This is a genomic window from Pacificimonas aurantium, from assembly GCF_020092905.1.
Classification (GTDB): Bacteria; Pseudomonadota; Alphaproteobacteria; order Sphingomonadales; family Sphingomonadaceae; genus Pacificimonas; species Pacificimonas aurantium.
Genome location: NZ_JAGSGB010000002.1, coordinates 1,021,258 through 1,077,622, shown reverse-complemented (window position 1 = coordinate 1,077,622; position 56,365 = coordinate 1,021,258). Strand labels below are relative to the sequence as shown.

Sequence of the window (56,365 nt, the reverse complement as noted above, 5' to 3'; positions counted from 1 at the left end):
CTACCTTCACGATAGATACGTCGACCAGCCGATCGCGTCCCGTGCCGGAGCCCGTACGGCGCCTGACCGTCCCTGCCATTCGCGCACGCAAGAATAGCGGCGGCGAGCCGATCGTCATGCTGACGGCCTACACCGCACGCATGGCGCAGCTTCTCGATGAGCATTGCGACGTGCTTCTCGTCGGCGATTCCCTGGGACAGGTCATCTACGGCTTGCCGTCGACCCTCCCCGTCACGCTCGACATGATGTGCGCGCATGGCGCCGCCGTCGTTCGCGGCTCCTACAAATCGCTCATCGTCGTCGACATGCCCTTCGGCAGCTATGAGGAAAGTCCGGAAGCCGCGTTCCGCGCAGCGTCTCGCATCATGGCCGAAACCGGCTGCGCTGCCGTGAAGCTCGAGGGTGGTACCGCCATGGCCGATACGATCAGCTTCCTGACGCAGCGGGGCATCCCCGTCATGGCGCATGTCGGCCTGACGCCGCAGGCCGTGAACGCGCTTGGCGGATATGGCGCGCGCGGGAAGAGCCAGGAGGAGGCCGCCAAGATCGCCGAGGATGCGAAGGCGGTCGAGCAGGCCGGTGCTTTCTCCGTCGTGATCGAGGGCGTGATCGAGGAGATTGCGCGCAATGTGACGGCTGGCCTCGACATTCCCACCATCGGCATCGGCGCCTCGCCGTCGTGCGACGGGCAGGTGCTCGTCGCGGAGGATATGCTCGGCCTGTTCGAGCGCACTCCGCGTTTCGTCAAGCGGTTCGGTACGATGGCAGAGGACATCTCCCGGGCTGCCGGCGAATATGCGACCGCAGTCAAATCTCGAGATTTTCCGGAGGATGCGCAGCTTTACGGCGTAAAGAAGGACTAGGGTCCTCTCTTCAGCAATTGATTTTGCGCCGCTGGGGCGCCGCCGCTATGTGTCGTCCGCAAATTTTCCGAACATTCAGGAGCGCCTTCCTTGGCCAAGCCGCCAGCCACTCCCGCTGATCCGACGACGACCTCGTTCATGCGAGAGGTCGATGATGCCTATCGGCAAGACCAGCTGACCGGTTTCTGGAGCCGGTTCGGCAGGCCTTTGCTGATCATTCTCGGCATCGCGCTCATCGCCTTTGCCGGTTATCTCTGGTGGCAGGAGCAGAAGGCCGCCGATGCCGCCGTGCAGGCCGAGGAATTCGACCAGGCGCTGAAGGGACTCGATCTCGGCAATCCGCAGTCGATTGAGACCATCGAGCGTTTGGCGGGCAGCGATGTTCGGGGTTATTCGGATCTGTCGAAACTGCTCGCTGCGGGCTTCCTTGTGGAGGATGGCGACATCGACGGTGCCATCGCTGCTTACAGCCAGATCGAAAACAACCCCTCCATCGCACAGCCGCTGCGCGACCTTGCTGCCATTCGCGCCGCGCAGCTCGGGTTCGACGATGCCGAACCGGCGGAGCTGACCTCGCGGCTGGCGCCGCTCGCGCAGCCTGGCACGCCGTGGTTCGGCGTCGCCGGAGAGCTGCTTGCAGCCGCTTATCTGAAAGAGGGTGAGACCGACCGCGCCGCCGAACTTTACGTTGCCATGGCGGGCGACGAAGACCTGCCGCCCACGCTGCGCGACCGGGCCAGCCAGATGGCGGCTGCCTATGGCGGCGCTGTCGATGACGAACTGGCGCTCGACGAGCCGACTGCACCCGAAGCGGCGAATTTGACCGAAACTTCCGCTGACGAGACTGCCGAATGACCCGCGCCCTTTCCCTGCTGACGCTGATCTTTCTGGCCGGTTGCGGCCTGTTCGGCGGCGATGAGGCACGAACGCCGACCGTCGGCAACCGCGTCGCCGTGCTGCCGGGCGAATCGCGAGTCGAGGCCGATCCCGACCTGCGCGGCCAGCCGGTCGTGCTACCGCCCAGCATCCCGAACGCGGAGTGGACCCAGCCGGGCGGCGAAGCGGCGAAGTCGCTCGGCCATGTCTTTGTCCCGGTGTCACCGGAACGCCGCTGGGACGTGCAGATCGGTGAAGCGTCCACGAAGAACGCCTATTATGGCGCTCCGCCCGTCGTCAGCGGCGGGCGCATCTTCGCGATGGATACGGTGTCGCGCATCTCTGCCTTCGACGCGCACTCCGGCCGTTCGCTCTGGTCTTCCGTCCTGCGTCCCGAAGAAGAGGATCGCCGCGTGGCCTTTGGCGGCGGCGTGTCCGCTCTCGGCGGACGCGTCTATGCGACGTCGGGCTATGGTCTCGTAGCGGCCTATGATGCCGAAACGGGAAGCGAAATCTGGCGCCGCGATCTGGAGCTTCCCCTGCGCGGCGCGCCGACCGTCGCGGAAAACCGCGTCTTCGCCATGACGCTCGACAATCAGATGATCGCACTTGATGCCGACACGGGCGAGCGCGAGTGGGAGGTCATCGGCACGGTCGAAGCCACCGGTCTTCTCGGCGCCGGCTCTCCGGCGGTCTTGCGTGACACGGCGGTCGTGGGCTTTTCCTCCGGCGAACTGACGGCAGCGCGCGTGGAGAACGGTCGGACGGTCTGGCAGGATCTGATCGCGCGCACGGGCCGGACGACGGCTCTGACGGCGCTTAGCGACATCGATGCCTCGCCGGTGATCGACGACGATGGCAATGTCATCGCCTTCGGGCATGGCGGACGTCTTGTCAGCATTCGCCTTACCGGCGGTCAGCGGCAGTGGGAGCAGACGCTGGGCGGTGTCTCTACACCCTGGGTCGCGGGGGACTGGGTCTTCACCGTCTCGACCCTCGGCGAACTCGCGGCCGTGCAGAAATCCGACGGCCGGATTCGCTGGATCACCCAGCTTCCCCGCTGGCGGGACATGAAGGACCAGAAGGGGCCGATCTATTATCGCGGGCCGGTTCTTGCGGGCGGGCGTCTGTGGCTTACCAATTCGGAGGGCGAGCTTCTCACCGTCGATCCCGCCGAGGGCGAAGTCGAGAGCCGCCGCCGCGTTGGCAAGCGCTTCTACCTGCCGCCCATCGTTGCCGGTGAAACACTCTACCTACTCGATGAAAGCGGGCGCCTGAGCGCCTGGCGCTAGGGGAGCCGCTATGGCCCTTCCGAAGGTCGTCATTATCGGACGACCGAATGTCGGTAAGTCGACCCTGTTCAACAGGCTCGTCGGGAAGCGCATCGCGCTTGTCGACGACACGCCCGGCGTGACGCGCGACCGGCGCGAGGGCGAAGCCGACCTTTCGGACCTGCACTTCATCGCCGTCGACACGGCGGGCCTCGAAGAGGCGGGGCCGGAAACCCTGTCGGGACGCATGCGCCAGCAGACCGAGGCCGCTCTTGGCGACGCTGCTGCCGCGCTGCTCGTGATCGACGCGCGGGCCGGGCTGACGCCGCTCGATCGCCATTTCGCAGACTGGATGCGCGGTCAGAAGGTCCCGCTCGTCCTGGTCGCGAACAAGGCGGAAGGCAGCGCCGCCGATCCCGGTCTTTACGAGGCCTTTGAACTCGGCCTCGGCGAATCCGTCGCCATCTCCGCCGAGCATGGTGTGGGCATGGCCGATCTGTACGAGGCGCTGGCTCCCCATCTCGACGCGCTCGCTGCCGAAGAGGAGGAGGGGGACGAGGAAGAAGGACCGCTCAGGCTCGCCATTGTCGGCCGTCCGAATGCCGGCAAGTCGACGCTGATCAACAAGATCCTTGAGGAAGAGCGGCTTGTTACCGGCCCGGAGGCCGGCATTACCCGCGACAGTATTGAGATCGAATGGAGCTTCGAAGGGCGCGACGTCCGGCTGATCGACACGGCGGGCGTGCGCAAGCGCGCAAAGGTGCAGGACAAGCTCGAGCGGCTCTCGGTTGCCGACACGCGCCGGGCCATCGACTTCGCCGAAGTCGTTATCATCCTGCTCGACGCCACTAAGGGACTGGAGGCGCAGGACCTGCGTATCGCAGATCAGGTGCTGCAGGAGGGCCGCGCCCTTATCATGTGCCTGTCGAAATGGGACGCCGCCGAGGACCAGTCGCGGCTTTTCAATGGCGTTCGCGCAGCCCTAGCCGACGGCCTGTCGCAGATTTCCGGCGTGCCGCTCCTGACCGTTTCGGGGCTCAGCGGAAAGGGCATCGACACGCTGATCAAGGTTGCCTTCGAGCAGCGCGACGCCTGGAGCCGCCGTGTGTCGACGGGGCAGCTCAACCGCTGGTTCGAAAATGCGCAGGAAACCAATCCGCCGCCCGCGCCGAAGGGGCGCCGGATCAAGATGCGCTATATCACTCAGGCAAAGACCCGGCCGCCGACCTTCATTGTCTTCGGCAACCGGCTTGAGGCTTTGCCCGCCAGCTACCAGCGCTACCTCGTAAACTCGCTGCGGCAGGAATTCGGTCTGGAGGGCGTTCCCCTGCGTCTCAACCTTCGCTCGAAGGCGAATCCGTTCGACTAACGGATTAGACCGGCCCCCCATCTCCCGCTAGTCAGATGCGCATCAGAGAGACAGCGAGGGGACCTGGAAAGATGATGAAACGGTTTGCATGCGTCGCGATGGCGGCGCTGGCCTTCTCTGCGCCTGCAATGGCTCAGGAGAAGGAAGAGACGGATCCAACGCTGTTCGAGCTGATGGACGTGTTCCAGCTCGAATATGCCACGCAGCCTCAGGTCTCGCCGGACGGGACAAAGATCGCCTATACGCGCCGTGGCTTCGACATTCGCGGCGACGCGCCGCGCTCCGCGATCTGGGTCTACGACCTTGAGGATGGCAGCCATGTGCCGCTGTTCTCGGGCGCGAAGAGCTTTTCCAGTCCGCGCTGGTCTCCGGACGGTGAGCGCATCGCCTATGTCAGTTCGGAAGAAGGGGGCGGCTCGCAGATTTACGTGCGCTGGATGGAGGGCGGCGAGACCGCCCGGCTCACCGACCTCGTCGAGAGCCCGTCCAGCCTCTCCTGGTCGCCGGACGGCAGGCAGATTGCCTTCACCATGTTCCAGCCCGCCGATCCCGATCCGATCGCGAAGCTGCCCAGCCCGCCGGAAGGCGCCGAGTGGAGTGCGCGCCCGAAGGTGATCGATCAGACTTTCTACCGCGGCGACGGCGCCGGATTTTACGAGCAGGGCCTCAGCCAGCTCTTCGTGGTCAGCGCCGAGGGCGGTACGCCGCGACAGCTGACGCGCGACGACTATGACTATGGCGGGACCGCCACCTGGTCGCCGGACGGCGCCCGTCTGTTCGTATCGTCGGACAGGACCGAGGACTGGCGCGAAGGGCAGGGGCAGAACGACCTGTTCGCCGTCGACGTTCGCACGATGGCCGTGACCCCGCTTGCCACGACGCCGGAAAGCGAATTTGCCCCGCTCGTGTCTCCTGACGGGGACCGGATCGCGTTCTTACGGCGCTCGGACCGCAAGTCCTGGCATGTCCCGCTGGAACTCTGGACCAGCCGTCTCGACGGGTCGGACATGCGGCGCGTGGCGGCCGGTCTCGACCGTACCATCGGCGGCTATGACTGGGCTGCGGACGGACGCAGTCTCTACTTCGTTTATGACGATGGCGGCACGACGAAGCTGGCCCGGGGCTCGGTGCGCGGCGACGACTATGACGTGCTGGCAGAGGGCCTTGGCGGGGAAAGCCTCGGCCGCCCCTATTCCGGCGCCAGCATCGACGTTGCCGACGATGCCGGAACCGTCGCCTTCAACATGGCGTCGGACGATGCACCCGCAGAACTGGCCACCTTGCGGAACGGCCGTGTGCGGCAGCTGACGAACATCAATGCCGATCTGAAGGCGCAGACGCGCTTCGGCGAAGTTCGCGAACTCCCGGTCACGGCGGCGGACGGCGTCACAAGCCAGTGCTGGATTGTAACGCCGCCCGATTTCGACAGCTCGCAGACCTACCCCATGATCCTCGAAATTCACGGCGGCCCGCATGCGAATTACGGTCGGCGTTTCTCCGCCGAAGTGCAGCTTTATGCCGCCGAGGGCTATGTCGTCACCTACTGCAACCCGCGCGGATCTACGGGCTATGGCGATGATTTCGCCATGCAGATCGACCAGGCTTATCCCAGCGGCGACTATGACGACCTGATGGCGGGCGTCGATGCGGCTGTCGCGACTGGCTTCGTCGATCCTGACCGGCTCTTCGTCACCGGCGGGTCCGGCGGCGGCGTGCTGTCTGCCTGGATCGTCGGAAAGACCGACAGGTTCCGGGCCGCGGTGGTGGCGAAGCCCGTGATCAACTGGGCGACCTTCATCCTTACGTCGGACTTCGGCGCCGGCTCCTGGGACGAGCTGTTCCAGGCCAAGCCGTGGGACAACCCGATGCTCTATTGGGAACAGTCCCCGCTCTCGCTGGTCGGCAACGTCGAGACACCGACGATGCTCCTTACCGGTGAGGAGGACTATCGCACGCCGATGTCGGAAACCGAGCAGTTCTACGCCGCGCTGAAGATTCAGGGCGTGCCGACGGCGATGGTGCGCATTCAGGGGGCGGGCCACGGTATCGCCGCGCGCCCGTCGAACCTGATCTCGAAGGTCGCCTATGTGCTCGGCTGGTTCGAGCGCTACGATGTCGGGGAAGACGGCGCGGCGAATGTCGCGGCGGTCTCCGCGCCGATGCCCGCTCGGGCGAACTAGAGCGCGGGCTCAGGCCCTGTCGGGGGCGCCCGGCCGGTTCCGGCCGGCGGGCGCCTCGCTCGACAAGCGGCGGCCGGACGGGCAAGAAGCGGGCACATTTCAGGAGACCCGATTGCCATGATCCGCACCCGCAGTGCCGCTGTCCTTTCGGCAGGTATTTCCGCAGCGCTTCTTGCCTCTGCCGTCAGCCTGCCTGCCGTCGCCCAGGTGCAGCCCGGCAGCGAACGCGGCACCGAGGCGCTCGACCTGTACCGCGACCTGATTTCCTTCCGGACGGCAGAGGGTCACGGTCAGGTTCCCGCAATGGCGGAGCGGCTGGCGCAGGAACTTCGCGAAGCTGGCTTTTCCGACGAGGACATCACCATCACGCCCAGCGGCGAAACCGCCTATATGACCGTCCGCTACGAGGGGTCGGGCGAGGAGGCCCCGATCGCGTTCATGGCGCACATGGACGTCGTCGATGCCCTGCCGGAAGACTGGGAGCATGATCCCTTCGCGCTTCGCGAGGAGGACGGCTTCTTCCTTGGCCGCGGCGCCGTCGACAACAAGATGGGCGTTGCGCATCTGACGCGGGCGTTTGCCGAATTGAAGGCGTCCGGCTTCGTCCCTGATCGCGACCTCTTCCTTGCCTTCTCCGGAGACGAGGAAACGGGCATGGCGACGACGCAGGCGCTGGCGAACAGTCTTGCCCCGCTTGGTTTTGCCTATGCGCTCAATTCAGATGCAGGCGGCGGCGCGCTGTCCGAAGACGGAACCGCGCTCGGCTACGGCATGCAGGTTGCCGAGAAGACCTATGCGACCTTCGAGGTTACGGTCACCAACCCCGGCGGTCATTCCAGCCAGCCTCGGGCCGACAATGCGATCTACGATCTGACCTCCATCCTGCAGCGCGTGGCCGAGCTGCGCTTCCCGGCAATGTCGAACGAGATCACGCGCGGCCTGATCCGCGCCGCCGCGGCGGGCGAACCGGCAGAGCGCGCCGCGCTGATGCGCCGCTTCGCAGACGATCCTGCCGATAGCGAGGCGGCGGCAGCCCTCGTGAACGATCCGAAAACGGCGCCCGACGTGTCGACGACCTGCGTCGCCACCATGCTCGACGCCGGCCATGCCGAAAACGCGTTGCCGCAACGGGCCACCGCGACCGTGAACTGCCGCATCTTTCCCGGCGTTGAGGTCTCCGAGGTTCAGGACCGGCTCGAGGAGCTGAGCGCAGATATCGAGAATGTGACCTGGCAGGCTCTCGACAACCCGTCCGCCAGCCCGATCTCGACGCCCGATCCTGAGGTCATGGCCGCCGTCAAGGCTGCGCTTGCTCCGCGCTACCCCGACGTGACGGTCATGCCGAACCAGTCAGCTGGCGGTACCGATGGCAAATGGTTTCGCAAGGCGGGCATCCCGACGTTCGCCGTCTCGCCGATCTTCTTTCCGCCTAGCCCGGTCGGTGCGCATGGTCTGAACGAGCGCGCACCCGCCGACAGCTTTTACTTCGGTCTCGACTATTGGCCGGCGCTGATCCGCGACCTGGCCGCGGACTGAGCGATCAAGACATTAGCGTGGAGGACCGATGAAACTCGCAAGCCTTAAGGGCGGCCGCGACGGGCGCCTCGTCGTCGTTTCGCGCGATCTCGCCTGGTACGCGGATGCCGCACATATTGCGCCGACGCTTCAGGCGGCGATCGACGACTGGGCAGTCATGCGCCCGCGTCTCGAAAGCCTTGCCGAAGAGCTTGAGCATGAGGCCATCCCGCGTGAGCGTTTTCACGAACATGACGCTGCCGCTCCGCTGCCGCGCGCCTATCAGTGGGCCGATGGCAGTGCCTATGTGAACCATGTGGAGCTGGTACGCCGTGCCCGCGGCGCTGAACTCCCGGACAGCTTCTGGACCGATCCGCTGATGTATCAGGGCGGTTCGGACGGCTTCCTCGGCCCCCGCGACCCGATCCCTCTCGGCGATCCGGCATGGGGATGCGACATGGAGGCGGAGATCGTCGTCGTGACTGACGATGTGCCGCAGGGCGTCACGCCCGAGCAGGCGCTCGATCACATCATCCTCATCGGGCTGACGAACGATATCTCGCTTCGGAACCTCATCCCCGGCGAGCTCGGCAAGGGTTTCGGCTTCGTCCAGTCGAAGCCGGCCAGCGCATTGTCGCCCGTCTTCGTCACGCCCGATGAGCTGGGCACCGCCTGGCGCGGCGGCAAGCTGCACCGCACCTTGAAGGTGGACTATAACGACCGGCCCTTTGGCCGTGCCGAGGCCGGCGAGGAAATGACCTTCGACATGGGCATGCTCGTGGCGCATCTGGCCAAGACCCGCTCGCCGGGGGCCGGAACGATCATCGGCTCGGGTACCGTGTCGAACCGCGACCCCGACAACTCGCCCGGTCGCCCCGTGGCAGAGGGCGGCAAGGGCTATAGCTGCATCGCCGAGCAGCGCATGGTCGAAACGATCGCGTCGGGCAGCCCTGCGACCGAGTTCATGGCTTATGGCGATACGGTTCGCATCTGGATGGACGGAGACGACGGAAAGCCCATCTTCGGCACGATCGAGCAGGAGGTGGTGCCGCTCCAGACCAGTGCCATGGGCGGGGCGTGAGCGACCGGGTCCTATACGACTTCTGGCGCTCTTCGGCGGCGTTCCGGGTGCGAATCGCGCTGGGGCTTAAGGGCCTCGACTATGACCGCGCGGTCATCGACCTGAACGCGGGTGCGCAGCGCTCTCCCGGGTACCGCATGCTCAATCCGCAGGGCCGCGTCCCGCTGCTTATCGACGGCGAAGCGGCGCTCAACCAGAGCCTGGCGATCCTCGAATATCTCGAGGAGGTCTATCCCGACCCGCCGCTTCTTCATGGCGATGCGGCCATGCGCGGGCGCATTCGCGGCGCGGCACAGATCATCGTCAGCGACGTTCACCCGCTCGGCAATTCCAGCGTCATGCGCTACCTTGAGGAGAGGCTCGGCCACGACCGGGACGAGTTCATCGCCTGGTATGGTCACTGGATGTCGGTGGGATTCGGGCCGCTCGAGGAACTGGCCGAGCGCTCTTCGGGCCGCTTCCTGTTCGGTGACGATGTCACCCTCGCCGACGTCTGCCTGGCGCCGCAAATGTACAATGCCCGGCGCTGGCGGACCGACCTCGAACCCTTTCCGGCACTGGTCGAGGTGGACAAGAACCTGATGGAACTGTCCGCATTTCGGAACGCACGACCGGAGGCGCAATCGGATGCGAGCGCCTAGCGAGGCGGACTTGCCGCTCGCTCAGCTTCCCGCGTCCGAGGGCGTTTGGCCTGTCCGGCCTCGAGCTTGCCCGAATGTCTGCGCCGCAACTCTCGTGGGCGACGCCGCTTGGCATTGACCTTGGCGCGACGGGAAGGCTTTTGGCCCTGCAACAGACTTATTCGGGCGTGGACGCTTTCGTCAGATCCGCGCCGCCAAGGGAGACGAGTTAATGGCCAAGTGGCTGGTAAAGTCCGAACCGTTCAAATGGTCTTGGGAAGAACACAAGAAAAAGGGCGTCGAGCCTTGGGACGGGGTGCGCTCGGCGCAAGCGCTCAACAATATGCGCGAGATGAAGCGCGGCGACGAAGTGATGTTCTATCACTCGAACAAGGGGCTTGAGATCGTCGGCATCTGTTCGGTCGTGAAGGAATTTTACGACGATCCGGACGATCCCAAATCCGGCCTCGTGGACCTGAAGGCGGAGCGGGATATGCCGCGCCCGGTAACCTTGAAGGAGATCAAGGCGGACGGCCGGTTCGATGAACTCGCGCTGGTACGTCAGTCGCGACTGTCGGTCATGCCGGTCCCCGAGAAACAGTGGAGCCAGATTCTTGAGCTTGCGTCCCGCGACCCAGCCTCCTGAGACCAGTCGTCGTCACGGCGATGGGGCGGCGGGTGAGAATTCTCGGCTGACGCGGTGCGGTGCCTAGGGCACGATGCGGTCGCGCCACAGCGCCTCATAGTCTTCGCGGCATGCAGCGGCGACGTCTGCATAGGCGCCTTCGAGGTCGGGAAGGGGGCCGCGCGGCGGCGCGAAGCCGGTAGAAGCGTTGACGCTTTCATACCAGTGCCGGCCCCACACCCCGTCGGCGGGATGGGGGCCCTTGTCCCAGCTCAGCATTGCGGGTGTCCAGTCGATGCCCACCGCTTCGCAGAGCCTCGATAGGACGCTCTCCGGATCGCTCAAGACATCGTCGACGTCGATGATCGGCGGCGTGGCGCCGGTGCGTTGGCGCTCCCGCTCGACATAGCCGCGTATCTGTCCGTAGCCGAGAAGCTCGGCATCGCGCAGTTCGTCCTTCGCTGCATAGCTCGCGACGACGCGCTCGGGCGCACGGATCAGGAAAGCGTGACGATGATGCGGCATATCCTCGATCGAAACCTGGCCGACCATGTGATGCGGCATGTGCTTCTGGTACCAGACAGGCGAGCCGTCAGGAGCATCGCTCGAAATGGTACGCAGGACCGATGCTTCGTCGCAGTCCATCTCCGCCATGGTTTCGCTGCCCAGCGGCTGCTCCTCGCCGGTCATCGCAAGGAACGCGCCGTAAAAGGGTTCGTCGCTGACGAACGTATCCGCGCGGGCGCCGAAGCTGCGCATCATCGCTGTCGACAGGTTTCTCGGGCCCGACCACATTGCGATCCTGACGGTCATGACGTCTCGGCGTTCAGACGCTTGCGGTAGAGGCCCTGCAGCCGTTCGACCATCGGCCCGCGCGCATCGGTCAGCGTGCGGCCGTCCACCTCGCGAACGGGCACGACGCCCGCGAAGGTGCCTGTCACGAAGGCTTCGTCCGCGCCGTACACGTCGGTCAGCGAAAAGTCCTTTTCATGGACCGGAATCCCCGCTTCCCGGCACAGTTCGATCACCACGCCGCGGGTAATGCCGCCCAGGCAGTATTTCCCGCTGGAGGTCCACACCTCGCCCTTCCTCACAATGAAGAAGTGGGTCGAATTGCAGGTCGCGACGAACCCATGCGGATCCAGCATCAGCGCTTCGTCGAAGCCCGCCTTCGTAGCTTGGATGCAGGCGGTGATGCAGTTCAGCTTCGAATGGGAGTTCAGCTTCTGGTCCTGCACGGCCGGATCGCCCCGCCGGACATGAACCGTGAACAGGCGGATGCCGGTCTCGATCGTCTCGGGCAGCGGCTCCTTATATTCCGGCACGACGACGATGGTCGCCGGGGAGATGATGACTCTCGGGTCCTGATAGGGCGTCGCGCGGATGCCGCGGGTGACCATCAGCCGGATGTGGCAGCCCTCGCTCATCCCGTTCGCCTCGAGGCAGCCGTACAGCCGTTCGGTCAGCTTCTCCCGGGTCAGGCCGATATCCATGTCTATGGCCTTCGCGCCTTCGAACAGCCGGTCGAGATGGCGGTCGAGGAAGGCGATCTTTCCCTTGTGGACCCGCAGACCCTCCCACACGCCGTCGCCCAGCATGAAACCGGAATCGAACACGCTGACCACCGCGTCCGCGCGCGGTTTCAGCTCGCCGTTCACATCGATCAGGATGTCGTCGTTACGCGGGTCCGGCGCATAGTCGTGCGTCCCCTTCGCCATATCGGGCCTCTCAGTTCGGTTGGGAGTGCGGGCTAGTCGCGATAATCGAGCGGCGGCTCTCGGTCGCCAAGCAGCGCGCGATACTCGTAGCCCTCCGGCTTGCGGCTGAGGAACTCCTCTTTCGCCGCCGCGATCTTCGCCGGGTCTTCGTACAGGTCGATGGCGGTCAGGGCGAGGATCTTGGCCGCGTTCTGCATGCCTTTCCAGCCGATGGACATGCCGCCGGCAGCCACCGCCTGCCAGCTGTGCGCCGGCGTTCCGGGGACCCAAGTGGCAGTGTTGAAACCAGCGGTCGGCACGGCCCAGGACACGTCCCCCACGTCGGTGGATCCGGCCCCATGGTCTTCCGACAGGGGATCGATGCCCGTGGCCTCGCTCATCGGCACGTCCGGATTGGCGAGCGTTGGCTTCAGCTCTTGAGCGAAGGCGAGTTCGGCCGCCTCATAATCGACGCCGCCGACCTGCGTCATCTTCTCGTGGACCAGCTGCTGCAGCGTCTCGTTCGGCAGCAGCGGCATGGCCCCGTGAATGACTTCATAGTCCATGCGCGTTTCGGTGCCGAGCGCAGCGCCCTCGGCAACTTTCACCAGTCGCTCGAAGGTTTCGCGCACGACTTCGGCATCGGGGTTGCGCACATAGTAGAACACCTCGGCAAAGTCCGGCACCACATTCGGCGCGCGGCCGCCCGCGGTGATGACGTAGTGCATGCGGCTTTCCTGCGGCATGTGCTCGCGCATCATGTTCGCCATCATGTCCATCGCTTCGACGCCGTCGAGCGCGGAGCGGCCCTGTTCGGGCGCCGCAGCGGCATGGGCGGACTTGCCGTAGAACCGGAACTTGCCCGACTTGTTGGAATTGGAGGTCGCGATATCGGCGGAGTTCTGCGCGCCCGGGTGCCAATGGAGCGCGACGTCGACATCGTCGAACAGTCCTTCGCGCACCATGTAGACCTTGCCCGCGCCGCCCTCTTCGGCGGGCGTGCCGTAGAAGCGGACGGTGCCCGGCGTTCCTGTCTCGGTCAGCCAGTCCTTCACGGCGATGGCTGCGGAGGCCGAGGCGGTTCCGAACATGTGATGTCCGCAGGCATGGCCGGCATCTAGGTTGGCGACCGTCTGCTTCGCGGGCTCGGCGGCCTGTGAAAAGCCGGGCAGCGCGTCGAATTCGCCCATGATGCCGATGACCGGGCCGTCCCCGGTAGAGTAGGTCGCGGTGAACGCGGTCGGCGCTCCCGCCACACCGGCATTGATCTCGAAGCCCGCCGCGGCCAGCCGGTCCTGCAGCAGCTCTGAAGACTTGGTTTCCTGGTAGCCGAGTTCGGCGAGGCCCCAGATGGTCGAGGCGACCTCGACATTGCGGTCACGGTCCGCTTCGATCCGGTCTAGCGCGATCTGCTCATTCGCGGCCAGCGCCGGGGCCGAAACTGCAAAGAGGGCCGCCAAGGCGGCCGGTGCGAACTTTTTCGTCATGCTGTTCCCTCCGTTGCTGCAGGCCTTAAGGATTAGGCGTTCCGAGTGCCAGCATGGAGGTGCACGATGAGCCCCTGGTTCTTTCTTGCCGGCGCGATCGCGCTGGAGGTTTGCGGTACGTTTCTTCTGAAACTGTCGAATGGTTTTGAGGATCTGCGGTGGGGAATGCTGTCGATCGGCTGCTATTCCGCCTGCTTCTGGTTTCTGGCGCCTGCGATGAAGGCGCTGCCGGTCGGGGTCGTCTACGCCATCTGGTCGGGCATCGGCATCGTGGCCGCCGCGGTGATCGGCCTGTTCGCGTTCGGCGAGAAGCTGGGAAGTCTGCAGCTGGTCTGCATCGCAATGGTCCTGGTCGGCGCGATCGGGCTCAACCTGACGACGCAGCATTGACCTGCCGCCCGCTGTCGGCATAGCCGCCGAACGACCATGCATTTCTTTTCCGACAACAATGCCAGCGCCTGCCCGGAAGCGCTGGAGGCGCTGGTTTCCGCGAACGGCGTGACTCGCGGCAGCTATGACGGCGACGAACTCTCGGCGCGTCTCGATCGCGTCTTCGGAGACTTCTTCGGTCATGACTGCCGGGTATTCCCCGTCTCGACCGGCACCGCTGCAAATGCTCTCGCCCTGGCGGCGTTCATCCCGCCCTGGGGTGCGGTCGTCTGTCACGAAGAGGCGCATATCCAGGTCGACGAAGCGGGCGCGCCGGAATTCTACACGGGCGGGGCCAAGTTGATTCTCGCGGAGGGTGAGGGCGCGATCCTGACGCCGGAGACGGTCGAAGACAGCGTGGCGGCGCTGCGCGGCGACGTGCACCAGGTGCAGGCAGGCGCTCTTTCCCTGACGCAGGCCAGCGAATATGGCCGCGTCTATTCACCGGATCAGGTATCGGCGCTTGCCGACTTCGCACGGGGGAGGGGCTGGAAGGTCCATATGGACGGCGCGCGGCTTGCCAATGCGCTCGTTCACCTCGATTGCCATCCCGGCGATGTGACCTGGCGCGCCGGGGTCGACGTCCTCAGCTTCGGTTTCATCAAGAATGGTGGGATTTCCGCAGAGGCGCTGGTTTTCTTCGATACCGACCTCGCCTCGACGATACCGCACCGCCGCAAGCGCGCAGGTCAGATGCCTTCGAAGGGCCGGTTCGCCGCGGCGCAGCTGCTCGCCATGATCGAAAGCGGCGCGTGGAAGCGCAATGCCGAGGCGGCAAATGCAGGCGCGCGCCAGTTGGCCGCGGCCCTTGGCGACCGGCTCATGCACCCTGTCGAGGCGAACGAGATCTTCGTGCGCATCGGTACCGGCAATGCCGCGAAGCTCCGCGCGCAAGGCTTCGACTTCTACGACTGGGGCGATGCGGGGTCTGGCGAGGCGCGCCTCGTCGTGGCCTGGGATACGCCGCCGGGCGATATTCAGGCGCTCGCCCGCGCCATCGCCGCGCTCGAAGACTGACGCGGGTGACTGCGCGCCAGCTGCTGCTTCTCGCCATTCCCACCTTCGTCTGGGGAACGACCTGGTATGTGATCAAGACGCAGCTTGGCGTCGTCCCCGTCGAATGGTCGGTGGCCTACCGCTTCATCGTCGCGAGCGTCATCATGTTCGCGATCGCCGCGATCCGGCGGCGTTCGCTTGCGTTTCCGCCGCGGGCGCACATCTTCTTTCTCGGCGTTGGCCTGTTCCAGTTCTTCGCCAATTTCAATTTCGTCTATCAGGCCAGCGAGGTGGTCACGTCCGGCCTGATCGCGGTGGCGTTCGCGCTGCTTATCGTTCCGAACGCTGTGCTTGCTTGGATCTTCTTCCGTCACCGGGTCGACCGGAATTTCATCGCCGGGGCGGCGATGGGAATAGTCGGCGTATCGCTTCTCTTCCGGCAGGAAATCGCCGCGCTCAGCGGCGGGCCCGAACTGGGCTGGGGCCTGGCCATGACGGTGCTTGCCGTTTTGTCCGCATCGGCTGCGAACGTGATGCAGGCGTCTCCGTTCATCCGCTCTTACGCCATGACCTCGATGCTTGCCTGGGCAATGCTGTACGGCGCCATCTTCGACGTCGGCGCTGCCTGGCTGGTCGCCGGACCGCCGGTGATCGAGTTGACCCCCGTCTATATCGGCGGGGTCGTCTATCTGGCCGTCTTTGCCTCGGCCATCGCGTTCGTCGTATATTTCAACGTCATTCGCGAAGTCGGGCCGGCGCGTGCTGCCTATTCCGGCGTGATCGTTCCCTTCGTCGCGATGGCGATTTCGACCGCGCTTGAAGGCTATGTCTGGACCTTGCCGGCGATTATCGGCGCAATACTTACGGTTTCGGGTCTTTTGATAGCGCTAGGCGCTCGCAATAAGGTGCGCCAACCTGCCGCATAAACAGGCTTTATTGAAATTGTCGGCGAATCGCACTTAATCGGAGCGGGGGTCCCTGTCCGGGGCGTTGACAGTGGCTGCGAATGACGAGGGCTTGAGTGTGAGTAGCAAGGTTATCGAGGAACCGGTTTCCAGCGATATTCTGGAAGGCGATTTCGAGGGGGCGGCCATTTCGGTTCTTCCGTTTGCCCTCGCCATCACGAACCCTCGGCTGGACGACAATCCTCTCGTTTACGTTTCTCCGGCATTCTGCCGCATCACGGGCTATGCCAAGGAAGCCTGTGTCGGTCGCAATTGCCGCTTCCTTCAGGGTGAAGATACCGATCCCGAAACAGTCAAGCGCATCGGTAAGGCCATCGCGAAGCGCGAGGAAATCAACGAGGACATCTACAATTACCGCGCCAGCGGTGAGGGGTTCTGGAACCGCCTGCTGATCACGCCGCTCTTCGACGAACATGGCGAACTGGCCTACTTCATCGGTATCCAGCACCAGCTTCCGGGGCCGCCGCATGAATATTCAAAGGACGAAAGCGGGCGGACGCTGGAGGAACTCCAGCACCGCGTGAAGAATCACCTGTCGATGATCGTCGGAATGATCCGGATGCAGGCTCGGGCCGACGAAGCGGGCAGCGACTACAAGACGCTGGCGCGCCGCGTGGAGACCCTGCAGCTTCTTTATCAGGAACTGTCCGATGCCGGGGTCGCTCGCCACAACTCCGACGTTGTCCCGCTGGGTGCCTATGTCAGCCGGGTGGCAAGTGCTGTCAGCCACCTGGACGGGCGCGAATCCATCCGCGTCAACATCGATGCGGACGAAATCACCGTCAGCGCGCAGCAGGCTGGTCAATTCGGGCTCATCGCCTCTGAACTGCTGACCAATTCGCTGCAGCATGCGTTTCGCGACCAGCGGAACGGCCTGGTCACGATGGAACTGAAGCAGTTGTCCAATGGCGTCGTGCGTATGCGCGTCAGCGACGACGGCAGCGGTCTGCCTGAGGGTATGAACTGGCCCGACGACAGCGGACTGGGCGGGCGCATCGTCAAGGGGCTGGTCGGCGAAATGAACGGCAAGCTCTCCGTAGACCGCGGCATTACGGGCACCACGATCACGCTCGACCTGACCGTCGAATAGCGACCCTGCTCTGGCCGTGACTAGGGTGCGGGCTGCTCGCCCGCCTCGGCCTCGAGCGCGTTGCCGGGTTCGGCCGCGCCCTTGAGCAGGATGCTGGCCGTGATGTCGCCTGCGACGTTTACCGTGGTGCGGCTCATGTCGAGCAGGCGGTCCACGCCCATGACGATGACCATGCCGTCGGCGGGTATGCCGAATCCCGCCGCGACATTGATCAGGATCGCGATGCTGACGCCGGGTGTTCCCGGTGCCCCGATCGAGGAGGCGACGAGGGTCATCGTCATGATGGCGATCTGGCCCGCATCCAGGCTGATCCCCGACATCTGCGCCAGAAAGAGGATGGCGACGGTCTGGTAGAGGGCGGTCCCGGCCATGTTCATCGTCGCGCCGAGCGGCGCCACGAGATTGGCGATTTCACGCGGCACGCCGAACTTGCGCGCCGTCGCGACCGTGCTTGGCATGACGGCCGTCGAGCTCGAGGTGGAGAAGGCCAGCAGCAGCGTCTCGCCGGCCTCGCGCAGGAACCGGACGGGTCCCAGCCGGGCAGCGATGGCTACCAACAGCAGATAAAGGAGGAACAGAAGCGCCAGGCCCGCCAGCACTGTGCCGACATAACCGGCGACCCCCAGGATGGTCTCGATGCCGATCCGCATGACCAGCTGGGCCATCATGCCGAAGACCGCGATGGGTGCCAGGAACATGGCCCATTTCACGATTGTCATGGAGATCGAGAGAAGGGCGTCGAGCACGTTCAGGAAGGGCGCGATCTTCTCGCGTTCGACCTGGGTGGCGGCAATGCCGATCAGCAGCGCGAAGACCACCACCGCCATCAGGTCGCCCTCGACGACCGACGCGGTCGGATTGGTCGGGAGCAGGCCGGAGATCAGGTCCGGCGCCAGCCCCATGTCGAAGCTGCCGCCCGCGGCCTCGGTGCTGGAGGCGGCAGGTTCTGCAGGCGGCCCGGTCTTCCCGACCAGGCTACGGCCAGGCTGGAAGATGGTGGCCAGCGCAATGCCGATCCCGGCCGCAGCAAACGTCGTGGTGAGGACGAAGGCGGCGAAGCGCGTGCCGACGCTTTTGAGCGCGTCGCTCGATCCGGATCCGGTCAGTCCGCCGATAATCGAGGCGAAAACTAGCGGGATGAGCACCATTGCGATCAGGCCGAGAAAGATTTTCCCCGGCAGCATCAGCCAAGCACTGACCCGGCGGGCCAGTTCGGGCGCCAGAACTCCGCCTTCCGGCCCGAGCAGGATGCCCACCGCGAGGCCCAGTACCAGGCCTGTTATGACCTGCGCCCACAGACGAGTGCGGATCCAGGCGTGCAGCTGCGCCTGCTGCTGCATCAGCCTGACGCGGGGGAGATCTGAGAAGAGCCGCGCTGCCATGGACGTCCTCAGCTACCCCTGTCCGCTACCCTGGGCGTGTCGGTTATCCTAGGCGGCAGCCCGCTGGCGATTGGCGGATTGTGCCAGCCGCCACAGTTTTTCCGGGGTGGCGGGCATGTTCAGATGCTGGCCACCCAGCGCATCGGACAGGGCGTTCATGATGGAGGGCATGGCGCCGATCGTCCCCGCTTCGCCGCAGCCTTTCGACCCCAGCGGGTTGTTCGGCGTCGGTACGGGCTTCGTGTCGAAGGTTTGGCCCAGCGGCACATCGTCCGCACGCGGCACGCCGTAATCCATGAAACTTCCGGTCAGCAGCTGCCCCATCTCGTCATAGACCACATTTTCCAGGATCGCCTGGCCCAGGCCCTGTGCCACGCCGCCATGCACCTGGCCCTGGACCAGCATCGGATTTACCAGCGTGCCGAAATCGTCGGTGACGCTGTAACGCGCGACCTTCATGACGCCCGTCTCGGGGTCTAGTTCGACTTCGGCGATGTGGCAGCCATTGGGATAGGTCGGCATGGGCGTTTCCGGCTTGTAGCGTCCGCGCGTATCGAGCGCGCCGGGATGCGCATCCGCCAGCTCCATGAGCGACCTTGTTTCGTTCGATCCGCGGGCCCGGAACAGGCCGTCTTCGAAGTCCACCTCGCCGCCCAGCTCCTCGGCGGCGATCTCCTTCGCCTTCTCGATGATCTCGTCCGCCGCGACCAGACCTGCCGCGCCGCCCCAGACCATCGAGCGTGACCCGCCAGTACCATGGCCGACCTCCAGCCGCGCGGTATCGCCCTGTTCGATGACGACATCTTCCAGCTCGAGCCCCAGCCGTTCGGCGATGACCTGGGCATAGGATGTCTCATGGCCCTGACCGTTCGACTGGGTACCGATGGCCGCGTGGACCTTTCCGCCTGCAATGCGCAGGTCGGCAAACTCCTCGCTTGAGCCGCCGCCGGCGATCTCGACGTAGAAGGCCATGCCCCGGCCATATAACAGGCAGCGCCCTTCGGCTTTGGCCTTGCGCGCCTGAAAGCCGGTCCAGTCGGCATTCTCCAGCGCTGCATCCAGCAGTCCGGGAAAATCGCCGACATCGTACGTCAGGCCGATGCCGTTGTCATAGGGCAGCTCTGCCGGCGTCAGCAGGTTGCGCCGCCGGATTTCGTCCACCTCCATACCGGTTTCGCGCGCTGCCGCTTCCAGCAGGCGTTCGACGATATAGGTCGCCTCCGGGCGGCCGGCGCCGCGATAGGCGTCGGTGGGGGCGGTGTTCGTCACCACGCCGTGCACCTGGTTCAGGATCGCCGGGATGCGATAGACGCCGCCCATGATCCGGCCGCCGGCAAAGGTCTGGATCGCCGGTCCGAACTGCGACTGATAGGCGCCGAGGTCCGACCAGGTGCGCACCTTCAGGCCCAGGATCTTGCCCTCCTCGTCCAGCGCGACGGCGGCATCGGTCTGCATGGCGCGCCCGGCGGCGTCTGTCTGAAACGCATCTCCGCGTTCTCCCGTCCACTTTACCGGACGGCCGAGGTCGCGCGCCGCGTGGCATACGAGGCCATATTCGGGATAAAGAAACGACTTCATGCCAAAGCCGCCGCCGACGTCGCCGGTCTTCACGCGCAGCTTCTCGGGCTCGATCTTCAATACCAGATTGGCGAGGTTGCCGCGCATGCCGGCGACGCCCTGCGAACCGGTGGTGAAGGTGAAGCCGCTTTCAGCGTCATATTCGGCGAGGGCCGCGCGCACTTCCATGGAGACGGGCGCGACCCGGTTCTGGACCAGGTGCAGTTCGGTCACATGGGCGGCGCGGGCAAATGCCGCCTCGGTGGCCTCTTCGTCACCGACTTGCCAGTCGAACAGCTTGTTGGAGGCTGCGGCCTCCCAGAGTTTCGGGGCATCGTCGGCCAGGGCGGCGTCGACGGTCGGCGCCGCCGGCAGGTCTTCATAATCGACGTCGACCGCTTCTGCCGCTAGCCGCGCCTCGTCACGGGTTTCGGCAACGACGAAGGCAACCCCGTCGCCGACGAACCGCGCGACGTCCCCGGTCAGCAGGTGGCGCGGCGTCTGCACGTCGCCCGACAGCGGGACGAGGCACGGAATGGGACCATATTCGGCAATGTCCGCATGGGTGTAGACCGCCAGCACGCCCGGCATGGCGCGCGCCGCTTCGGTATTCACGGCCAGGATTTTCGCATGCGGATAGGGAGACCGCACGGTGACGCCGTAAGCGCAGCCATCCGGCGTCAGGTCGTCGGTATATTGTCCCTTGCCGGTCAGCAGCCGGTCGTCTTCCAGCCGTTTCGGGCTCTGGCCCACGCCGAATTTCATCATGTCCCCGTCTCCCTCCAGATCGCAGCGAGCCCGCGCTCATAATCAGGATAGCGCAGGCGGACTTTCAGGTCGCGCTTCATCTTGCCGTTCGCGACCCTGCGGTTCTCTGCGTAAAAGCCGCGCGCCATGGGCGATAGCTGCGCATCTTCCAAGGGGATGAGCGGCGGCGGCTCACGGTCCATCAGCCGCGCCGCGCAGGCGATTACTTCGTGATTGGGTGCGGGCTGGTCGTCCGAAATATTGTAGATGCCCGGCGCGGGGTCGTTGAGCGCTGCGAGCACCGCAGCGGCGATATCCTCCACATGGACGCGCGAAAAGACCTGGCCGGGCGCGTCGATTCGCTGCGCCTTCCCGTCTGCCAGCCGCTCGAAGGCAGAGCGTCCGGGGCCGTAGATACCGGGCAGGCGGAAAATGTGCACATCGCCGAGCGCCCGCCAGGCGGCGTCCGCGTCGCTGCGCGCTTCCCTGCGTCCACTACCCGTGGGTGCGCTCTCGTCGACCCAGGCCCCGTCCGCATCGCCGTAGACGCCGGTCGAGGACAGATATCCGGTCCAGCCCTCGCGCGGTGCCAAGCTCTCGCGAAACCGGGCAAGCATCGGGTCGCCGTCCTTCCCCGGCGGTACCGAGGAAAGCACCGCGTCCGCGTCCGCCACCATGTCGGTCACGGCAGGGTCGTCGAAGGCATGAATGCCCTTGTCCGGTTTGGGAGTTCGGGAGGTTCCCGTCACAGCCCAGCCAGCGCGCTCCGCGGCGCGGCGGATATAGCCGCCGCTATAGCCTTCGCCGAGGATCAGGAGACGGCGGGGAGTGACGGCGGGTCAGTCCTTGCGCGGATCCGCAGGACCGCCCGCCAGGATGAACCGGCGGTCGCAATAGCCGCAATCGACGAAACCCTCTGCGCCCATCTGCAGCCATACGCGCGGGTGGCCGAGCGGGCCGCCTTCGCCTTCGCAGGCGACGCGCTTGTTTTCGCTGAACACGGTTTCGGGGTTGGCGGGGTCGATGATCATGGGCCGGGGAGATAGCAGCGCGCGCGCAGGCCGCCAAGCTCCTAGCGGACTGTATGGCCGCGGCGTCGGCGCCATGGTGGAAAGGCGCGAATGCGAGTCGTAACGCCTTGAGCCGTGGAAGGGATTCTTGCGTGGAACCCGCCGCTCCCGTCGCGGAGGTGATGTTTTTCGTCTTTGCAAGAGAACATTCTGCCGTTCAGCCACTCGTAATCCGTTGAGACATAAGCGACGGCACGCTATGAGCGCCGCCATCGTCCTTGGGGGAGGACGAGACTAGGGAGGGAATTGAAGTGGATACCATTGTTGCGTCACCGCTTCCCGACACCGGGATCGGTTTTGAAGTCGTAAATGAAGAGAGCATGGTTCTGCCTGCCGGCTACCGGCCGAGCGAGGACGAGCCCTTCATGAGTTCCAGGCAGCTCGCTTATTTTCGCGCCAAGTTGTTGGGTTGGCGGGAGCAGATCCAGGACGAAGCGCGCGAGACACTGATCGAGCTGAAAGCCGACAGCCTGCATGAGGCGGATCTCGCCGATCGGGCGAGTTCGGAAACGGACTGGACCGTGCACCTGCGTACGCGCGATCGTCAGCGTAAGCTGATCGGCAAGATCAACGCTGCCCTGCGCCGTATCGACGAGGGTGAATATGGCTATTGCGAGGTCACTGGCGACCCGATCGGTCTCGGCCGGCTGGAGGCACGCCCGATCGCCACGATGACGGTCGAGGCCCAGGAAGCGCACGAGCGCCGGGAAAAGGTCAGCCGCGACCTGTAGGCGCCCCGGGGGGGGGTAAGTGGTCCGTCCCAATCGCGGGCCCGTGCGTATCGGCGGACAGGGCGGAAAGATTGTCCGCCCTGTCTCCGCCGGTTTCCTTTCTTCGTCCCTTGCGCCGTGCGCCGAAAGGACGCGGTTTGATCTAGGTGTATCGACGCTTCATAAGGAGGAACATATGAAGAACGAATGGCCCAGCTCGATACGCGTCAGAAGTTAGAGATTCTCGCCGATGCGGCGAAATATGACGCGTCCTGTGCGTCGTCGGGCACCTCGAAGCGCAACTCGCTGGACGGGAAAGGCATCGGGTCGACCGAGGGCATGGGAATTTGCCACGCCTATGCCCCCGATGGACGGTGCATCAGCCTTCTGAAGATCCTGCTGACGAACAGCTGCATTTTCGACTGTCACTACTGCATCAACCGCAAAAGCTCGAACGTCCGCCGCGCGCGGTTCACCGCCGAGGAAGTCGTCCATCTAACGCTCTCTTTCTACAAGAGGAATTATATTGAGGGGCTGTTTCTCTCCTCGGGCATCATCCGTTCCTCCAACTACACGATGGAGCAGCTCGTAGAGGTCGCGCGCGAACTGCGCGAAACGCACGACTTCCGGGGCTATATCCACCTGAAAACGATCCCCGACGCCGATGAGGAGCTCGTTCGCCAGGCGGGCCTTTATGCGGACCGCGTATCGATCAACGTGGAGCTTCCGACCGTCAGCGGTTTGAAGCGGCTCGCTCCGGAAAAGGACGGACGTCGCATCGAAGGGGCGATGGCGGACATGAAGGGCGCCATCGACGATCTGAAGGATGCGCGGAAGAAATACCGGTCGGCGCCCAAATTCGCGCCCGCAGGCCAGTCCACCCAGATGATCGTCGGTGCGGATGCGGCGAAGGACGGCGACATCATCATGCGCGCCCGTACGCTCTACGATCGCTTCCGTTTGCGCCGCGTCTATTACTCGGCTTTCAGCCCCATTCCCGATGCCAGTGCGGTGCTGCCTCTTCAACGGCCGCCCTTGATGCGCGAGCACCGGCTTTATCAGTCCGACTGGCTGATGCGCTTCTACGGGTTCACGCCCTCCGAGGTGATCAGTGCGTCGACGGACGGCATGCTCCCCCTCGATATCGACCCGAAGCTTGCCTGGGCCTTGAAATTCAGGGAGAATTTCCCCGTCGACGTGAACCGCGCGCCGCGCGACATGCTTCTTCGCGTACCGGGTCTCGGCACGAAGGCGGTGGCGGCGATTTTGTCTTCGCGCCGCTGGCGTCGGTTGCGGCTCGACGATGTCGCCCGGCTCACCGTATCCTTGAAGAAGGTGCAGCCGTTCATTTGCTGCGAAGACTGGTCACCGCGCACCCTGACTGACAAAAGTGACCTCACGGCATGGGTGAAGCCGAAGCGTGAGCAGCTTGAGCTGTTTCCCGGCTGAGGGCTGCAATGCGCGCGGTAAGCCTCGCACGTCCCGACGATGCAGCAGGGTGGCGCAGTGCCGCCCGCGCGCTTGCTCAGGCGGGCGTGCCCGCGTCGGATGTTGGCTGGACCGTCGCGGGCGAGGGCGGCGACCTCTTCGCGGAGGAGGCATTGCCCGCCCCGACGGCCAATTCTCGGCTTACAGTTCCGAAACCGTTTCTGGGTCTCGTTGACGCGGTTATCTGTCACTCAGATCCCGAGCGGTTTGCACTGCTCTACGCCATGCTTCTGAAATTGCAGGACAACCGGCGGGCCCTCGAAGATCGCGCCGATCCGCTGCTGAAGCGGCTGGAGGTCATGCGCAAGGCGGTGGGGCGCGACATTCATAAGATGCGCGCCTTCGTACGCTTTCGCGAAGTTGAAGGTCATGACGGGTCGGAGCGGTTCGCAGCGTGGTTCGAACCCGATCATCATATTGTCCGCGCCAACGCCCCCTTCTTTCAGCGCCGCTTCGCCGCCATGACCTGGTCGATCCTGACGCCCGAGCTGTGCGCCCATTGGGATGGCGCAGGGCTGTCCTTTTCCGAAGGCGCGGTGAAGGCGGATGCACCTGGCGGTGACCCGGTCGAAGAGACCTGGAAGACCTACTATGCGTCGATCTTCAATCCGGCCCGGGTGAAGGTGAAGGCGATGACCGCCGAGATGCCGCGTAAATACTGGAAGAACATGCCGGAAACGGCGCTCGTGCCGGGCCTGATCGCCGGCGCACGCGAGCGGGAGCTCGCGATGGTCGAACGGTCGCGGCAGGCGCTCCCGGCGGAACCCCGCCCTCGGGAAGCCGCTGATATGGCCATGACGAAGATCGGCTCTTGGGAACAACTCGCTGAGGAGGCGCAGCGCCGCCACGGCGAAGAACAGGGAAATGCTGGCACGCAGCTTGTGTTCGGGGAGGGGCGGCGTGACGCCGACCTGATGTTCGTCGGCGAACAGCCGGGCGATCAGGAGGACCGGGCGGGGCGTCCCTTCGTCGGACCTGCCGGTCAATTGTTCGATCAGGCGCTCGGTCGGGCAGGGATCGATCGGGCCGAGACCTACGTCACCAATGCCGTGAAGCGCTTCAAGTTCGAGCAGCGCGGCAAGCGCCGCATCCACTCGAAGCCCGGCGCCCAGGAGATCGAGGCGTACCGTTGGTGGATTGAAGCGGAGCGCGGGCTGGTCGCACCCGACCTCACCGTGGCCCTAGGCGCGACAGCAGCCCGAGCGCTTCTGGGAAAGACCGTGACCATCTCGAAGACTCGCGGAACGGCGTTGGAGCTACCGGGGGGCGGTCGGGGACTCGTGACGGTCCACCCCAGCTATCTCTTGCGCATTCCCGACAAGGGAAAGGCGGACGAAGAGATGCACCGCTTTGTCGAGGACTTGGAAACCGCGCGAAAGCTTGCCGCCTGACGTCCGCGTGTCGTTGAGGTTGCGGGCTAGCGCTTTGCTGCGATCCGCTCGATCTCCGCCAGCCGGTCGTCCATCCCCCTTGCGGCCATGCCGGCCTTCGTCTGGGCCAGGATATCTGGCCGCGCGGTTTCGGGCGTGCCGCCCGACATAGGCGCGGGATCATATTCCAGTCCGAGTTGCAGCGACTCGGCAAGTTCCCGCCCATGCAGGATCTCGGCGATGCGAAAGCCGAAATCGATGCCGGCCGTTACGCCGCCGCCGCTGATATATTTTCCATCTTCCACGACGCGCGCCGCCACCGGCTCGGCGCCGAACAGCGACAGCTTGTCCCGCCAGGCCCAGTGACAGGCGGCCCGCCGCCCCTCGAGCACCCCTGCCGCGGCGAGGACAAGCGACCCCGTACAGACACTCGTCGTGAAGCGGCTGGTTTCGTCCTGTCGGCGCAGCCAGCCCAGCGCCTCCTCGTCCTCCATGACCGCTGCACAGCCATAGCCCCCGGGTACGCAGACCATGTCGAGTGGCGGGCAGTCGGCCAGCGTATCGGTGGGCGCGAAGGTCAGGCCCATGTCGTCGGAGACCGGCTCGGGGCTCTTCCACACAAAATGAAGTTTGGCGCCCGGCATGCGTCCCAGCACCTGTGCCGGGCCGGTCATGTCGAGCTGCGTCAGCATGGGGTAGAGCAGGAAGCCGATGTGAAATGTCTGGGTCATCTGGAAAACTCCTTCGGCCGGCGGGGTTACTGCGTCTGGACCTCGGCGGCGGTCTGCACATAGCCTCCGGCGGCGAAGCGGACGATTTCGCGCGCCGCTGGATGGTCATGCCTCGAAAAGCGGGCAGTGACCCGCTCGGGATCGATGAAGTCCAGCCCCCCATCCTGCAGCGGTAGCCGCGTTTCCATCAGGTCGTCCGCCAGCGCCGTTGGATACAGCGCATAGGCGGCCTCCTCGGTGGCGGCGCGATAGTCGTAATCGGCGCCGTCCCGGTAGCTTATGGCCAGTGTCACGCAGGGGAGGAGCGACAGGTAGGGCTGCAAAGCCGGGTTGATGTCATGCGCGGCAATCTCGTTTGCCAGCCCCATGCGTCCGCTCATGCCGGCGAGGTGCAGCCGCCGCGACATGCGCGGCCCGTCATTCACCGGGTAATTGTCCCACAATGATGGCTTGCGTCCGAACATCTGCGCCACTCCCCGAACATGGGCGGGGGTGATTTCTGCGGAGCAGACTTCCGGCCCGGTCCAGTAGATGCCCAGATCGGGCGGAAGGGCCCTGCCGAGCGCATGCTCATATCCTGCCGGGCGCCGACCGAAGGCGCGGTCGAGCACCGGATCTTCGCTATAATAGCTCGGGCAGATTTCGACGCCTGCGGTTCCGGCGGCATGCCCCGCCCATTCCGCGATGCGGGACTGACGCGCAGCGAGGTCGGGAATATCGCCCTTCATGTCGTCGAACAGGATGGCGATGCGTTCGGCGCCCAGCCCGAGAAGGTCGGTGGTTCGCCTTACGATCGTCTCGCGACCGTCCGCGCTCATCTCCTCGTGCAGACCGAATGGAGAGAGGCCGATGCCGAAGGACACGCCCTCGCGGCGGCAGGCGTCGGCGAAGTCTCGGAGAGCTGCGGCGTCCACCTCGTCATGCTGCGCTCGCCAGTCGCGCCGCAGCTTCGCGTCCGCCTTCGGGGCGTAGGTGAAGCGCGAAAAGCCCCACGGCGCGAGCGTGCGCATGACGGCCGTGCGCTCCTCCCAGCTCCAGGGCTGGCCGAAATATCCTTCGATGATCCCGAGGGGCGGCGCCATAGGGCTGGCAATAGGGGCTTCCTGGTCCGCACGCCAGCGCCCCTCGGCTGATGACGCAGACAGGGACCGGCGCTAAGGCGGCGGCAATGCGTATCTTCACCTTTGCCGCTCTTACGTGCGCCTTGCTCGCCGCGCCGGCCGCTTCTCAGTTCACGGCCGAGTTTCCCGGCGACCCGCGCGTCTGGGCGCAGGAGCAGGAACGCCGCTCCGCCGCGCACACCCCGCAGCTTGCGGACCTCCGCAGCGAAGCGCTGCTGCGGGCACGATGGTCGAAAACGATGGAAGCCTGCGCGGCGCCGCCCAACATCACGCGGCTCTACGGTCTTCAGCCCGCCCATGCCGACCGCACTGTCGCAAACGGCATCCTGGACGACGCCTTTCACGGCGGCTGGACATTCTATGCGGAAACGGACTGCGCCGAAACGCCCGTGGTGCGCTACCTCTACATCGCCGAGAAAAGCGGCGACCATGTCATGCTCGTAGTCAACCGGGGCGAGGTGATCTCCACCCCCTCGATGATGCGAGAGACGAGCGCGCTTGCCGGAGCGGAAGCTTATGAGGCTGCGAAGCGGCTCGACCCCGATTGCGGCGTGGAAAGCGTCGGCATGCGGCAAACGTCGGTACTGGAGGCGGACCCTGCGCTCGGTCCGGCTGTCGCCGGCGCGCGCTTTTCCGGGGGTTGGCGCGAGCTCTGGGACTTCACCGCCTGCGCCCGCGATATGGCGGTGACGGTACGGTTCGATACGGACGGGAAGGGCGGTACAACCGCCCGCATCGAAGATGTCAGCCTGCGATAAGATCAGGCAAACCTTGGGAGAAAGACGATGAGCATTCCGAAATTGTTCGATCTTGGCGGTCAGACCGCGATCATAACCGGCTCCTCTCGCGGCATCGGCCGCGCCATCGCGCTTCGCATGGCGGAGCACGGCGCCAATGTCGTTGTCTCCAGCCGCAAGATCGAGGCCTGCGAAGAGGCGGCGGACGAGATTAACCGGGCGGTCGGCCGCGACGCCGCCCTGCCGACGGCCTGCAACATTTCCTCGAAGGACGATCTTCAGAACATGGTCGACCTCGCGCGCCAGCGGTTCGGGCAGGTCGATCACCTTGTCTGCAACGCCGCATCCAACCCCTATTACGGCCCGCTGGCGGAGATCGGCGACGAGCAGTTCGAGAAGATCCTCAAGAACAACATCGTGTCGAACCACTGGCTGATCCAGCTCGTCGCGCCGGGCATGCAGCAGCGCAAGGACGGGACGATCACCGTCGTGTCCTCGATCGGCGGCCTGCGCGCCTCGACCGTGATCGGTGCCTACAACATCTCGAAGGCGGCGGACCTGCAGCTCGTGCGCAACTACGCGGCAGAGCTGGGGCCCGACAATGTGCGGGTGAACGCCATCTGCCCCGGCCTTATCAAGACCGACTTCGCAAAAGCGCTGTGGGACGATCCCGAGACGCTGAAGCGCTCTACCGCCGGCTCTGCTCTGAAACGCATCGGTCAGCCCGACGAGATCGCCGGCGCCGCCGTGTTCCTCGCCTCGCCGGCAGGTGCGTTTACGACGGGCACGCAGATCGTCATCGACGGCGGCGCCACCATCACCTGATCCGTCCGGCAGGCGGGAGGGGCGAAACCGGTATCAGTCGCCGCCTTCCGCCACGATCCGGTTGAGATAGTCGTCGGAATAATCGACTTTCAGTGCGCACCACAGCAGCTTGTGGTCGGACATCTGATGCCGCCGGTAATAGGTCTTGTAGTAACGCTCTTTCTGCGCGCGGCTGCGCTGCTGTTTTCTGCTATTTTTTTCGAACACGTCGGGCTTTACGATGTCGACATAGTGGGCCGCGTCCTCGCCGCGGTAGACCGCGTCGAACATGTCGAAGACGCCCGACCGGATGAACTCGAAGCGCGGGTCGGCGGCTTTGAGGGCGATCTGGTCGTAATGGTGGGTACCCGACAGGTTGGTCGCGTCCAGCTCGGTCGGCACCTCGAAACCGGCATCCTTCAGCGCCTGCATCGTGTGATGTTCGGGCGAGACGATGTTGAAGTCACCGAGGAGGAGGTAGTTTGCAGCTCTGCCCGCATCCTGCGGCTCGTCCCAGCCATCCTCCCGGGCGCGGTTGATCAGCGCCGTCTGTTCCAGTTCCTGCCGCTCGGCGAGGAAGCCCGCGATCTTGTGAATCTCCCGCCGGCGCTGCTCCATTTCCGGGCTGCTCTCGCTCTTGTCGCCATAGAAGATATGGACGGTGACCAGCTTGAACTTGAACCATCCCGACTGGAAGGCGACCGAGAAGGGCGTCCGCGCGAACTGCACCTCGCGCTCGCCATTTCCGGTGTCGCTGCCGGGCGCGGCGATTTCCTGCCCCTCCGGCAGTACGACTTCGCCCGCCTCCTTGCGAAAGGTTACCTTCGCCTTGCGGTAGAGGAAGGCCAGCCGCTCGTCATTTCCTGCGTCCCCGCCCTTGTTGGCGCCCGACGTATCCGTGACGATATAGTCCCACGCCGGACCGAGGTGACGCTCGACCAGCCGCTCCAGCGCGCCAAGGTCGCGGTTCACCTCCTGCACCGCGACGAGGTCGAAATGGTCGATGATCTCGCCGATATACAGCATCGATTCCGGCGTGCGCCGATAGGCGCCGCCATTGCCGAAATGCATCAGGTTCCACGTCGCGAGGCGCAGGCTGCGCTCGTCGGAACTTCCGTGAACTTCGGCGCGAAGCTTTGCCTTCAGGTCTAGAAGGCGCCGCGCCACGAAGGCCTGGTGCGCCTCCGGCAGAATGTCGAACTTGATCCCGTTGATGATCGTCACGGCTGCTCTTCCCCGCGTCGACCCCCGGTGCGGATGATAAGCCGGCCTTCCTCGCTCAGCTAATCATTTTCTCCAGCGTCACGATCTCGTCGGCTTCCTCCGCGGGCTTGTCGGTGCGGATGCGGTTGATGCGCGGGAACCGCATGGCGATGCCGGACTTGTGGCGGCGCGAGGCGTGGATGCTGTCGAACGCGATTTCGAGCACCAGCGACTTTTCCACTTCCCGCACCGGCCCGAAGCGGTCGATCGTGTTCGCGCGCACGAACTTGTCGAGTTGCTTCAGTTCCTCGTCGGTGATGCCCGAATAGGCCTTTCCGACCGGCAGCAGCCGGCGTTCGGGATCGTCCTCGGGCCCTGTCCAGCAGCCGAACGTATAGTCGCTGAAGTAGGACGAACGCCGTCCGGACCCGCGCTGCGCGTACATGACGACGCAGTCCGCCAGTAGCGGGTCGCGCTTCCACTTGTACCACAGCCCGGTTTTTCGTCCCGGGACATAGGCGCTGTCCTTCCGCTTCAGCATCAGGCCTTCGATGGCCGCGCTGCGTGCGCCTTCGCGGATCCCGGCCAGGTGGTCGAAATCCTCCGCCTCGACGGTCTGGCTGAGATCGAAGCGATCCTCCGGCAGCCGCCGCGCGAATGCTTCCAGCCGCGCGCGCCGCTCGGTCCAGGGCAGCGCGCGCAGGTCCTCCGGGCCGTCGAACAGGATGTCGTACGCGCGGACGAAGGCGGGCGCCTCGGCGAGCATTTTCTTCGACACCGTCTTTCGTCCCAGCCGCTGCTGCAAGGCGTTGAAGCTCGCCGCGCCGCCCGCTTCGCCGCCTTGTACATCGCCGCGCACCATCAGTTCGCCGTCGAGCGCGCCGGGCTCGCGGAATGCCTCCGCCACGTCGGGAAAGGCGGCCGTGACGTCGTCGCCCGTGCGGCTGAACAGCTTCGTCTGGCCCGCGACGTGCACCAGCTGCACGCGAACGCCGTCCCATTTCCACTCCGCAGCATAGTCTTCGGGGTCGACGCGCCCGTCTTCCAGCGGATGCGCCAGCATGAAGGGGCGGAAGACGGGGACATCGTCCTGCGTCGGGCGCGGCTGCGATCCCTCGCCCCAGGCAAAGAGGGCGGGGTAGGGCGCGTCGATGCCGTGCCAGACCTCCTCCACATCGTCGAGGTCGACGTCGAACGCCTGCGCGAAGGCCGTCTTTGCCAGCCGCGCCGACACACCGATGCGCAGGGCGCCGGTCGCCAGCTTGATCAGCGCGAAGCGTTCGGTTGGCGTCAAGAGGTCGAGATAGGCCGTCATGACGCCAGGGGCGTCCGTCCGCGACAGCCCCTGCAGCCGTTCGACGACATCTGCCAGGCGCAGGTCTTCGTGCTCCGGGTCGACTCCCGGCGGCGGTTCCCAGATCAGCGATACCGTCTCGGCCATGTCGCCGACATAGTTGCGGCTCATCCGGAACAGCACGGGATCGACACGCCCCTCTACCAGCGCCTTGATCAGGCCCGGTTTGACGCTTTTGAAGTCGAGCTCTTCGGTCAGCGTCGCCAGCGCCCAGCCGCGGTCGGGATCCGGCGTGGCCCGCAGATAGTCTGCGATCAGTTTCAACTTGGCATTGCGCGAGCGGGTATAGACCAGCCGCTCGAGAAGCTCTGCGAAGGCCTTCATTCCTTTTCTTCGGCCCCGTCCAGCTCAAAGACGAAGCGCGTGCCGGGCCCGTCGGTATCCCGCGTCAGCTTACCGCGCGCCTGCATGGCGAAGGCGTCGATCAGCCTTTGTCCCAGTCCGCCATGGCGGCTGAGTGGCGGCTCCCCCTCTTTGCTCGCCATGCCAACGCCGTCATCCTCGACGATCAGGCAGTAGCCGCCCTTGCGGCGGTGAAAGGCGATGTCCACCCTGCCGCTGTCGCGCCCGGCAAAGGCGTGCTTGGCAGCGTTGGTGGCAAGCTCGTTGACGATCAGCCCGATGGCGATGGCGCGGTCGCGCGGCAGCCAGGCTGTCTCGGCCTGGCATGCGATGTTGACGCCCCCCGGCAGGTTCAGGCTGTGTGATAATGTCCCGCACAGCTCGCCGAGACAGTCCCGCATGTCGACCAGGGTCGGCAGGCCGTCGCCGCGATAGAGCGACTCATGCGCCCGCGCGATCAGGTCGACGCGCCCGGCGGCGACCGACAGCGCCTCATGCGCGGGATCGTCTTCGGCGAACTGGCGGCGCTGTACGTCCAGCAGGGACGCAACCATGGCGAAGTTGTTCTTCACCCTATGATCGAACTCGTGAAGATAGAGGTCGCGCCGCTCCAGTGCATCGTCGCGTTCCGCAACCGCCCGGCGAACCGCGCTGCGAAAGACTTCCGCAAGTGCCACCACGGCGAAGCCGGCCAGCACGTTGACGACGACCCGGGGGCCGTCGCTGGGAACCGCGAAGGCAAAGCTGCCCGAGGCCGGCAGTACGAAATACCAGGCGTAGAGCGCGCAGAAGGTCTGCGTCAGCACGCCGGCAAAGGCGCGCGCGAACAGGGAGGCTGCCAGGACGAAGGGAACGGTCAGCGCGAACGGCCCTGCGGCGGGGAGGACCTGATCGACCAGCCAGCGGGCCGCGAAGGCCAGAATGGTGCAGGCCAGCGCGACGCCGATCATCGTCACCGGCCGCGGAATGGCTGGCGCGAAGCGGTCGGGCAGGTCGAGTTCGCCGAGGCGCCGTTCCCAGCTCATTCGTCTTCGTCCTCTCGGCCGACCAGGCTGAGGGCGCGCGCCTTGATCTGCCGTGTCATGCACCAGTGTAGCAGCGCATCCTCGCGGCCGTGCGTCACCCAGACTTCCTTGGGTGCGACCTCCTCGATCGTCGTCGTCAGCTCATCCCAGTCCGCATGGTCGGAAATGATCAGCGGCAGCTCGACATTGCGCTGCCGGGCGCGCTGGCGGATTCGCATCCACCCCGAGGCCATCGCTGTAATGGGATCGGGAAGGCGGCGGGACCAGCGGTCGTTCAGGGCTCCCGGAGGGCAGAGAATGATGCGTCCGCGCAGGTCGTCCTTCTTCTTTCCGGTCGCCAGGACCAACTCGCCGAGATCGACACCAAGGTCTTGATAGAGCGAGCATAACCGCTCCAATGCGCCGTGGATATAGATGCGCTCGTCATGGCCAAGCGCGCGCAGGTGCGCGATGACGCGTTGGGCTTTTCCCAGCGCATAGGCGCCAATCAGCACGCAGCGGTCCGGATTCGCGGTCAGCGCCTCCAGCGCACGATGCACCTCGCCTTCGGTGTCGGGATGCTTGAATACCGGCAGGCCGAATGTCGCTTCGGTGATGAAGATGTCGCACGGCACGGGCTCGAAGGGTGCGCAGGTCGGGTCGCCGCGCCGCTTGTAATCGCCGGAGACCACCACGCGCTCGCCTGCATGCTCCAGCACGATCTGCGCGGAGCCGAGCACATGACCAGCCGGGACGAAGGCACAGTCGACTTCGCCGATCCTCACAACTTCGCCATGGGCAACGGGCGTCGATTGCGGATATTCGCCGTAGCGCGTTTCCATGATGGCAAGGGTTTCCGGTGTTGCCATGACATGGTTGTGGCCGCTGCGCGCATGGTCGGCATGGCCGTGCGTGACAAGCGCGGTATGAACGGGCTGCGACGGATCGATCCAGAAGTCGCCCGGCTCGACATATATTCCCGTCGGGTGCGGCTTTATCCAGGATCCGAGCGTTGCCATCTTCAGGTGCAGAATGAGTGAGAGCGGCCAAGGTTCATTGACGGACGACCCGGACGGAAGCGGCGATGGTGACACGTCGACGAGCGAGGCCGCGCGCAAGGCTGCCCGAAAGGCTGCTCGTCAGCGGCGGGCGGCGGAGATTGCAGCCGGGCATATGCCCGTCCGCAGTCCGCTGGCGCGTCGTCTCTATCTCTGGGCCGGCTGGCTGAATGTCGGCCTGGCCGCTATCGGCGCGGTCCTTCCCGTCATGCCGACGGTCATCTTTCTGATATTCGCAGCCGCCTGTTTCGCCAATTCCAATCCACGTCTGGAGGCGAAGCTGCTCGCCCATCCGCTGTTCGGCCAGCATATCATCGCCTGGAGAGAGCGGCGTGCCATCAACCGCAAGGGCAAATGGGCCTCGACGCTCGGAATGCTGACCGGCGCGGCGTTCGGCCTTGTGTTCCTGCCGCCGCCCTGGATGTTCGCCGGCAGCGCGATTGCGGCAGTCTTCATTCCCTGGGTCTGGTCCAGGCCGGAGGCGTGAGTGGACAGCGCCGATCCCTTCGGCGGACAGCCCGCCGCGCTGTTCCTCAGCGGCCCGATCGGAGCCGGGAAGACCAGTCTTGGCCGCTACCTTGTCCGGCAATGGGGCGGCGAATTCATAGAGGGTGACGACCATGCGGCCACGGGTAAGCCTTGGTTCGCCTCGTCGCTGTCTACCGTGCGGGCGCTTCTTTCAGCCGCGAACGCCGCAAGTCGCATTGCCGGACTGGCGGTCGTTGCATATCCGCTGCGCCGCCGCGAATGGGTGTACCTCTCGAGGCACCTGGCATCTGCGGGCACGCAGGCGCTCTGCGTCAATCTAGCTGTCGATATGGCGGATCTGGACGCACCCGCACGGGGTCGGAAGCTCGCTTCACATGAGCGCCGGCGCAGCGCTGAGATGATCCGGCAGGGCTATGCGAGCCGGCCCTTCGCTGCTCTGACCCTCGATACCGGTAGGCTATCGCTGCGAGACTGCGCCCGGCAACTCCGGCTGGCGTTTCCTGACCTCGCAGGCCTACCGCCGGCCATGTAGGGCCGGCGGTGGCGTCGCTCCGCAGCTATCCAGTTGCGGACTGCGTGTGAAACGGGGGGAGACCGGCCTCTGGCGCCACTCTCGCCGCCCGCCCAATCAGCCCGCGTCAGTTCGACGGTGCGACGACCAGCCGTCCGTTCAGCGGTTGCAGTGACCTGTTGCTGGTGCCCAGGCGCGCTTCCATCGCCTCGATCTGCGCGGCGCTGGCGGTCAGCACCTCTTCGGCGACGTGCCAGTTCACCCCTTCGGTACAGGGCGGCGTGGTCAGCGATCCCATATAGCGGTAGACGGCAAGCTCCTCCGGGACGAGCGCGCCGACGTCGAGTTCCAGGTCGTCCTCGTCCGCGTCGATGGTCTGGACGATCGCGTCGAGTGCCGGATTGGCCTCGCCCTCTTTGAACATGACCCCGAGAACGCCCAGACGTCCCTCGCTCGTGGCATGGACCAGATGAAGCACCAGCGGATAGCGTGTGCCATCTAGGGCATGCTCGGCCGGAGTATGGAAATGCATTTGCAGCAGGTTGAACAGGTCGCCGCCCGAAATCATGCCCATTCCGGGCTCGACGTCGACCTGGACTTTCCCCGGCCCCAGCTTCAGGTCTCCTGGCGCGGTGCCATAGGACGCCGCGACGTCGATGTCGCCGTAGGCATTCGCCATGTTCAGGTCGATGGGCGATTGCATCGCACCGGCATCGCAGGCGGCATAGTCTTCGTTTGCAATGGACCATTTCTCCGGCACGTCGCCGTCGCCATAGACCCAGTCACGCACGGATGTATCGGCCAGTGCCGCCGTGGCGCAAAGCCCGGCCGCTGCCGTCAGCATGGTGGTAATCGATTTCATTCGTTCCTCCCCAGAAGCTTTGAAACCTGATTATAGGTCTCCTAACTTAGCTAGCAGGGTCGAAGGGTCAAGATATTGAAGAGTAGGCAAAAAATTCCGGGAGAACCCGACCGCCCGTTGCGGGGTTGTTAGACCGCTGCCCGCCTTTTGCTTCCAGCTTCCCGTCGACATCACCGACTGGTTCGCGGCACCGTCTGAAGCGCCGGTCCGCTCGTCTTTCGATAGGCTCAGGATAAGTGGGTTCCTGACAGCGTTCTGTCGGCAGTCTGAGTTTGCGGGCCGTCCAGTGCGGTTGGGCTCTCTTAGCTCTTTGCAAGGACGGCCCTGCTTCTGCCTCAGGTGCGCGCCGCTTTTACGCGCTCGATGAAGCGCCAGGCTTCGGGGCTGAAACCGGGATTCGGCGCATCGTCACCCCAATTCGGCATGTCCGCATACATGGACTGCACATCCCGCGTCATTGCGGGGGTGGCAAGCGAGAGGAATGGTGCCAGCAGTTCTTCCCATTCGGTCAGAAGCGCCTGCGCGTCTTCTCCGGCGGGGTCTGAGCCGAGCGCGGCTTCGATCTTGCCGCCGAGTTCTTCCCATTTCGATGAATATTCGGCCTGGTCGAAATCCGGCAGCGCGGTGTGCCTGCGCGTGTCGGCTGCCGCGAAGTCCGATTTCGCGTCCTCGCTTAGATAGCGGTCGGTCAGTTCTTTCCAATTCGTCTGTTCGGTCACGATTCTTGTTCCTTGTTCGATCAGCGAGCAGAAGGTCGCGGCATCGAGGCGCTCGCCTTCGTCGATGCGGGACAGGGTGTGGCGCAGGCTGTTTTGCGCCGAACCGATTCGCTCGCGCTGTGCACCGAGCGCGGCGATCTGCATTTCCACGACCTGGCGCAGCGAAGCGCCGCCGCCGTCGAGGATTGCGCCGATCGCGGACAGGCTGAAGCCGGCCTGCTTCAGTATGATCAGCCGGTGTAGCCGTTCGAGATCGGCAGGTCCGAAGACCCGGCGTCCGGAACTCGTGCGGCCGGGCGATACTAATCCTCGCGCCTCGTAGAAGCGCAGGGCGCGCGCACTGAGGCCGGTGCGGCGAACGACGTCGTTGATGGGCAGTGATTCGTTTGTCATGAGGAAGCGTGTAGCGGGTGACGTTACGTCAGCTTCAAGCGATTTTCTGCAGCTGAAGAAGTGTCTTTTCGCGAACCCGAACGCAGTCTGCAGGGTTGATGGGAAATGTCGCACCTGCCCGCCTCCATCACCGACTGGTTCGCGGCGCGGGACTGGCGTCTGCGCCGCCATCAGGAGGAGATGATCGCCGCTGCGCGTGCCGGAGAAGATGCGCTGCTCGTGGCGACGACTGGGGCGGGCAAGACACTTGCGGGTTTCCTCGGGTCCATCTCGGACCTCATCGAGAACCCGCAGGACGGGCTCCATACCCTCTATATTTCTCCGCTGAAGGCGCTGGCCGTCGACGTGCAGCGCAATCTGCTCGAACCCATCGGCGAAATGGGCCTCGATATCCGCGTCGAGACGCGCACGGGCGATACGCCGTCCGACCGAAAGCTGCGCCAGCGCCAGCGACCGCCGCAGATCCTTCTGACCACGCCGGAAAGCCTTTCGCTGCTCCTCTCCTATCCCGACGCGGAGACGATGTTCGCGGGCCTGAAAGCGGTGATCGTCGACGAGGTGCATGCCTTTGCGCCGACGAAGCGCGGCGACCTTCTCTCCCTTTCGCTCGCGCGTCTGCAACATCTCGCGCCCGGCCTTCGGCGGACGGCGCTCTCTGCGACGGTGCGCGACGCCGATCTCTACCGCGGCTGGCTCTCGTCCGACGGCGACTATGAGGGGGTGCGGCTGGTCGAGGGCGAGGCGGGCGCCGACCCGTCGATCCGCATTCTCCTGCCTGAGGACCGCGTGCCCTGGTCGGGGCATTCGGGCCGCTATGCCGCGCGTCAGGTGATGGAGGAAATCGCCGCGCACCGCCTGACCCTTGTCTTCTGCAATACGCGCTCGCTTGCCGAACTCATCTTCCAGGACCTCTGGTCTGAAAATGAGGAGGGGCTGCCGATCGGCATTCACCATGGCTCGCTGTCGCGCGAGGCACGACGCAAGGTCGAGGGGGCGATGGCGGAGGGGCGGCTGCGCGGCCTCGTCGCCACGGCTAGTCTCGACCTCGGCGTCGACTGGGGCGATGTCGATCTCGTCATCCAGATGGGCGCCCCCAAGGGGTCCTCGCGGCTGCTGCAGCGCATCGGCCGCGCGAACCACCGGCTCGACGAGGCGTCGGACGCCATCATCGTGCCGGGCAACCGGTTCGAATATCTCGAGGCGCGCGCCGCGCTCGATGCCGTCGAACAGCGCGAACTCGATGCCGATCTGTGGCGGCCGGGCGCGCTCGATGTCCTGGCCCAGCACATCATGGCGGTTGCCTGCGCCGCGCCCTTCGACGCCGACGCCCTTTACGCCGAAGTCCGCACTGCCGCGCCCTATGCGACGCTGGACCGCGACACGTTCGATCGCACGCTCTCATTCATCGAATCGGGCGGCTATGCGCTGCGCGCCTATGACCGGTACAAGCGCATCACCCAGGGTGCGGACGGGCTGTGGCGCGTCAGCCATCCCCGCTTTGCCAAGCAACACCGCCTGAATGCCGGCATCATCGTCGACGCGCCCGTCCTCGACGTGCGCTTCAGGAACGGGCGGAAGCTCGGCACGGTGGAGGAGTATTTCGCCTCTACCTTACGCCCGGGCGACACCTTCTTCTTTTCCGGTCTGTCGCTCGAGGTCGAGGGCGTGAAGGATACCGACCTGTTCGTGAAGGCCACCGCCAAGCCAGCGCGCATCCCCACCTATGTCGGCGCACGCATGCCGCTCTCGACGAATCTCGCCAATCGGGTCCGCACATTTCTGCACGACCGGGAGGAATGGCGGCGCTTCCCCGCCGACGTGCAGGACTGGCTCGAAATTCAGCAGCAGCGTTCGGTTCTGCCTGCGCCCGACGAGCTTCTCGTCGAGACATTTCCAAGGGAGGGGCGGCATTATATGGTCGCCTACAGCTTCGAGGGCTGGAACGCGCACCAGTCGCTCGGGATGCTGATCACGCGCCGCATGGAAACCATGGGCCTGTCGCCCATCGGCTTCGTCTCGAACGACTATGCGCTCGCCTGCTATTCGCTGAAGCCGGTCGAGGACCCGCGGCCGCTCTTCTCGGCCGACATATTGGAAGAGGAACTGGTGGAATGGATCCAGACCTCGCACCTTCTGAAGCGCGCCTTTCGCGAGGTTGCGGTGATCGGCGGGCTCATCGAGCGTCATGTGCCGGGCAAGCGCAAGACGGGGCGGCAGGTCACGTTCTCGACAGACCTGATCTATGACGTGCTGAGGAAATATGAGCCCGACCACATGCTGCTCTCGGCAGCCTGGGAGGACGCCAAGGGCCGCCTGACGGACGTGGGCAGGCTCGCCGATCTCCTCGACCGCGCCCCGCGCACAATGGTGCATCAGCAGCTCGACCGGATCAGCCCGCTTGCCGTGCCCGTCCTTGTGCTCATCGGGCGCGAAAAGGTCGCCATGGGCACAGCCGACGACGAGCTTCTGATCGAGGCGGAATCGCTTGCCGAGGAGGCCATGCGACTGGCCTGACCGCAAGCCGTCCGTCGAGCGGGACTTGACGCCGCAGCGCAAAGGGAGCCTCCTGTTCCTATAAGAACAGGGCGGGGGAACTGTCTCCGCCGGGGAGGATATATGAAAAGATTCTGGCCGGCTGCGATCGTCGCGCCGCTCCTGATGGCTTTCGACGCCGTGACGCCCGCACCGCCGCGGGATGCGGCGGCCGGGACCGATCATGAGGGCCAGAATATCGAACTTGGCGAGGACCGCGCCGACCGCATGACCGTCGACGTGACCGTCAATGGCAGCGGTCCTTATCCCTTCGTCATCGATACGGGCGCCGAGCGGACCATGGTCACGCATGAGCTTGCCGCAGACCTGGGCTTGCCGCGCGGCGGCGACGCCTTCGTTCATACCATTTCCGGGCTCCACAAGGTGCCGCTCTTCACGGTTGAGGAACTGGACGTCGCCGGGGACGGCCTCGTCGGCCTGCTGGCGCCCGCCGTGGAGGCGCGCCGGCTCGGGGCGCAGGGCCTTCTCGGGCTCGACAGCCTGCAGAATTCGCGTGTCCGGTTCGACATGCGCGACGGCATCATGACCGTCGAGCCCTCCGCCGTCGATCAGGTGCCGGCGCGCTATCAGCGCGGCGTGATCACGATCACCGCAGAGCGCCGCCTCGGCCGCATGATCCTGACCGAGGCGCGCCTCAACGGCGTCCGCGTGAAGGTGGTGCTCGACACCGGCGCGCAGGTGACCGTGGCGAACGAGGCGCTGCGCGAGGCTCTCTTGCGCCGGGCAAAGGAACAGGAGGGCGTCGAACTGGTGGGCGTCCTTGGCGACTCGCTGCAGGGCGAACTCGCACATGTCCGCCGGCTGGAAATCGACAAGATCCTCATCTCCGGCGGAGCGCTCGTCTTCTCCGATGCGCCGGTGTTCGCGCAGCTCGACCTCGCCGGGGAGCCCGCCATCCTTCTCGGCATGTCGATGCTGCGCTCCTTCGACAGCGTCATGGTCGACTTTCCGAACCGGCTCGTCGCTTTCGATCTCCCCCGGACCAGCGGCATTCGCAGCCGGCTTGCCCGGGGATGCCGCGCCACCAGGATCGATCCCGACTGTACATGAGGCCGATCGTCATGCCTCTTGACCGGACTTGCGCCGCTCGCCCATAGGCGTGGCTATGGTTCCCCTTTCGTTCTGCGGTCATGAGCTGGTCCCGCTTGCCGAAGGCGCGATCTACTGGCCGCTTCGCAACGCAATCCTCCTCGCCGACCTGCATCTGGAAAAGGCCAGCTGGTTCGCCAAGCGCGGCCAGATGCTGCCGCCCTATGACAGCCTGGAAACGCTGCAGGCCGTAAAGGCCGCGATCGCCCGGACCGAGGCGGAGGAGGTGTGGTGCCTCGGGGATTCCTTCCACGACCGGGAGGGGTGCGAGCGCCTCGCGCCAGAGGCGAGGGCGCTTCTCGAAAGCCTGACCGCGCAAACCGACTGGACGTGGATTACCGGCAATCATGATCCCGGTTTCGTCGACACCTGCGGCGGTACGATCGCCGACGAGGCGGAAGTCGATGGGCTGGTGCTGCGGCACGAGGCCGACCCGGCCGACCCCCGGCCCGAACTCAGCGGGCATTTCCATCCGAAGCTGCGGCTGCGGCTGCGCGGCCGCGGTGTGTCGCGGCGCTGCTATGTGATGTCGGAAACGAAGATCATCCTGCCGGCCTTTGGCGCGCTGACCGGCGGGCTCGATGCAAGTTCTCCGCCTATCCTTCGCGCGGTGGGCGGCGAAGCGACCGCACTGGTGCCGACGCGGGAGAAACTTCTCAGATTTCCGCTTGCGGCATAAAGACTTATCATAGGTGAAAGGTGGACCCATCATGCCCGCTCCCCGTTGAAGGGCAAAGCCCCTCATCGGAGTAAAGTGTGATGACCAGTCTTTCCGCCCTTGCCTTCAACGCCACCTTGAAACCCTCCTCCGGCGAGCCGTCCTCGACCGACCGGATGATCCAGCTTCTCGCCGCCAAATTTTCCGCGCAGGGCATCAAGCTGTCGGAGACGGTGCGCCTTGCCGACCATGACATCAAGCCCGGCGTGACCTCCGACGAGGGAGCCGGCGACGCCTGGCCGGCGATCCGCGAGAAGGTCGTCGCGGCCGACATCCTGATTTTCGGAACGCCCATCTGGATGGGGCAGGTGTCGAGCGTGGCGAAACGCGCCATGGAGCGCCTCGGCGCCTTTACGTCGGAAACCGACGACCAGGGCCGCATGCCCAGCTATGGTAAGCTGTGCGTCTTCGCCATCGTCGGCAACGAGGATGGCGCGCATAATTGCACGGCGCAGCTGGCGCAGTCGCTGAACGATAGCGGGTTTACCGTTCCGCCCGTCGCGGCCTGCTACTGGGTCGGCGAAGCCATGGGCTCGACCGACTTCAAGGAGCTCGATCAGGTTCCCGACATGATCGACCAGACCGCGGGCATGGTGGCCGACAACGCGGCCCATCTTGCGAAGCTTCTGAAGGACACGCCCTTTCCCGGGCACGAATAGCCCTCATTCCTGCAGGGGCCCGGCCGCGAAGTCCTCGGCGTCGATGGCGTAGACGAGGTGGCGGCTGGGTTCGCCTGCCATGTCGAAGACCTGGGTGCGGTCGGTCAACCGGCCGCCGATCCGTTCCATGGCCTTTTGCGAGCGGACATTGGTCTCCGCGACAAGGAAGATGACGCGGTCGTAATGCGCCAGCGCATGGGCCAGCATCAGGCGCTTTACCGCCTTGTTCGTTTGTCCGCCCCAATGCGACCGCGCCAGGAAGGTCCAGCCGATCTCCGTCTCCCCCGGCTCGGCGCGCCGCTCGTCGAACCGGGAAGAACCGATGGCGCTGCGTGTCGAGGCATCCTCGATCAGCAGCGCGCCGCCGCTCGCGAGCGAGTCCTCGAAGAACTTGCGAAAGACCGGCTCCCGCCAGCGGTCATGGGCCGGGTGGCCGGCCCACACGTCTCTGTCCGCAGCGACGGCAAACAGCGCGTCCCAGTCGCCGGGGCGCAGTGGTCGCAGCGTCACCCGGTCGTCCGTCAGGACGGGCTGGCTGTCGAACTGGGCCACTGCGCTCCTCGCTGCACCTATTCGCCGAGCAGCTGTTGCAGGAACAGCGTCTCGGCAGCGCGCTGATATTCCCGGTTCGACTGCTTCCGGAACCCATGCCCCTCATCCATGGCAAGCAGATACCATGCCTCTGTGCCGCTTTCGCGCATGGCTTCCAGGATTTGCTCGGCTTCGGAGGCGGGAACGCGCGGATCGTTCGCGCCCTGGATGATGAACAGCGGCTTTGTGATGCGATCGGCGTTCCGCAGCGGGCTGATCTCCTCGAAGAACGCCGCGATCTCCGGATCGCGCTCGTCGCCATACTCCGCGCGCCTCAGATCGCGGCGATAGCCTTTGGTATTTTCCAGAAAGGTGCGGAAATCGGAAATGCCGACAATGTCGATGCCGCCTGCCAGCCGGTCGGAATAGTCGACCATCGAGGCAAGGACCATATAGCCCCCATAGCTGCCGCCATAGACGATGACTTTCTCGCTATCGAGGTCGGGCTGGGTCTCGATCCAGTCGAGCAGCGCGCCGATATCCTCCACCGACTTCTTGCGGTTGAGGGCATTGTCCATCGAGCGATACTCTTCGCCATAGCCGTCCGATCCGCGCACGTTCGGACGAATGACGGCCGCGCCCAGCTCCTTCACCCAATATTGGTAGGTGGAGGAGAAGCTGGGCCGAGACTGGCCCTCGGGTCCGCCGTGGATCGAGATGATGACCGGATGCGGCCCCTCGGTCTCCGGCTTGTAGACGAAGGCCGGAATCTCCATTCCCTCGTCGTTCGGATAGCGGATCAGCTCCGGCTCAACGAAGCCGGACGTGTTGAGCCCGCCAAGCTCCGCTTCTGTCCACCGGGTCAGGTCGCCATTTTCGGTGTCATAGCTGTAGACGTCCGCCGGGCTGGTCGCCGCGGTCAGGGTAAAGCCGACCAGCCGCCCGGCCGGGTGCCAGATGGGACCGTAGACGATACCTGCGGGCAGGTCCGGGCCCTCGCTGATGGCGCCGCTCGCCAGGTCGATGATCTTCAGCGTGCCGAACCCGTCTTCGTTCACCGTGAAGACGGCGCGGGTTTCGTCCGGCGACAGGGCGAGGCCGTCCACGTTCCAGTCGATGCCGGGCGTCAGGTCGGTAACGCTGCCGTCCGGCGATATGCGCACCAGGTTCGCGAAGTCCGCCCCCCGGTCGGAAACGGTAAGGACGCTGCCGTCGCGCAGGACCTCGCCGCCCATATAGGCATTCTCTTCATCCGGCAGCACTTCGGTGACGACGCCGCTCGCGATATCGATCAGGTAGAGGTCGCTGTGCGAGGCGGAATAATAGCGCTGCACGGCAAGCGTCTGACCGTCGGCGCTGAAATCGGTCGGATAGTTCGCGCCCGCGCCCGCATAAATGGTCTGCGGCGCCATTTTCGTCGGCGGGGCGGCGATATCGATGCGCCAGTCCGGATTGCCGTCCTCGGCGACGAAATAGGCCACCCGGTCGCCGTCGTCGGTGAAGATGAAGCCTCCGGACCGGGCACCTTCGGGGGTAAAGGGAAATGCCGCGCCGCTATCGACGTCCTGGTAGTAGCCGCGGTAGAATTCGTCGCCGCCGGTATCCTTGCCGAACACGAAGGCGGCGCGCTGCGGATGCGGGATCGCCGAAGCCACCGGCTCGTCGTAGAAGGTGAGCTGTCGGCGCGCGCCCATCGGCTGGGTAACCCTGTGGATTTGCGCCGTCTCGCCGAAGCGGGTTGCGATCAGCAGGCTGCCGTCGGGCAGGAACCCGTCGAAGGAATGGCCGCGCACATTGACGTAGCGGCGCAGCGTTTCCTCTGTTTCGGCCGGAATCTCCGGTACGCCTTCGATAACGAGATTGCCCTCGGTGCGGCGCTCCTGCGCGTCGGCCACTTGAGAAACCGACGCCAGAAGGGAAAGCGCGGCAAGCGCGATTGCGGATGTCGTGATGTTCATGTCAGGCCCCTTGGTCTCCGCCCATACCCCTCTCCGGTTGTTAGTCCGCGTATCGCCGATGTCCAGCTACGGCGGCCGGTTATGTTCTGCGCCTTGCCGGGCGGGGTGAAGCCGATCTAGCGGCGGCGAAAGAAAGGCTTTGTGGCGACCGGGCGCCGGCGCGCCCATCTTCCCTGTCATGACAGCAGGACGCATCATTCTTGTCGGCGCCGGCCCGGGTGATCCCGAGCTGCTGACCATCAAGGCGCTCCGCGCGCTCGAAGCCGCGGACGTCATCGTGCATGACGGCCTCGTCTCCGACGCCATCTTGCGGCTCGGAAGTCCCGAGGCCCGCTATATCAGCGTCGCAAAGCGGCGCGCGCGGCACACGCTGCCGCAGAAAGAGATTGGCCGGCTGCTCGTTCGCGAGGCTGAGGCGGGCGCGGTTGTCGTGCGCCTCAAGGGCGGCGATCCCTTCATATTCGGGCGCGGCGGCGAAGAGGTCGAGGCGGCGCACGCAGCGGGCGTTTCTGTTGAGGTAGTCCCGGGCATTTCCGCGGCGAACGGGGCGGCGGCGGCGGCGGCGATGCCGCTGACGCACCGCGATCACGCCTCGGTGGTCAGCTTCGTTGCCGGCCAGTGCAAGGGTCTGTCCGACCAGAACTGGGCCGGCCTTGCCGGCAAGGGCCGTACGCTCGTCATCTTCATGGGCGTGAAGACCGCTCCTGCGATCGCCGAAAAGCTCATCGACGACGGCCTGACGCCCGATGTTCCCGTCGCGGTGCTGGAAAATGCCACGCGCCCCGATATGCGCATCCTGCGCTCCGTGCTTGCGGATCTCCCCGATCTCGTGGCGCGCACGAACGTTAGAAGCCCCGCGCTTATCATCGTTGGCGACGTCGCCCGGCTGGGCGCGGTCTCCGAACAGCATCTGGAACAGCTCGCACTATGATCATCCTTACGGGAAACGACCTCGAAACCGGCGATGTCGTCTGGTGGACCGGCTCCGGCTGGTCCCGCCGCGTCGCGGACGCCGCCTTCGTCGAGCCGGGCGAGGGGCCGGAGCAGGCCGCCGGCATCATGCACCGCGAAATGACCAGCCGCGCCGTCAACGGCGCCTATGAGGTCGACGCGGAAGACGGCGAACAGGGACCCGTCCCCTCTCATATCAAGGAACGCATGCGCGCGGCGGGTCCCAGCGTCCGGCCCGATCTCGGCGTGCAGGCGGAAGGCTGAAGCAATGGCAACCATGTACCAGTACGACCAGTACGACCAGCAGATGGTCGACGCCCGCGTTGCGGAATTCCGCGACCAGGTGGACCGGCGCCTGTCGGGCGAACTGACCGAGGAGCAGTTCACGCCGCTTCGGCTGATGAACGGTCTCTACCTCCAGCTGCATGCCTATATGCTGCGCGTGGCCGTGCCCTACGGCACACTGTCCTCGCAGCAGATGCGCATGCTGGCGGAGATCGCGCGCAAATATGACAAGGGCTACGGCCATTTCACGACGCGTCAGAACATCCAGTATAACTGGATCCAGCTGAAGGATGCGCCCGACATCCTCGACGATCTGGCGACCGTCGAGATGCACGCGATCCAGACCAGCGGCAACTGCATCCGCAACATCTCGTCGGACCAATATGCCGGCGTGGCCGCGGACGAGGTGTGCGACCCGCGTCCCTATGCCGAGCTGCTGCGCCAATGGTCGAGCTTCCACCCGGAATTCTCGTTCCTCCCGCGCAAGTTCAAGATCGCCGTCATTGCCTCGCCGGGCGACCGTGCGGCCATGCGCCTGCACGATATCGGCATCGAGATGGTGCGCAGCGAGGCGGGAGAGCTGGGCGCGAAGTTCTTCGCCGGCGGCGGCATGGGACGGACGCCCATGATCGCCCCTTGCGTGCGCGAGTTCGTACCCGTCGACGAGCTTGTCAGCTATTCCGAGGCGATCCTGCGCGTCTACAACCGCTGGGGCCGCCGCGATAACAAGTACAAGGCGCGCATCAAGATCCTCGTGCACGAAACCGGCGCGGACGAATTCCGCCGTCAGGTCGAGGAGGAATACGAGCGTATGCAGCCGCTCGACCTCGACCCGCCGCGCGCCGAACTGGAGCGCATCGAGGCGTTCTTCGCACCCCCTGCCTATGAACGGCTCGAGGACGGCTACGACACCGACGACCCCGACTTCCGTCTGTGGGCGCAGGCGAACGTCACCGCGCACAAGGTGCCGGGCTATGCCGCCGCCGCGATCAGCCTGAAGCCTGTGGGCGGCATTCCGGGCGATGCCTCTGCCGAGCAGATGGACATCGTCGCCGACCTTGCGCAGCGCTATTCGCTCGACGAGGTGCGCGTGACCCATGCGCAGAACCTGATCCTGCCGAACGTGAAGCAGGCCGATCTCCATGCCTTGTGGCAGGAGCTGGAGGCCGCCGGTCTCGGTACGCCGAACCTCGATCTTGCCAGCGACATCATCGCCTGTCCGGGGCTCGACTATTGCAGCCTTGCGAATGCCCGGTCGATCCCCGTGGCGCAGAAGCTGTCGCAGCGCCTGTCCGGCCGCGAACGCGATCTTGGCGAGCTGAAGATCAAGATATCCGGCTGCATCAATGCCTGCGGCCATCACCATGCTGGTCATATCGGCATTCTCGGCGTCGACCGGAAAGGGGTGGAGAATTACCAGCTCCTCCTCGGCGGCTCGGGCGCTGAGGATGTCAGCCTGGCGAAGATCACCGGCCCCGGCTTCGACGAGGACGGCGTGGTCGATGCCGTCGAAACCGTCACCAACCTGTATCTCGAGCAGCGCGAGGAGGGCGAGCGCTTCGTCGATACCTATCGCCGTCTCGGCATGGCCCCGTTCAAGGAGGCGCTTTATGGCTGATTGGCCCCGCTACCGCGACGATGCTCCGGTCAACGAACCGGCGGTGACGTTGGAGGCATTTCTCGAACAGCCCGAGGCCGTTGCCGTGCGCATCGAACCCGGCGCCGACGTGCGCGAACTGGTGCCGCACCTCGCGCGCCTGAAGCTCATCGAAGTCGGCTTCCCCGCCTTCAAGGACGGGCGCGGCTATTCCGCCGCCCGCATCCTGCGCGAGGAGGGCTATCAGGGTGAACTGCGCGCCGAAGGCGATGTTCTGCTCGACCAGCTCGGCTTCATGCGCCGCTGCGGGTTTGACAGCTTCGCCCCTGCCGAACCCATCGAGGCGGCCAAGGCGGAGGCGGCGATGGACCGCTGGCCGCACCATTATCAGAAGGACGCGGTGGGGACGGTCCCGGTCTGGGCGAAACGTCATGGCTAGCCAGCCCGGCCGCGTGCCGGACCGCGACCCCGACAGGCTCGACCTCGGCTATACCAACGAGGATGCGATGAAGCTGAACCGTGAGTTTCGCGGCAGCGACGCGGCGGAATTTCTCGACGCCATGCTGCACGACCGGTTCGCCGGTGAGTTGGCCATGGTGTCCTCGTTCGGAACCGAAAGCGCCGCCCTGCTTCATCTCGTGGCGCAGGTCGATCCGGCGACGCCCGTCATCTTTCTCGAAACCGGCAAGCATTTCCCGGAAACGCTCGCCTACCGCGATACGCTGGTAGAGCGTCTCGGCCTGACCGATGTTCGCAATATCGAGCCTGATCCCGCCGATCTTGCGGCAAAGGACGAGAAGGGCCTGCGCTGGTCCTACGATCCCGATGGCTGCTGCGACATTCGCAAGGTAAAGCCGCTTGCCCGCGCGCTGTCGGGCTTTTCCGGCTCCGTGACGGGGCGCAAGGCGTTCCAGGCGAACACGCGCACGCTGCTCCCCCGTGTGGAGGCTGACCTTGACGGCCGGCTGAAGATCAACCCGATCATCGACTGGCAGAAGGCCGATATCGACGCGTATTTCGACGCGCACGACCTGCCTCGGCACCCGCTCGAGAAAGAGGGCTATCCGTCGATCGGCTGCGCGCCCTGCACGTCGAAGGTGCAGCCCGGCGAGGATCCGCGTTCGGGACGTTGGCGCGGCTGGGACAAGACCGAATGCGGCATCCATACGCCGCTGAAACCGGGCGAGCAGCCGAGCTTCTAACCTGCTAGGCGCGGCATCCGGGCGCGCGCTTCCTCTTTATCGCGGGGCTCCCTAAACTGCGCCGCCCAGGAAAAGGCGGGAGGGAGGCAGCGCGATGTTCCGATCAGCCATACAGGCGCTGTGCCCCGGCTTTCTTGCGGCCGTCTTTCTTCTTTTCCCGGCCCAGGCGTCGCCGCCCTTGCTGATCGCCAATGCGCGGCTGTTGGATCCGGTGCAGGGAGAGCTGTCTCGGCCGAGTTCGCTGCTGGTAGCCGAGGGGCACATCGCGGCCATCGGTGACGACGCTCTCACGGCCGAAGATACGATCGTTCTCGATGCGGACGGGGCAGTCCTCGTGCCAGGTCTCACCGACATGCATGTGCATATCTGGGACGAGGCGGAGCTTGGCGCCTATCTTTCCTACGGTGTCACCGCGGTTCGAAACCTGTCCGGCATGCCCTTTCATCTCGACATGGCGCGGGCGGTAGAAGCGGGTGAGCTTGAAGGCCCGCATATGTCGACATCGGGACCCATCCTCAACGGCAGCGGGCCCAATGCGCAGCCCAATCACCAAATTGTGAACACACCCGCGGAGGCCCGGGCCTCGGTGAGGCAGCAATACCGGGCCGGCTACCGGCTGTTGAAAGTTTACTCCAACCTCTCGCGTGCCAGTTATGAGGCCGTTCGCGAGGAGGCGGCGACGCTGGGAATGGCGATCGCAGGCCATCCGCCCGAAGGGGTGCGTCAGCCTGGCATGCCCTTCGAGCGTCCGTTTTCCATCGCGTTCGAAGAGCTTTTGGACGACGACTTCGCGACGATCGAACATGTCGAGAGCATCGTTTGGCACGCCATGCGGGGCCGCTATGACGCCGACAGTGCGCCTGGACTGGCCCGGCAGCTTGCCGACGCACGGCTGGTCGTCACGCCCACACTTCTCGCATTCCGGAATCTCGTTCGCGTCGCGGAGACGAAGGGGGCCTATCTCCACCGTCCCGGAACGGACATGCTCAACCCGGTGACGCAGCAACTTGAGGCGGAAAATCAGGCGCGCTGGTCGCAGGAAGATGCGGTCGCAGCGCGGCGACAGTATCGCCAGCTTGCGGACATGACACGCCAGATGGACGAGGCCGGGGTGCGTCTCGTGACCGGCAGCGACGCCGGTATCTTCACGAACATACCGGGCGCGTCTCTGATCGACGAGCTCAGGCTCTTGGACCAGGCCGGGATCGGTGCCGATGAGATCCTCCGTATTGCCACCGTCAATTCCGGGCAGGCGAACGGTGCCGGCCTGCTCGCTGGCCGGTTGCTCGCCGGTGCGCCTGCCGATCTTGTGCTCTTGGCTTCGGACCCGCGCGACGACTGGACAGTTTTCGGTGCGCCGCGTGCTGTCATCGTCGGCGGACGGCTTTACGATATGGACGCTTTGGCGCGGCTGCGAAGCGCAGCGGCCCGGCCCGACGTGGCGCGTACGCGCGCCAATCTGTCCGCTGGCTTGCGGGCACAGGGTATCGATCCGGTGGAGCTACTTGGCCAGTAAACGCTTCCGGTGGCTCTCCGCAGCCTAGTTCATCGGTCCGGCATGTGCGCACGCTTTGGCTCTCAGCGGGGCGGCAAAGCGAAACCGCCGGCGCGGCAGGGATCCCGCCGTTCCCTGCTCGCGCCCGTCGGCCCTGCCTAGTCGTTCGTTTCGGCTTCGGCTGCGGCGGCTTCCTCTTCGCGCATTTTGGTCAGCAGCGTGCGGTAATGTTTTGCCATCAGCAGGTCCGGATCGATCCGCTCCATCAGGTTCAGCGCCCCGATCCAGGCGTTCCCTCCGTTGATGAACAGGACCAGCCCGTCGCCGGTTCTTGGCGCGAAATAGGCGTGGGCATGCTCGCCGAAATCATTGCCGCCATGATAAAGGATCGTGCGGTCAGGTTCGCCGAACACTTGCCACCCGATGCCGAAGCCGATGGGGTCTGGACATTCCTCCGGCGGCATGACGCAGACATAGCCCGGAGCCGTGTCGGAGGTTGACTGCAGGCTCTGCCGCTCCGCAGCCACCGCCGGGTCGTGCGCGCCCTTTTCCGACATGAGGGCCGTCAGGAACCCGGCATAGCCTTCGACGCTCGCGAACAGGTTGTCGGCGGCGCTCCAGTCACCCACCTCGATGATCGATCCGCCTTCGGACCGCAGGAAGGGCTGATGATCCTGGCCGTCCGGCGTGCGGGGGTGAGGAACGCGGCCTTCCAGTTCGGCCGTACGCGCAACCGCCATGTCCGACACGCCGAGCGGCTCGAACAGCACGTCCTCGACCAGTTCGGGATAGCTCTTGCCGAACTTCGCTTCCAGGAACCTCGCCAGGATGCGGATGCCCGCGCCCGAATAGTCGATCTCGCCGCTTCCGGGGTCATTGATGAAGGCCAGCTTCCCGTCGTCGTACATATAGGGCCAGTTCAGAAGGCCGGACTGGTGGCTCAGCAGCAGGCGCGGGGTCAGCTTGTTATAGCGCGGGTCGGCGCTCAGGTCGGGATGGCGGTAATGTGCCGCGATCGGCTCGTCGAGCGACACGCGCCCCTGATCGACAAGCCGCAGCACCGTCTCGGTAATGACCGTCTTCGCCACGGAGGCGGTATTGAACATGGTTTCTTCGGTGACGGGGATACCGGGACCCTGCTGGCCGAAATAGCCGGTCCAGACCAGCTCGCCCTTTTCGATCACCCCGATGCCGATGCCGGCAATGCCGGGCTGGGCGACCAGCTCTTCGGCTTTCGCCGCCACGTCGGCATAGCGCGTTTCGACTTGCGTGACAGGCGCGGCCGGGTCGGCAGGCGCGGGGGGCAGATCGGTCGCCGCACAGGCGGTCAGGCTCACGCCCGCTGAGAGCAGCGCGGCAATCTTCGAAAACGCCGCGCTTACTCCCCTTAGTGTATTAATTCACCAACACACTAAGGGGAGTAAGCGCGGCGTGTCAACTCACTGGGTTGGTGAATAGCTTAGAACGCTTTCCGGACCCCCACGCGCAGCTGTCTCGGTTCGACGATGCGGCTGTTTACCCCTTCGACGCCGTTCGGTTCGCCGGGCAGGCGAGTTTCGTAGTAATAGGCGATGTCGCTCTCCTCTGAATCGAACAGGTTCAGCAGTTCGGCATAAAACTCCACCCCCTCGAGCACATGCGGCGTCCAGCCGGCACGCATGTTCACAAGCGTGGTGCCCTCCGTGCGCACGTCATTGGCTTCGGTCAGCGGGTGCGCGCCGAAGTGCCGAACCCGCGCAGCGGCGTTGAACTCCGGAAGGAACAGGGAGACTCCGAGTTCGGCCGCAAGCTCCAGCGCGCCTGGAATCCGGTTCTCTCCGATCGGCACACCGACAGACCGAGCCCGGGTCTCGGTCAGGACAGCATCCACGGCCAGCCAGTCCGCAGGCGTCCAGAAGGCGGTGAGCTCATAGCCTTCGCGTTTGGAAGGGGCGGTGGGTTCGGTGACGCCCTCGTCGCCCAGAAATACGAGTTCGCTTTCGACCGAGCCCCACCAGTAGACCGCGCTCAGGATTGCGTCGCCCCGTTCGACGCGCAAACCCACTTCCTCGAAATCCCCTTCGACTAGGCCGGGTGACGGGTCGTCCGGGCGTGTGACCCCGCGCGCGTCGTTGGAATGAAACCCTTCACCATAGTTGGCGTACAGGGCGACGCCTTCCGCGACTTCATAGCTCGCTCCGAACTTGGCCGCGAAGCTGTCGTCTCTCTCCACGCCGTCCCAGCTTTCCTCGCCGCGCAGCGCGCTCGTCCGGAAGCGGTACCAGTCGTTGCGCAAGCCGCCGGACAGCAGCACGCGGGGAGCCGGCCGCCAGACCGCTTCGGCATAAAGCCCTGCCGAGCTTTCCTTGACCGCAAACGCACCGATGCTTCGCTCGACCTCGGTTCTGATTGTCTCGTCCAGTCCGACGGTACCGATATCGTCCTCGCGAAGCTCGGCACCGATCCGCAGCGTCAGCCGATCGTCCTCAAGAGGCCGGAAGCTGCGCTCGGCCCGGCCGCCATAGGCGGTCAGATCGTCATATTGCCGGAATTGATCGCCGTTCACCGGGTCTTCCAGGAAGTAGGTGAAGTTCGAAAACAGCTCCCAGTCGTAATGCTGCGCCCACGCCGTGACGCGCCAGGCGTCGGAACGGTAGCCGAGCGTCAGTACTTCGCGGTCGGTGCGGCCCGTCAGCGTGCGGTCGAGAGAGGCAAAACGGTCCTCCGCGACCGTCCCGACCGCCCGCTCGGGAAGCTGTTCGGTGGGCCGCCAGTCGGCCTTGTAGATCGAGAGCGATGCGCTCAGCGTTCCGCTGCCCAGTTCAGCGGACAGTTTGGCGAAGCCCGAATAGGCTTCGAAGTCTTCCGGCAGGTCCCAGGGGCCGTCGTTGAACTTGGCCTGTCCGGCCAGCAGTAGGTCGGCCCCGCCGATCGCCGCGCTGCCACCAAGGGCCGCACGCAAATAGTCGAAGTTTCCCGCCTCGATCAGGGCGAAGGGGCGCATTCGATCATAGGTCTTGATCAGGCTGGCGCCCGCTAGGCTGAAATCGCCCGCGTCGGCCCGATAGGGACCCTTGCGATAATCGATCCACCTAACCGTTTCCGGGATCAGGCCGTTGACGTCCAGATAACCCTGCCCGTGTCCGTGCGTGCGGAAGTTGACCGGGAAATCGTCGATATAGACGGCGAAGTCGGTGCCGTGGTCGAGGTTGAATCCGCGCAGGAAATACTGGTTCGCTTTACCGCCTCCGGAATGCTGCGTCGCGATCAGGCCCGGCACCACTTCCAGCAATTCACCGGGACGCAACAACGGTCTTATCCCCAACGCTGCCCCGGCAACCGCGCCTTCGCTTGCAGCGATCGCGGTCCCGATCTGCGCTTCGGCGCGGCCATAGATGACGATCTCCGAACCGGGTTCCCACTCCGCTTCGATTTGCGGCGGCCCTTCAGAGTCCGGAACCGCTGTCCCCTGTGCCGCCGCGGCGGTGGAGGTTGCTATTGCGGCGACGGCGACGGCGACGGCGACGATGAGCGCCGGCGCTGCCCGGTTCAACGAGCGCATGGTGATTTGGGCATGGAGAGAACGGGTTTCGACTTCCTGTTATGCGGCAGAAAAGATCGAGATTTGCTGCGCTTCGAGGCTCCTGGCAGCAAGGGTCCGACTGCACACTTTACGAGGCCGGGTGAGGTTGCTACCGGCCGGCGCCGTTCATGGGAATTCGGCGGCTGGGACGGTTCGCGGGCAGCGATCAGGCGGTCGGCGCCGTCCCGGGCCGCAGGTGCGGCAGCAAATGCGCGACATAGTCGGCCTTGCCCAGCTCCACGCCCCGGCTGCGCAGGATCGCGTAGGCGGTCATGACGTGGAAGTAGAATTGCGGCACGGCCCAGTCGCGCGCATATGTTTCCGCAGTCAGGTCGAAGATCATGCCGTTCGGCAACTCATGCGCAAGCGGCCTTTGCGGGTCGCTCGCCTCCGCTGCCGCCAGCTGGCTTTCTGACACGCCGTTCAGCATCGTCACCGTCTCGGTAATCCGCGCCTGTGCATTCGCCATCGACCCGGGCGCCTCTCCGGCGTTCCGACCTTCTTCCAGCAGCTCGGCGACTTTCGCGGGAAGCTCATGGCCCAGCAACCGGCTGACGCCTTCATAGGCTTGCACGCAGGCGAATCGCACCTGCGTGGACAGGGGGAACATGTCCGGCGCAAGCTTCGCCGAAAGCAGCGCATCGGCCTCACCGTCAGGTAATCCATGCGCCGCTTTGCCGAGCCACGCCGACAGGCGTTCCAGCATCTGCACATAGCTGGGAAGCAGGAGTTTGAGCGGGGTCATGCCGTTACCTTCTTCTGCCTGCTTCCCACCCGGCCTTACGCGTGGATGGGTTTGCCTTCCACCGCCATGGCCGCCTCCTTGATCGCTTCCGAATGCGTCGGATGCGCATGGCAGGTCAGCGCGATGTCTTCCGAACTGGCGCCGAATTCCATCGCCTGCGCCGCCTGCGCGATCATCGTGCCGGCTTCGGAGGAGATGATGTGGACGCCAAGCACGCGGTCGGTTTCGGCATCCGCCAGCACTTTCACGAAGCCGTCCGTGTCGCGGTTGGTCTTCGCGCGGCTGTTCGCGCCCATCGGGAACTTGCCGGCCTTGTACGTCACCCCGGCCTCCTTCAGCTCTTCCTCGGTCTTGCCGACCGTGCCGACCTCGGGATGAGTGTAGACGACCGCGGGGATCACCTCATGGTTCACATAGCCCGTCTTGCCGGCCACCCAGTCGGCGACGGCGATGCCCTCGTCCTCGGCCTTGTGCGCCAGCATCGGCCCCGTCGTGACGTCGCCGATGACCCAGATATTCTCGACCGCCGTGCGGCCCTGATGGTCGCCTTCGACCTGGCCGCGTTCGTTGGTGGACAGACCCGCCGCCTCCAGGTTCAGCCCCTCGGTGTTCGCCTTGCGTCCGATCGCCACCAGGACGGTGTCGACGGTCAGCACCTCCTGGTCGCCGCCCTTGGCGGGCTCGACGGTCACCTCGGCCGTGTCGCCCTTGCGCTCGACCTTCACCACCTTGGTCGCGGTTTTCAGGTTCAGGCCCTGCTTCTTCAGGATGCGCGTGAACTGCTTCGTCACCTCCGCATCCATCGCGGGAACGATGGTGTCGAAATATTCGACGACGGTCACGTCGGTGCGGAGGCGGTTATAGACGCTGCCCAGCTCCAGGCCGATATAGCCGCCGCCGATCACGACCATGCTGTCCGGCACGTTCTTCAGCGACAGCGCGCCGGTGGAGGAGACGATCACTTCCTCGTCGATCTCGGCCCCCGGCAGCGGCATGACCGAGGAACCAGTGGCGATGATGAACTTGTCCGCCGAATAGCTCTTGCCGTCCACCTCGACCGAGTTCGCGTCCTTGAAGCTGGCATAGCCCTTCAGCCAGTCGACCTTGTTCTTCTTGAACAGCATCTCGATGCCGCCGGTCAGCTCCTTCACGGCCTGTTCTTTTTCCGCCAGCATGGCATCCCAGTCCAGCTCGACGCCGCCCAGCTTCACGCCGAACTTCTCAAGTGCGCCCGAATGCGCTTCCTCATAGAATTCGCTGGCGTGGAGCAGCGCCTTCGACGGGATGCAGCCGACATTGAGGCAGGTGCCCCCCAGCGTCTCGCGCCCTTCCGCGCAGGCCACTTTGAGGCCGTTCTGCGCAGCGCGGATGGCGGCGACATAGCCGCCGGGGCCGGAGCCGATGACGATCAGGTCATAGTCGGACATAGATGCATTCCAATTCGGTTCGGGGTGAGAAGAAGGGGGCACGCCCGCATCAGCGCCGGCGCCAGTCGATCAGGAGAAGAAGGACCGAGGACGCCGCGGCGATCCCGAGGAAAAACAGCGTCAGGAACAGCTTCGGATCCTCGAAGAAATGCGGCCGCTGCACCAGAAAGGGCTCGTCGGTGACGGCGCCGACCAGGCCGCCTGCTGTGCGAAAGGCCGGGTCGCGGTCCCAGTTTATGGTTTTCGGAAATCCGTATTTCATCTCGTCTTCGGAGTGAAAGTTGATCTTGTCCTCGGGGCCGCGCTGCCGCTTCAGCTGCTCCAGCCGCGCGGCAAGAATGGCCGGCCGGTCGCGTACCTCCGCGACGCCGAAATAGCCGCCCGCCGGGTCGGGAAAGACGAGGTCGTAGACCGGATCCGCCGCCATCAGGTCGCCGCCGGACAGCTCGGCGTTGACGATCGTGTGCGTCGGGGCGCAGCTGCGGCAGGGCTGCAGCATCACCAGCGTGGAGTCCATGCCTACCGAGGCAAGCATCGCGGACAGGAGGCGCGACTTGTCGGCGCAGTCGCCGCCCGCTTCGAATATCTGCATCGGCGTCGCGCCCAGCGGGTCCCAGACATAGCGGTCCTGGCACTGCGCGAAGCCTTCCTTGTTGTAGACCCAGTGGTTCAGGTCCTCGACGAAGGCGCCGGTGCCGACCGGCTCGGTCATTTCGGTGCGGATGACACTGCGAAAGGCCTGCTGGTCGTTCCAGCGGCTCAGGCCGAAGAACGCCGCGCCGGCAACGCCGGCGGCGATCAGGAACAGGAGAAGGGCGCGCAGGGCCGGCATCATGATGTCCACGCATCTAGGGCGCGGGGGCTTGGGGGACAATGG

Annotated in this window: 52 protein-coding genes (1 of these 52 cut by a window edge); 30 read left to right on the top strand and 22 right to left on the bottom strand. The window is 65.1% G+C overall.

Features of this window, described 5'->3' with window-relative positions; all coding sequences use genetic code 11:
• The 9 genes from panB to KCN53_RS11890 form a co-directional block, all read left to right on the top strand.
• On the top strand, positions 1–863 hold the 3' portion of the coding sequence (gene panB / locus KCN53_RS11930) for a 3-methyl-2-oxobutanoate hydroxymethyltransferase (protein WP_088712235.1). Its footprint begins 4 nt before the window's first position; only the last 863 of its 867 coding nucleotides appear in the window; the start codon falls outside the window, past its left edge; the stop codon is at positions 861–863.
• Between the two features lie 90 nt (positions 864–953).
• The gene (locus tag KCN53_RS11925) at positions 954–1,718 is read left to right on the top strand and encodes a tetratricopeptide repeat protein (protein WP_143712212.1); all 765 of its coding nucleotides are present in this window, start codon (positions 954–956) and stop codon (positions 1,716–1,718) included.
• Positions 1,715–3,031, top strand: coding sequence for an outer membrane protein assembly factor BamB family protein (locus KCN53_RS11920; protein WP_088712237.1), 1,317 nt, complete (start codon positions 1,715–1,717; stop codon positions 3,029–3,031). The genes KCN53_RS11925 and KCN53_RS11920 overlap by 4 nt, the downstream gene beginning before the upstream one ends.
• A gap of 10 nt (positions 3,032–3,041) precedes the next feature.
• Positions 3,042–4,379, top strand: a complete 1,338-nt coding sequence (der, locus tag KCN53_RS11915; protein WP_088712238.1) for a ribosome biogenesis GTPase Der — start codon at positions 3,042–3,044, stop codon at positions 4,377–4,379.
• Positions 4,380–4,450: 71 nt separating this feature from the next.
• Positions 4,451–6,559, top strand: coding sequence for a S9 family peptidase (locus KCN53_RS11910; RefSeq protein ID WP_088712239.1), 2,109 nt, complete (start codon positions 4,451–4,453; stop codon positions 6,557–6,559).
• 117 nt (positions 6,560–6,676) lie between these two features.
• Entirely contained in the window at positions 6,677–8,095 is a 1,419-nt protein-coding gene (locus tag KCN53_RS11905) for a M20/M25/M40 family metallo-hydrolase (RefSeq protein WP_088712240.1), read from the top strand.
• A 28-nt stretch (positions 8,096–8,123) separates the two neighbouring features.
• Positions 8,124–9,155, top strand: coding sequence for a fumarylacetoacetate hydrolase family protein (locus KCN53_RS11900; protein ID WP_088712241.1), 1,032 nt, complete (start codon positions 8,124–8,126; stop codon positions 9,153–9,155).
• Positions 9,152–9,796: a maleylacetoacetate isomerase gene (gene maiA, locus KCN53_RS11895; protein WP_088712242.1), complete on the top strand. Its 645-nt coding sequence runs from the start codon at positions 9,152–9,154 to the stop codon at positions 9,794–9,796. Before KCN53_RS11900 ends, maiA begins: the two co-directional genes overlap by 4 nt.
• Before the next feature lie 211 nt (positions 9,797–10,007).
• Positions 10,008–10,421 (top strand): EVE domain-containing protein, encoded by a 414-nt coding sequence (locus KCN53_RS11890; RefSeq protein ID WP_088712243.1) that lies wholly within the window; start codon positions 10,008–10,010, stop codon positions 10,419–10,421.
• Positions 10,422–10,484: 63 nt separating this feature from the next.
• Here the strand turns inward: KCN53_RS11890 and KCN53_RS11885 are convergent, their stop codons facing one another.
• The 3 genes from KCN53_RS11885 to KCN53_RS11875 are packed head-to-tail and all read right to left on the bottom strand — an operon-like array spanning position 10,485 to position 13,584.
• Positions 10,485–11,213 (bottom strand): sulfotransferase-like domain-containing protein, encoded by a 729-nt coding sequence (locus KCN53_RS11885; protein WP_172406212.1) that lies wholly within the window; start codon positions 11,211–11,213, stop codon positions 10,485–10,487.
• On the bottom strand, positions 11,210–12,118 hold the full coding sequence (locus KCN53_RS11880; RefSeq protein ID WP_088712244.1) for an aminotransferase class IV: 909 nt from the start codon (positions 12,116–12,118) through the stop codon (positions 11,210–11,212). The genes KCN53_RS11885 and KCN53_RS11880 overlap by 4 nt, the downstream gene beginning before the upstream one ends.
• 32 nt (positions 12,119–12,150) lie before the next feature.
• Complete coding sequence (locus tag KCN53_RS11875; protein WP_088712245.1) at positions 12,151–13,584, bottom strand: amidohydrolase; 1,434 nt, start codon at positions 13,582–13,584, stop codon at positions 12,151–12,153.
• A 66-nt stretch (positions 13,585–13,650) separates the two neighbouring features.
• Here KCN53_RS11875 and KCN53_RS11870 point away from each other — a divergent pair, with 66 nt between their 5' ends.
• The 4 genes from KCN53_RS11870 to KCN53_RS11855 all read left to right on the top strand — a co-directional run bounded on the left by KCN53_RS11870 (position 13,651) and on the right by KCN53_RS11855 (position 17,064).
• Positions 13,651–13,974 (top strand): DMT family transporter, encoded by a 324-nt coding sequence (locus KCN53_RS11870; protein ID WP_088712246.1) that lies wholly within the window; start codon positions 13,651–13,653, stop codon positions 13,972–13,974.
• A gap of 36 nt (positions 13,975–14,010) precedes the next feature.
• Positions 14,011–15,030, top strand: coding sequence for a threonine aldolase family protein (locus tag KCN53_RS11865; protein ID WP_088712247.1), 1,020 nt, complete (start codon positions 14,011–14,013; stop codon positions 15,028–15,030).
• A 5-nt stretch (positions 15,031–15,035) separates the two neighbouring features.
• The gene (locus KCN53_RS11860; protein ID WP_088712248.1) at positions 15,036–15,935 is read left to right on the top strand and encodes a DMT family transporter; all 900 of its coding nucleotides are present in this window, start codon (positions 15,036–15,038) and stop codon (positions 15,933–15,935) included.
• A gap of 97 nt (positions 15,936–16,032) precedes the next feature.
• Positions 16,033–17,064 carry a sensor histidine kinase gene (locus KCN53_RS11855; RefSeq protein ID WP_224199638.1) on the top strand — a complete coding sequence of 344 codons (1,032 nt, stop codon included), beginning with the start codon at positions 16,033–16,035 and terminating at the stop codon, positions 17,062–17,064.
• A 20-nt stretch (positions 17,065–17,084) separates the two neighbouring features.
• Here the strand turns inward: KCN53_RS11855 and KCN53_RS11850 are convergent, their stop codons facing one another.
• From KCN53_RS11850 to KCN53_RS11835, 4 genes are all read right to left on the bottom strand, one after another.
• Positions 17,085–18,446 carry a dicarboxylate/amino acid:cation symporter gene (locus KCN53_RS11850; protein ID WP_088712249.1) on the bottom strand — a complete coding sequence of 454 codons (1,362 nt, stop codon included), beginning with the start codon at positions 18,444–18,446 and terminating at the stop codon, positions 17,085–17,087.
• A gap of 48 nt (positions 18,447–18,494) precedes the next feature.
• Positions 18,495–20,771, bottom strand: a complete 2,277-nt coding sequence (locus tag KCN53_RS11845) for a xanthine dehydrogenase family protein molybdopterin-binding subunit (protein WP_088712250.1) — start codon at positions 20,769–20,771, stop codon at positions 18,495–18,497.
• Complete coding sequence (locus KCN53_RS11840) at positions 20,768–21,499, bottom strand: Rossmann-fold NAD(P)-binding domain-containing protein (RefSeq protein WP_224199636.1); 732 nt, start codon at positions 21,497–21,499, stop codon at positions 20,768–20,770. Before KCN53_RS11840 ends, KCN53_RS11845 begins: the two co-directional genes overlap by 4 nt.
• 90 nt (positions 21,500–21,589) lie before the next feature.
• Complete coding sequence (locus KCN53_RS11835; RefSeq protein WP_088712252.1) at positions 21,590–21,781, bottom strand: zinc-finger domain-containing protein; 192 nt, start codon at positions 21,779–21,781, stop codon at positions 21,590–21,592.
• 359 nt (positions 21,782–22,140) lie between these two features.
• Between KCN53_RS11835 and dksA the strand changes: the two genes are divergently transcribed.
• The 3 genes from dksA (at position 22,141) to KCN53_RS11820 (ending at position 25,409) form a co-directional block, all read left to right on the top strand.
• Entirely contained in the window at positions 22,141–22,551 is a 411-nt protein-coding gene (gene dksA / locus KCN53_RS11830; RefSeq protein ID WP_088713408.1) for an RNA polymerase-binding protein DksA, read from the top strand.
• A gap of 186 nt (positions 22,552–22,737) precedes the next feature.
• Complete coding sequence (locus KCN53_RS11825) at positions 22,738–23,979, top strand: putative DNA modification/repair radical SAM protein (protein ID WP_088712253.1); 1,242 nt, start codon at positions 22,738–22,740, stop codon at positions 23,977–23,979.
• An 8-nt stretch (positions 23,980–23,987) separates the two neighbouring features.
• A complete protein-coding gene (locus tag KCN53_RS11820; protein WP_088712254.1) occupies positions 23,988–25,409 on the top strand; it encodes a UdgX family uracil-DNA binding protein in 1,422 nt (473 codons plus the stop codon).
• Between the two features lie 26 nt (positions 25,410–25,435).
• On the opposite strand, the gene KCN53_RS11815 is transcribed toward KCN53_RS11820, so the two are convergent.
• The gene (locus KCN53_RS11815; protein ID WP_088712255.1) at positions 25,436–26,119 is read right to left on the bottom strand and encodes a DJ-1/PfpI family protein; all 684 of its coding nucleotides are present in this window, start codon (positions 26,117–26,119) and stop codon (positions 25,436–25,438) included.
• A 26-nt stretch (positions 26,120–26,145) separates the two neighbouring features.
• Positions 26,146–27,201, bottom strand: a complete 1,056-nt coding sequence (locus tag KCN53_RS11810; protein ID WP_088712256.1) for a beta-N-acetylglucosaminidase domain-containing protein — start codon at positions 27,199–27,201, stop codon at positions 26,146–26,148.
• An 86-nt stretch (positions 27,202–27,287) separates the two neighbouring features.
• Between KCN53_RS11810 and KCN53_RS11805 the strand changes: the two genes are divergently transcribed.
• Together KCN53_RS11805 and KCN53_RS11800 are read left to right on the top strand one after the other, a co-directional pair.
• Positions 27,288–27,998: a hypothetical protein gene (locus KCN53_RS11805; RefSeq protein ID WP_088712257.1), complete on the top strand. Its 711-nt coding sequence runs from the start codon at positions 27,288–27,290 to the stop codon at positions 27,996–27,998.
• 27 nt (positions 27,999–28,025) lie between these two features.
• Complete coding sequence (locus KCN53_RS11800) at positions 28,026–28,802, top strand: SDR family oxidoreductase (RefSeq protein ID WP_088712258.1); 777 nt, start codon at positions 28,026–28,028, stop codon at positions 28,800–28,802.
• A 33-nt stretch (positions 28,803–28,835) separates the two neighbouring features.
• Here the strand turns inward: KCN53_RS11800 and KCN53_RS11795 are convergent, their stop codons facing one another.
• Genes KCN53_RS11795 through KCN53_RS11780 form a run of 4 tightly spaced genes read right to left on the bottom strand, consistent with a single transcriptional unit; the run spans position 28,836 to position 33,703 of the window.
• On the bottom strand, positions 28,836–30,005 hold the full coding sequence (locus tag KCN53_RS11795) for an endonuclease/exonuclease/phosphatase family protein (RefSeq protein ID WP_207790605.1): 1,170 nt from the start codon (positions 30,003–30,005) through the stop codon (positions 28,836–28,838).
• A 55-nt stretch (positions 30,006–30,060) separates the two neighbouring features.
• Positions 30,061–31,662 carry a cisplatin damage response ATP-dependent DNA ligase gene (locus tag KCN53_RS11790; RefSeq protein WP_088712259.1) on the bottom strand — a complete coding sequence of 534 codons (1,602 nt, stop codon included), beginning with the start codon at positions 31,660–31,662 and terminating at the stop codon, positions 30,061–30,063.
• Positions 31,659–32,705, bottom strand: a complete 1,047-nt coding sequence (locus tag KCN53_RS11785) for a sensor histidine kinase (RefSeq protein ID WP_088712260.1) — start codon at positions 32,703–32,705, stop codon at positions 31,659–31,661. The genes KCN53_RS11790 and KCN53_RS11785 overlap by 4 nt, the downstream gene beginning before the upstream one ends.
• Entirely contained in the window at positions 32,702–33,703 is a 1,002-nt protein-coding gene (locus tag KCN53_RS11780; protein WP_088713410.1) for a ligase-associated DNA damage response exonuclease, read from the bottom strand. The genes KCN53_RS11785 and KCN53_RS11780 overlap by 4 nt, the downstream gene beginning before the upstream one ends.
• A 37-nt stretch (positions 33,704–33,740) precedes the next feature.
• Here KCN53_RS11780 and KCN53_RS11775 point away from each other — a divergent pair, with 37 nt between their 5' ends.
• Both KCN53_RS11775 and KCN53_RS11770 read left to right on the top strand, forming a co-directional pair.
• Entirely contained in the window at positions 33,741–34,229 is a 489-nt protein-coding gene (locus KCN53_RS11775) for a YbaN family protein (RefSeq protein WP_224199634.1), read from the top strand.
• Entirely contained in the window at positions 34,230–34,763 is a 534-nt protein-coding gene (locus KCN53_RS11770) for an AAA family ATPase (RefSeq protein ID WP_088712261.1), read from the top strand.
• 106 nt (positions 34,764–34,869) lie between these two features.
• Here the strand turns inward: KCN53_RS11770 and KCN53_RS11765 are convergent, their stop codons facing one another.
• A complete protein-coding gene (locus KCN53_RS11765) occupies positions 34,870–35,604 on the bottom strand; it encodes a carbonic anhydrase (protein ID WP_224199632.1) in 735 nt (244 codons plus the stop codon).
• A gap of 335 nt (positions 35,605–35,939) precedes the next feature.
• Positions 35,940–36,716, bottom strand: a complete 777-nt coding sequence (locus tag KCN53_RS11760; RefSeq protein ID WP_088712262.1) for a MerR family transcriptional regulator — start codon at positions 36,714–36,716, stop codon at positions 35,940–35,942.
• Positions 36,717–36,821: 105 nt separating this feature from the next.
• Between KCN53_RS11760 and KCN53_RS11755 the strand changes: the two genes are divergently transcribed.
• The 4 genes from KCN53_RS11755 to KCN53_RS11740 all read left to right on the top strand — a co-directional run bounded on the left by KCN53_RS11755 (position 36,822) and on the right by KCN53_RS11740 (position 41,735).
• Positions 36,822–39,230, top strand: coding sequence for a ligase-associated DNA damage response DEXH box helicase (locus KCN53_RS11755; protein WP_088712263.1), 2,409 nt, complete (start codon positions 36,822–36,824; stop codon positions 39,228–39,230).
• 102 nt (positions 39,231–39,332) lie between these two features.
• The gene (locus KCN53_RS11750; RefSeq protein ID WP_088712264.1) at positions 39,333–40,319 is read left to right on the top strand and encodes a retroviral-like aspartic protease family protein; all 987 of its coding nucleotides are present in this window, start codon (positions 39,333–39,335) and stop codon (positions 40,317–40,319) included.
• Positions 40,320–40,374: 55 nt separating this feature from the next.
• Positions 40,375–41,037: a ligase-associated DNA damage response endonuclease PdeM gene (gene pdeM, locus KCN53_RS11745; protein ID WP_088712265.1), complete on the top strand. Its 663-nt coding sequence runs from the start codon at positions 40,375–40,377 to the stop codon at positions 41,035–41,037.
• Between the two features lie 80 nt (positions 41,038–41,117).
• A complete protein-coding gene (locus KCN53_RS11740; protein ID WP_088712266.1) occupies positions 41,118–41,735 on the top strand; it encodes a flavodoxin family protein in 618 nt (205 codons plus the stop codon).
• 3 nt (positions 41,736–41,738) lie between these two features.
• Here KCN53_RS11740 and KCN53_RS11735 read toward each other — a convergent pair whose 3' ends face one another.
• Both KCN53_RS11735 and KCN53_RS11730 read right to left on the bottom strand, forming a co-directional pair.
• On the bottom strand, positions 41,739–42,287 hold the full coding sequence (locus tag KCN53_RS11735; protein WP_088712267.1) for a GNAT family N-acetyltransferase: 549 nt from the start codon (positions 42,285–42,287) through the stop codon (positions 41,739–41,741).
• A 17-nt stretch (positions 42,288–42,304) separates the two neighbouring features.
• Positions 42,305–44,224: a S9 family peptidase gene (locus KCN53_RS11730; RefSeq protein WP_088712268.1), complete on the bottom strand. Its 1,920-nt coding sequence runs from the start codon at positions 44,222–44,224 to the stop codon at positions 42,305–42,307.
• 178 nt (positions 44,225–44,402) lie between these two features.
• Between KCN53_RS11730 and cobA the strand changes: the two genes are divergently transcribed.
• The 6 genes from cobA (at position 44,403) to KCN53_RS11700 (ending at position 49,775) form a co-directional block, all read left to right on the top strand.
• On the top strand, positions 44,403–45,155 hold the full coding sequence (gene cobA / locus KCN53_RS11725) for a uroporphyrinogen-III C-methyltransferase (protein ID WP_088713413.1): 753 nt from the start codon (positions 44,403–44,405) through the stop codon (positions 45,153–45,155).
• Complete coding sequence (locus KCN53_RS11720; RefSeq protein ID WP_088712269.1) at positions 45,152–45,439, top strand: DUF2849 domain-containing protein; 288 nt, start codon at positions 45,152–45,154, stop codon at positions 45,437–45,439. Before cobA ends, KCN53_RS11720 begins: the two co-directional genes overlap by 4 nt.
• A gap of 13 nt (positions 45,440–45,452) precedes the next feature.
• Entirely contained in the window at positions 45,453–47,078 is a 1,626-nt protein-coding gene (locus tag KCN53_RS11715) for a nitrite/sulfite reductase (protein ID WP_088713414.1), read from the top strand.
• A complete protein-coding gene (locus KCN53_RS11710) occupies positions 47,071–47,496 on the top strand; it encodes a DUF934 domain-containing protein (RefSeq protein WP_088712270.1) in 426 nt (141 codons plus the stop codon). The genes KCN53_RS11715 and KCN53_RS11710 overlap by 8 nt, the downstream gene beginning before the upstream one ends.
• Positions 47,489–48,259, top strand: a complete 771-nt coding sequence (locus KCN53_RS11705) for a phosphoadenylyl-sulfate reductase (protein ID WP_088712271.1) — start codon at positions 47,489–47,491, stop codon at positions 48,257–48,259. Before KCN53_RS11710 ends, KCN53_RS11705 begins: the two co-directional genes overlap by 8 nt.
• A gap of 94 nt (positions 48,260–48,353) precedes the next feature.
• Positions 48,354–49,775 (top strand): amidohydrolase family protein, encoded by a 1,422-nt coding sequence (locus KCN53_RS11700; protein WP_088712272.1) that lies wholly within the window; start codon positions 48,354–48,356, stop codon positions 49,773–49,775.
• 137 nt (positions 49,776–49,912) lie between these two features.
• On the opposite strand, the gene KCN53_RS11695 is transcribed toward KCN53_RS11700, so the two are convergent.
• The 5 genes from KCN53_RS11695 to KCN53_RS11675 form a co-directional block, all read right to left on the bottom strand.
• Complete coding sequence (locus tag KCN53_RS11695) at positions 49,913–51,091, bottom strand: serine hydrolase domain-containing protein (protein WP_172406213.1); 1,179 nt, start codon at positions 51,089–51,091, stop codon at positions 49,913–49,915.
• Between the two features lie 122 nt (positions 51,092–51,213).
• The gene (locus tag KCN53_RS11690; protein ID WP_088712274.1) at positions 51,214–53,295 is read right to left on the bottom strand and encodes a TonB-dependent receptor; all 2,082 of its coding nucleotides are present in this window, start codon (positions 53,293–53,295) and stop codon (positions 51,214–51,216) included.
• Positions 53,296–53,482: 187 nt separating this feature from the next.
• On the bottom strand, positions 53,483–54,061 hold the full coding sequence (locus KCN53_RS11685; protein ID WP_088712275.1) for a DUF1993 domain-containing protein: 579 nt from the start codon (positions 54,059–54,061) through the stop codon (positions 53,483–53,485).
• 35 nt (positions 54,062–54,096) lie between these two features.
• Positions 54,097–55,488: a dihydrolipoyl dehydrogenase gene (lpdA, locus tag KCN53_RS11680; protein WP_088712276.1), complete on the bottom strand. Its 1,392-nt coding sequence runs from the start codon at positions 55,486–55,488 to the stop codon at positions 54,097–54,099.
• A gap of 49 nt (positions 55,489–55,537) precedes the next feature.
• On the bottom strand, positions 55,538–56,323 hold the full coding sequence (locus KCN53_RS11675) for a hypothetical protein (RefSeq protein ID WP_088712277.1): 786 nt from the start codon (positions 56,321–56,323) through the stop codon (positions 55,538–55,540).
• Positions 56,324–56,365 lie beyond the last annotated feature (42 nt).

What these genes read in the sequence shown, in the direction of transcription:
- KCN53_RS11920 (WP_088712237.1), top strand. Translation starts at nt 1,715, where the DNA reads ATGACCCGCGCCCTTTCCCTGCTGACGCTGATCTTTCTGGCCGGTTGC.
- der (WP_088712238.1), top strand. Translation starts at nt 3,042, where the DNA reads ATGGCCCTTCCGAAGGTCGTCATTATCGGACGACCGAATGTCGGTAAG.
- KCN53_RS11910 (WP_088712239.1), top strand. Translation starts at nt 4,451, where the DNA reads ATGATGAAACGGTTTGCATGCGTCGCGATGGCGGCGCTGGCCTTCTCT.
- KCN53_RS11905 (WP_088712240.1), top strand. Translation starts at nt 6,677, where the DNA reads ATGATCCGCACCCGCAGTGCCGCTGTCCTTTCGGCAGGTATTTCCGCA.
- KCN53_RS11900 (WP_088712241.1), top strand. Translation starts at nt 8,124, where the DNA reads ATGAAACTCGCAAGCCTTAAGGGCGGCCGCGACGGGCGCCTCGTCGTC.
- KCN53_RS11890 (WP_088712243.1), top strand. Translation starts at nt 10,008, where the DNA reads ATGGCCAAGTGGCTGGTAAAGTCCGAACCGTTCAAATGGTCTTGGGAA.
- KCN53_RS11885 (WP_172406212.1), bottom strand. Translation starts at nt 11,213, where the DNA reads ATGACCGTCAGGATCGCAATGTGGTCGGGCCCGAGAAACCTGTCGACA.
- KCN53_RS11880 (WP_088712244.1), bottom strand. Translation starts at nt 12,118, where the DNA reads ATGGCGAAGGGGACGCACGACTATGCGCCGGACCCGCGTAACGACGAC.
- KCN53_RS11875 (WP_088712245.1), bottom strand. Translation starts at nt 13,584, where the DNA reads ATGACGAAAAAGTTCGCACCGGCCGCCTTGGCGGCCCTCTTTGCAGTT.
- KCN53_RS11870 (WP_088712246.1), top strand. Translation starts at nt 13,651, where the DNA reads ATGAGCCCCTGGTTCTTTCTTGCCGGCGCGATCGCGCTGGAGGTTTGC.
- KCN53_RS11865 (WP_088712247.1), top strand. Translation starts at nt 14,011, where the DNA reads ATGCATTTCTTTTCCGACAACAATGCCAGCGCCTGCCCGGAAGCGCTG.
- KCN53_RS11850 (WP_088712249.1), bottom strand. Translation starts at nt 18,446, where the DNA reads ATGGCAGCGCGGCTCTTCTCAGATCTCCCCCGCGTCAGGCTGATGCAG.
- KCN53_RS11845 (WP_088712250.1), bottom strand. Translation starts at nt 20,771, where the DNA reads ATGATGAAATTCGGCGTGGGCCAGAGCCCGAAACGGCTGGAAGACGAC.
- KCN53_RS11835 (WP_088712252.1), bottom strand. Translation starts at nt 21,781, where the DNA reads ATGATCATCGACCCCGCCAACCCCGAAACCGTGTTCAGCGAAAACAAG.
- dksA (WP_088713408.1), top strand. Translation starts at nt 22,141, where the DNA reads ATGGTTCTGCCTGCCGGCTACCGGCCGAGCGAGGACGAGCCCTTCATG.
- KCN53_RS11825 (WP_088712253.1), top strand. Translation starts at nt 22,738, where the DNA reads ATGGCCCAGCTCGATACGCGTCAGAAGTTAGAGATTCTCGCCGATGCG.
- KCN53_RS11820 (WP_088712254.1), top strand. Translation starts at nt 23,988, where the DNA reads ATGCGCGCGGTAAGCCTCGCACGTCCCGACGATGCAGCAGGGTGGCGC.
- KCN53_RS11815 (WP_088712255.1), bottom strand. Translation starts at nt 26,119, where the DNA reads ATGACCCAGACATTTCACATCGGCTTCCTGCTCTACCCCATGCTGACG.
- KCN53_RS11810 (WP_088712256.1), bottom strand. Translation starts at nt 27,201, where the DNA reads ATGGCGCCGCCCCTCGGGATCATCGAAGGATATTTCGGCCAGCCCTGG.
- KCN53_RS11805 (WP_088712257.1), top strand. Translation starts at nt 27,288, where the DNA reads ATGCGTATCTTCACCTTTGCCGCTCTTACGTGCGCCTTGCTCGCCGCG.
- KCN53_RS11800 (WP_088712258.1), top strand. Translation starts at nt 28,026, where the DNA reads ATGAGCATTCCGAAATTGTTCGATCTTGGCGGTCAGACCGCGATCATA.
- KCN53_RS11790 (WP_088712259.1), bottom strand. Translation starts at nt 31,662, where the DNA reads ATGAAGGCCTTCGCAGAGCTTCTCGAGCGGCTGGTCTATACCCGCTCG.
- KCN53_RS11785 (WP_088712260.1), bottom strand. Translation starts at nt 32,705, where the DNA reads ATGAGCTGGGAACGGCGCCTCGGCGAACTCGACCTGCCCGACCGCTTC.
- KCN53_RS11780 (WP_088713410.1), bottom strand. Translation starts at nt 33,703, where the DNA reads ATGGCAACGCTCGGATCCTGGATAAAGCCGCACCCGACGGGAATATAT.
- KCN53_RS11765 (WP_224199632.1), bottom strand. Translation starts at nt 35,604, where the DNA reads ATGAAATCGATTACCACCATGCTGACGGCAGCGGCCGGGCTTTGCGCC.
- KCN53_RS11760 (WP_088712262.1), bottom strand. Translation starts at nt 36,716, where the DNA reads ATGACAAACGAATCACTGCCCATCAACGACGTCGTTCGCCGCACCGGC.
- KCN53_RS11755 (WP_088712263.1), top strand. Translation starts at nt 36,822, where the DNA reads ATGTCGCACCTGCCCGCCTCCATCACCGACTGGTTCGCGGCGCGGGAC.
- KCN53_RS11750 (WP_088712264.1), top strand. Translation starts at nt 39,333, where the DNA reads ATGAAAAGATTCTGGCCGGCTGCGATCGTCGCGCCGCTCCTGATGGCT.
- pdeM (WP_088712265.1), top strand. Translation starts at nt 40,375, where the DNA reads ATGGTTCCCCTTTCGTTCTGCGGTCATGAGCTGGTCCCGCTTGCCGAA.
- KCN53_RS11740 (WP_088712266.1), top strand. Translation starts at nt 41,118, where the DNA reads ATGACCAGTCTTTCCGCCCTTGCCTTCAACGCCACCTTGAAACCCTCC.
- KCN53_RS11730 (WP_088712268.1), bottom strand. Translation starts at nt 44,224, where the DNA reads ATGAACATCACGACATCCGCAATCGCGCTTGCCGCGCTTTCCCTTCTG.
- cobA (WP_088713413.1), top strand. Translation starts at nt 44,403, where the DNA reads ATGACAGCAGGACGCATCATTCTTGTCGGCGCCGGCCCGGGTGATCCC.
- KCN53_RS11720 (WP_088712269.1), top strand. Translation starts at nt 45,152, where the DNA reads ATGATCATCCTTACGGGAAACGACCTCGAAACCGGCGATGTCGTCTGG.
- KCN53_RS11715 (WP_088713414.1), top strand. Translation starts at nt 45,453, where the DNA reads ATGTACCAGTACGACCAGTACGACCAGCAGATGGTCGACGCCCGCGTT.
- KCN53_RS11710 (WP_088712270.1), top strand. Translation starts at nt 47,071, where the DNA reads ATGGCTGATTGGCCCCGCTACCGCGACGATGCTCCGGTCAACGAACCG.
- KCN53_RS11705 (WP_088712271.1), top strand. Translation starts at nt 47,489, where the DNA reads ATGGCTAGCCAGCCCGGCCGCGTGCCGGACCGCGACCCCGACAGGCTC.
- KCN53_RS11700 (WP_088712272.1), top strand. Translation starts at nt 48,354, where the DNA reads ATGTTCCGATCAGCCATACAGGCGCTGTGCCCCGGCTTTCTTGCGGCC.
- KCN53_RS11690 (WP_088712274.1), bottom strand. Translation starts at nt 53,295, where the DNA reads ATGCGCTCGTTGAACCGGGCAGCGCCGGCGCTCATCGTCGCCGTCGCC.
- KCN53_RS11685 (WP_088712275.1), bottom strand. Translation starts at nt 54,061, where the DNA reads ATGACCCCGCTCAAACTCCTGCTTCCCAGCTATGTGCAGATGCTGGAA.
- lpdA (WP_088712276.1), bottom strand. Translation starts at nt 55,488, where the DNA reads ATGTCCGACTATGACCTGATCGTCATCGGCTCCGGCCCCGGCGGCTAT.
- KCN53_RS11675 (WP_088712277.1), bottom strand. Translation starts at nt 56,323, where the DNA reads ATGATGCCGGCCCTGCGCGCCCTTCTCCTGTTCCTGATCGCCGCCGGC.